The following is a 57,671-nucleotide window of genomic DNA, read 5'->3' as shown; positions in this document are numbered from 1 at the left end:
TGATGCAAATTTACGCAATGCTAAAGAGAAAAAAGTGTATGTGCAATTGGCGAAGTTAAATACTTTGGAAAGCTCAAGCGGCGCATCGGTAACCAGTAAAAACGCGTTTGACAATACTTCGATGAATGTTTCTTCGAGCAGTGGAAGTGAAATCGATTTAAAAGTAAACGTTGCTTCGTTAAATTGCCAAAGTAGCAGCGGAAGCGAAATTAAAGTAAGTGGAAAAGCCGACAAATTAGATACTGAATCGTCAAGCGGAAGTTCGATTGATGCAAAACAATTAACAACTAAAACAGCTTTTGCAGATTCGTCAAGTGGAAGTTCAATCGACTTACAGTCACCGGAAACACTAACGGCAGAAGCATCCAGCGGAAGTTCCATTTCGTATGAAACCGAACCCAAAACATTGCAGAAAAAAGCCAGTTCCGGCGGAAGTATCGGAAGAGATTAATCAAAAAAGAAAAACATCAGTAATAGCTGATGTTTTTTTTTATATTTGTGTAAACTAAAGAACTTACCCAAATGAAGAAACTTTACTTTCTACTGTTTGCAATGCTCATGGGCACTGCTGTTTTTGCCCAGAAAAAAGAGAAAATAAAGGGATCAAAAATTGTTACCGTTACTCAAAAAGAGGTTGAACCGTTCCAAAATTTGGATATTACGGACAATCTTGAAATTTTCATCATCAAAGGTGACAAACAAAGCATCGAAATCGAAGCCGATGACAACCTACACGATGTTTTAAAGTACGAAATGAACGGAAGTACATTACAGTTGAGTTCCACTAAAGATGTTAGCGGTGCAAAAAAATTCAGTGTTCGTGTTACGTATACTGATGATTTGAAATTGATTTCGGTGAGAAGCGAAGCACAATTAAATTCTCTAGCCGATTTACAAGGCGATAACATTACCGTGAAAAACTATGATTATTCCAAATCGTACTTAAATGTAAAAGCGACGCATTTTACTTTAATCATGAACGATCGCTCGAAAGCGGAACTAAACGCTAAATCCGAATCGGTAACCATTGAATTGAGCAAAAATGCTGAAGTAAAAACCTTGATAACAACACAAAGTTTAAAGTTTGATTTGTATCAGAAAACCTCAGCAACTATTGAAGGTGATGCTGCTTCCGCTAAAATCCGTTTGGACAACAACGCTAATCTGACGGCTAAAAAACTAAACGTTTCTGAAATGGAACTTGTAGCAGAATCCTATTCCAATGTTAGTGTAAATGTTGCTAAAAATATTAGCATAACTGCTGCCGGAAAATCGGAAATTCAATTGTATGGCGAACCAAAAATTAATATGGTTAAATTTACCGACAACGCTATTTTATATAAGAAACAGTTAAACTAATAACAATAAAAAAATCCCAATCTATCGATTGGGATTTTTTTATTTCTGTTTAAATAATTAATGTCCTTTTGCTGCTAAATAACGCTCCGCATCCAAAGCCGCCATACAACCTGTACCCGCAGCCGTAATCGCCTGACGATATACATGATCTGCCGCATCTCCACCTACAAAAACACCCTCTACACTTGTTTTAGCAGTTCCCGCTTGGTTGATGATGTAACCTGTTTCGTCTAATTTCAAATAGTCTTTAAAAATATCCGTATTCGGTTTGTGTCCGATGGCTACGAAGAAACCTGTAGCTGGAATTTCTTTCACTTCTCCGGTTGTATTGTTTTTAACGCGAACGCCGGTTACTACATTTCCGTCTCCTAAAACTTCTTCAGTTTCTGTATGCAATAAGATTTCGATGTTTTCAGTATTGCGAACACGTTGCTCCATAATTTTAGAAGCTCTGAACACTTCACTACGCACCAACATCGTTACTTTTTTACAAAGCTTTGACAAATAATGAGCTTCTTCACAAGCACTGTCTCCCGCTCCAACGATGATTACTTCCTGATTTCTGTAAAAGAATCCGTCGCAAACCGCACAGGCAGAAACTCCTCCACCCATTTGCAAATAATGTTGTTCCGATGGCAATCCTAAATATTTAGCGGAAGCACCTGTCGAAATAATTACCGTATCACAGTGAATTTCTTTGGTATCATTCACCCAAACTTTGTGAATTGGTCCTGAAAAATCAACTTTGGTAGCCCAACCGTCGCGAATATCCGTTCCAAAACGTTTTGCTTGTTCTTGTAACTGCACCATCATTTCAGGTCCGGTTACACCTTCTGGATAACCTGGGAAATTTTCCACTTCGTTAGTTGTTGTCAATTGCCCACCTGGCTGTGTTCCTTGATATAAAACCGGAAACATATTTGCTCTGGCAGCATAAATCGCAGCAGTATATCCTGCTGGTCCTGAACCTATAATAAGGCATTTTACTTTTTCTATAGTATCAGACATAATCTCTGTGTTATAATTAATTTTTGAAGCTCACAAATGTAAGTTTTAATTAAAAAATTTCCTTGAAAAAGATATCAGATTTAACTATTGAAAAATAAATCAGATTTATTGAGAAAAACATTTTGGAAATAGATTTTTAGTTTTATATTTGCACCCACATTTACACGGGGTGTAGCGTAGCCCGGTCATCGCGCCTGGTTTGGGACCAGGAGGTCGCAGGTTCGAATCCTGCCACCCCGACAAATTAATCCTTTCAGTTTTCTGAAAGGATTTTTTGTTTAAATTTAAACTCTAAATTAAAATTATCATGAAATATATTACGGTATTAGTTTTACTATTTTTAAGCATAAATACAACTTTTGCACAGCAGCCTAAAAAGACACAAAAGGCAGTTATCAAGACTACGATTACTTGTGATCATTGCAAAGAATGTGAAACCTGCGGACAATTATTCAATCAGAAGTTACTGCGCGAAACCGGTGTGCAAATGGTTAATATTGACACCGAAAAAATGACCATCGAAGTGATTTACAACTCCAAAAAAACAACTTTGGATAAAATCCGAACAGCCATCAGTAATTTAGGTTATGATGCAGACGACGTAAAAGCGACTCCGGAAGGCTATGAAAAACTGGACGGTTGTTGTAAAGCATAACTCATAATACAATAATTAACGAATCCTTTCCTTAAACCGGAAGGGATTTTTTACTTTTATTCCTTTTAGAATTCGGCTTTTGAATTGATAAATTCCTATTTTTGCCAAGACAAATAAACACAACATTTATGCTGATTATCGGAATCGCCGGCGGAACCGGAAGCGGAAAAACCACTGTAGTTCACCAAATTATGAACGAATTACCGGAAACGGAAGTTGGAATTATTTCCCAAGATCATTATTACAAAGAAACGCACGATTTAAGTTTAGAAGAGCGTTCTAAAATCAACTTCGATCACCCAAGAGCTATTGATTTCGAGCTACTTACTCAGCATTTAAAAGAACTAAAAGCCGGAAATGCAATTGATCAGCCGTTGTATTCTTTCGTTCAGCACAACAGAACCGGTGACACGATTCACACCTTACCAAGAAAAGTAATGATTGTGGAAGGAATTCTAATCCTAACCAATCCGGAATTACGCGAATTGTTCGACATTAAAATCTTCGTTCATGCCGATTCAGACGAACGTTTAATCCGTCGTTTAAAGCGTGATATTGCCGAGCGTGGTCGTGACATGGAAGAAGTCTTGAACCGCTATCAGACAACGCTAAAACCAATGCACGAGCAATTTATCGAACCAACAAAAGCTTTTGCCGATATCATCATTCCGAACGACAAATACAACACAGTCGCCATCGATGTGGTTCGCGCCGTAATCAACCAAAGAATTGCTTAATTTTCAGTATATTTACAACTCATGAAGAAAGCATTCGAGACTTTAGTAGCCCAATATCCATTTCTGAAAATATTCGGAAATCGTTATGTTTTGGTGTTGCTTTTCTTCACGATCTGGATGCTTTTTCTGGACAATTATTCTTATTTGGAACACCGCGTTCTTAACAAGGAAATTAATGAGTTGGAAGACAATAAAAAATACTATCAGGACGAAATCAGAAAAGACAACGAAAACATCAAAAAACTGAAAAACCCTGGACAGATTGAAAAATACGCTCGCGAGAAATACTACATGAAACGCGAAAACGAAGATATTTACATTATTGAATTTGAAGATGAAGTACCACACGACGGTGCTGAATAACAAATATTACCATGAGCGATAAGCTATTTTCAGAATTCGAAGGCGTTTCTTCAAAACAGTGGAAACAACAAATCCAATACGAATTAAAGGGAGCCGATTATAACGAAACTTTGGTTTGGGAAAGCCCAGAAGGCATTAAAGTACGTCCGTTTTATCATAACGATGAAGCTGAAAAACCGTTGAACATCACTACTCCAACAGAAAGTTTCAAAATTGTACAGAACATTTTTGTACACGATTTGGAAAAATCCATTGCAAGAGCGAACGAAACCCTAAACAGAGGTGCGGAAAGTATTCGATTTACGTTAGAAAATGAGCGAGTCGATATTGAGAAACTACTGAATAGTATTCCAAATGATGTTACGGTTTATTTGTTTTTCGAATTTCTGAATACCGATTTCATCAAAAAAATTGACGGAATTGCTGCCCAACGAAACGCTACAGTTTTTGTTGAAGTCGATCCGATTGGACAATTAGCCAAAGACGGAAATTTGTTCGTAAACGTAGATTCCGATTTTACGGTTTTAAACGATTTGAGCAAATCTTGTCAAAACATACATTTCTTGAGCATTGACACCGCTTTGTACCAGAACGCTGGCACCAATATCGTACAACAATTGGCTTATACTTTAGCTCACGCAAACGAATATTTCAACCGAATTTCGTCAATCAACAAACCGATTACCATAAAAGTTGCTGTCGGAACAAATTACTTTTTTGAAATCGCAAAACTTCGTGCGCTACGCTTGTTATTCAACACTTTAGCAAAAGAATACAACCACAATTTCGATTGTCATATTGTCGCGACACCAACCAAACGCAACAAAACCTTATACGATTACAACGTAAACATGCTGCGTACTACTACCGAATGTATGAGTGCGATTTTAGGAGGTGCTGATGCGGTATCGAATTTAGCTTACGATGCTATCTATCATAAAGACAACGAATTCGGCGATAGAATTTCTCGAAATCAGTTATTGGTTTTAAAACACGAAAGTTATTTTGACATCGTGAACAATCCTTCAGACGGAGCGTATTACATCGAGAGTTTAACGGAACAATTGGCCGAAAAAGCCTTGACTTTATTTAAAGACATCGAAGCAAACGGTGGTTTCATTACACAATTGATTGAAGGAACCATTCAACGTAAAATCAAAGAAAGTGCTGATAAAGAACAGGAACTATTCGATAACGGCAAGGAAATCTTATTGGGAACCAACAAATACCCGAACAAAGAAGATCGTATGAGCCACGATTTGGAATTGTTTCCGTTTGTAAAAACAAATCCGCGTAAAACGTTGATTACACCAATTATTGAAAAGCGATTGGCCGAGAAAATGGAACAGGAACGTTTGGAAACTGAGAAGTAATGAGAAAAGACATTCAACATATAAGTTTAAAGCAATCTGCAGACAACAATCAGCAATTAGCTGAAAACGATAAAAGCTTTACAACTGCCGAAGGCATCGAAGTTAAATCCAACTATTCTGAAGCCGATTTAGCCAATCTGGAACATTTAGATTTCGGAGCCGGATTTGCACCCAACTTACGTGGCCCTTACGCGACTATGTACGTTCGCAGACCTTGGACGATTCGCCAATACGCAGGATTCTCCACTGCCGAAGAAAGTAACGCTTTCTACAGAAGAAACTTAGCCGCCGGACAAAAAGGATTATCCGTAGCTTTCGATTTAGCCACACACCGAGGTTACGATTCAGACCATGAAAGAGTTGTGGGAGACGTTGGAAAAGCAGGTGTAGCTATTGATTCGGTGGAAGATATGAAGATTTTGTTCGACCAGATTCCGTTAGGAGAAATGTCGGTATCAATGACCATGAACGGAGCGGTTTTACCAATTATGGCCTTTTATATCGTAGCTGCGGAAGAACAAGGAGTTGATGCTAAATTACTTTCCGGAACGATTCAGAATGACATTTTGAAAGAGTTCATGGTGCGTAATACTTACATCTACCCGCCTACGCCATCGATGAAAATCATTGCTGATATTTTCGAATATACGAGTAACAATATGCCGAAGTTCAACTCAATTTCGATTTCGGGTTACCATATGCAAGAAGCTGGAGCTACCGCAGATATTGAGTTAGCTTATACTTTAGCCGATGGTTTGGAATACATCAGAACCGGTTTGGCAGCAGGCATGGATATTGACACTTTTGCACCTCGTTTGTCGTTCTTCTGGGCTATTGGAATGAACCACTTTATGGAGATTGCCAAAATGAGAGCCGGACGTATATTGTGGGCGAAATTATTGACACAATTCAATCCGAAAGACGACAAATCGTTAGCTTTAAGAACGCATTGTCAGACATCAGGCTGGAGTTTAACCGAACAAGATCCTTTCAACAACGTAGCCAGAACCGCTATTGAAGCAGCGGCAGCAGCTTTTGGAGGAACCCAATCGTTACACACTAATGCTTTAGACGAAGCCATTGCTTTACCTACGGATTTTTCGGCACGAATCGCTCGTAATACGCAAATCTTTTTACAGGAAGAGACCAAAATCTGCAAAACGGTGGATCCTTGGGCGGGAAGTTATTACGTAGAATCATTAACCAAAGAAATCGCAGACAAAGCTTGGGCTTTAATTGAAGAAGTAGAAGAATTAGGCGGAATGACCAAAGCCATCGAAGCCGGAATTCCGAAATTGAGAATTGAAGAAGCAGCCGCGAGAAAGCAAGCGAGAATCGACAGCGGTCAGGATATTATCGTAGGGGTAAACAAATATCGTTTAGAGAAAGAAGATCCTTTACACATTTTAGAAGTCGATAACCAAACCGTTCGTAAACAACAGATCGAACGTTTAGACCATATCAAAGCGACCCGTGACAATGCCAAAGTACAACAATGTTTAGCTAAACTGACAGCTTGTGCTAATGGCGAACCGGGCAACTTATTAGAATTAGCAGTAGATGCAGCGCGAAACAGAGCCACTTTAGGAGAAATCAGTGATGCGCTGGAAACTGTTTTCGGACGTTATAAAGCACAAATCAAATCGTTTAGTGGCGTGTACAGCAAAGAGATTAAAAACGACGAGAGTTTTGAAAAAGCAAAACAATTAGCGGATGACTTCGCTAAAAAAGAAGGACGCCGACCGCGTATCATGATTGCCAAAATGGGTCAGGACGGACACGACCGCGGAGCAAAAGTAGTTGCTACCGGTTATGCCGACGTTGGTTTCGACGTAGACATCGGACCATTGTTCCAAACTCCAGCCGAAGCAGCCAAACAAGCCGTGGAAAACGACGTTCACATTTTAGGAGTTTCTTCGTTAGCAGCCGGACACAAAACATTGGTTCCGCAGGTAATTGAAGAACTTAAAAAATACGGTCGTGAAGATATTATGGTGATTGTTGGCGGAGTAATTCCGGCGCAGGATTATCAGTATTTGTTTGATGCTGGAGCGGTTGCGGTTTTCGGACCGGGAACTAAGATTAGTGAGGCAGCGATAACTATTTTGAATGTTTTATTGGAAGATTAACAATCTTTAATATTTCCACGAGAGAGTAATCCCGTAAAAAATCTTGTAAAAAACATCAACTTATAGTTGATGTTTTTTATTTTTATCAAATGTCAAAACTTCCCAACATCACAACTAGCATATTTTCCGTAATGTCGCAATTGGCAAACCAACATAACGCGATAAATTTATCGCAAGGTTTTCCAAATTTTCCGGTAGACGAACGATTGCTTCAACTTTCCGTACGGTTGCAACGCGAAAACATTCATCAGTATACACCGATGGCTGGTTTACCGTCACTTTTAGAAAAAATAGCAGCGCTTACGTTAAAGAAGTACTTGCGAAACGTGAATGCTGCAACGGAAATAATGATAACCGCCGGTGCTACACAGGGAATTTATACTGCGATTAATACGTTCATAGGTAATGGTGATGAAGTTATCATTCTCGACCCGAGTTATGACAGTTACGAACCTTCAGTTTTAGTAGCCGGCGGAAAACCGGTACGCGTTTCTTTAAATGAAGATTATTCACCTGATTTCAACAGAATTGAAACGGCGATCACTTCTAAAACGAAAATGATTGTCATCAACAACCCGCACAATCCAACGGGAAAAATTTGGAATGCTTCAGATTTTGAGGCTTTGGAAACAATTCTGGAAAAACATCCGCAGGTTTTAATTTTAGCCGATGAAGTGTACGAATACATTTCGTTTCTGCATCCGCACATTTCGTTTCATACTCGAAAAAAATTAATTAATCGAACCATCATTGCTTCCTCTTTCGGAAAATCACTCCACGTAACCGGTTGGAAAGTAGGCTACTTAATCGCTCCGGAACATTTGATGAATGAGATGAAGAAAGAGCATCAGTTTTTGGTTTTCAGCGTCAATAGTTTTTCCCAACACGCCATTTCAGAATATCTGGACATTGTTAATTTTGACGAAATTTCGAAGATGTATTTGAAGAAACGCGACTTATTTCAGTCCTTACTAAAAGACAGCCGTTTTGAACTCATGCCTTGTGAAGGGACCTATTTTCAGGTGGTGAATTACAAAAATATCAGTCAAAAAAATGATGTCGATTTTGCTAAGGAACTGATTACTGAACATGGTGTTGCCGCGATTCCGATTTCAGTTTTTTATAATGATGCTACGGACAGAAAAATGCTCAGATTCTGTTTTGCAAAAACCGATGAAACGCTCATAGAAGCGGCTAAAAAACTTACTAAAATTTAATTGAAAAATAACAATTTGTAGCATTTTTTTAGTAACTTTAAGCTATAACAAGTTTTTATAACTTATGTCGCAGCACAATTTATACATTGACAACAGGCTTGTCATCTCCAGAGACTTCAAAGCGCCGAAGACTCTTGTTTTTAAAGCGCTGTCTGAATCAGAACGCTTCGCACAATGGTGGGGTCCTTCCAATTTTGAAACCAAAGTGATTCAGTTTAATTTCAAACCGGATGGCATTTGTCATTACTGTTTTGAATCCCCTGATGGCTTAAAAATGTGGGGACGTTTTATTTTCAAAGAAATTTTACCGAATAAAAAAATTGAATTCCTAAATTGCTTTTCGGACGAAAATGCGGGTGTAATTCGTGCGCCTTTTGATGAAAACTGGCCGTTGGAAATGTTCAACATCATTACCTTGGAGGAAAATGAAGGAACTACTATTTTAACTTTCATTATTTCTCCATACAATGCTTCTGATGCAGAACTGAAAACCTTTTCAGAGAATCACGAAAACATGGAATTAGGCTTTAAAGGTACTTTAGACCGCTTGGAAGATTATCTGCTTAAAAATTAAAACATATTATGCAAGCATAGTATTTTTAATTATCTTTACAATTCTTAAAAACCACCTTATGAACTTTTCAGCAAAAATGCTACGTGATAACGCCTTATCGGACAAAGTAATTGTTGTAACCGGGGGCGGAAGCGGTCTTGGAAAAGCCATGACCAAATATTTTCTTGAATTAGGTGCTAAAGTGGCCATCACTTCTAGAGATTTAGAAAAATTACAAGCCACAGCCAAAGAATTAGAAGCGGAAACCGGCGGACAATGTTTGGCTATTCAGTGTGATGTTCGTCACTACGACCAAGTGGAAGCTATGTTAGCCAAAACATTGGAAACCTTCGGAAAAGTGGATGTTTTACTGAACAACGCAGCCGGAAACTTCATCTCTCCTACCGAGCGTTTATCAGCTAATGCTTGGGATACGATTATCGATATCGTTTTAAAAGGTTCCAAAAACTGTACACTGGCTTTCGGAAAACACTGGATTGAAGCCAAACAAACCAATTGCAATGTTTTAAATATTGTCACTACATACGCTTGGACGGGTTCTGCTTTCGTAGTTCCTTCGGCAACCGCAAAAGCTGGAGTTCTAGCGATGACACGTAGTTTAGCAGTAGAATGGGCCAAATACGGTATCCGAATGAATGCCATTGCACCGGGACCATTTCCAACCAAAGGCGCTTGGGATAGATTGTTACCTGGCGACTTGAAAGAGAAATTTGATTTGGCTAAAAAAGTGCCCTTAAAACGTGTGGGCGACCATCAGGAATTAGCCAATTTAGCAGCTTATTTGGTTTCGGATTTCTCTGCATATATCAATGGTGAAGTTATTACCATTGATGGTGGTGAATGGTTACAAGGCGCCGGACAATTCAATTTATTAGAGCAGGTTCCACCAGAATTGTGGGATATGTTGGAAATGATGATTAAGTCGAAAGGAAATAAATAACAGTAATCTGTATTCAGTGATTAGTAAACAGTAAAAGGGCGATTTTTTTCGCTCTTTTCTTTTTTAAGGCAATTAAACTGAATACTCAACACTGAACACTGTCAACTTTACAAGATTGTTAACAAATAACATTTTCATAAACCATAATAAATTGTATTTTTACGCTTCAAAATTTGTAAAAACGAAATGGGTAAAATCATTGCTATTGCCAATCAGAAAGGTGGCGTTGGAAAAACTACGACTTCCGTAAATTTAGCGGCCGCTTTAGGTGTTTTAGAGAAAAAAGTTTTATTGATTGACGCCGATCCGCAGGCCAATGCCTCATCCGGATTAGGTATCGATGTTGAAGCTGTTGAAATCGGAACCTATCAAATTCTTGAGCATAGCAACTCGCCCGAAGAAGCAACAATCGCTTGTACTGCGCCAAACGTTTCGGTAATTCCGGCACATATTGACTTGGTGGCTATCGAAATCGAATTGGTAGACAAGGAAAACCGTGAGTACATGTTAAAACAAGCGTTGGCAAGCATCAAAGACCAATACGATTATATCATCATCGACTGTGCTCCTTCTTTAGGATTACTGACTTTGAATGCTTTAACGGCTGCTGATTCGGTTGTAATCCCAATTCAATGTGAATATTTTGCCTTGGAAGGTTTAGGGAAATTATTAAACACAATTAAAAGTGTACAGAAAATCCACAACCCGGAGTTGGATATCGAAGGTTTATTGCTAACAATGTACGATTCCCGTTTACGTTTGTCAAATCAAGTGGTGGAAGAAGTTCAGAAACATTTCAACAACATGGTTTTTGACACGATTATCCAAAGAAATATCAAGTTGAGTGAAGCACCAAGTTTCGGGGAAAGCATCATCAATTACGACGCTACCAGTAAAGGCGCATCGAATTATCTGAACTTGGCAGAAGAAATTATCAAGAAAAACAGCAAGTAATAGTGTATGACTAAAGTGGTAAAAAAACAGGCATTAGGAAGAGGATTATCAGCATTATTAAAAGATCCTGAAAACGATATCAAATCTGCAGAAGACAAAAATGCAGACAAAGTTGTCGGGAATATCATCGAATTGGAAATCGAAGCGATTGAAATCAATCCGTTCCAACCGAGAACCAATTTCAACGAAGAATCGCTACAAGAATTAGCGTCATCCATCCGTGAATTAGGTGTGATTCAACCGATTACCGTTCGCAAAATTGATTTCAATAAATACCAGTTAATTTCCGGAGAGCGCCGTTTGCGTGCTTCAAAATTAGTCGGTTTAAAAACTATACCTGCTTACATCCGTTTGGCAAACGACAACGATTCCTTAGTAATGGCTTTGGTGGAAAACATTCAGCGTCATGACTTGGATCCAATCGAAATCGCCTTGTCGTACCAGCGTTTAATTGACGAAATTCAGTTAACTCAAGAACAAATGAGTGACCGCGTTGGCAAAAAGCGCTCAACTATTGCTAACTATTTGCGTTTGTTAAAGTTAGACCCGATTATCCAAACCGGAATCCGCGACGGATTTATCACTATGGGACACGGACGCGCCATCATCAACGTGGAAGATTTAGACGTTCAAACCGATATTTATCAAAAAATTGTGAGCCAAAATCTTTCGGTACGTGAAACGGAAGCTTTAGTGAAATCATATCAGGACAGCTTAAAACCTGCTGCAGCAAAAGCTACTAAAAGCGCATCGTTTGATGTAAGTTCCGATAAGAAAAAAGCTTTTAATGATTTCTTCGGAGCCAAAGTAGATGTAAAAGTAGCTGGAAACGGGAAAGGAAAAATTTCCATTCCATTCCACTCAGAAGAAGATTTTAACCGCATTATCAAATTAATCAACGGATAGTGAACAGATTCTTATCCATAATATTTTTTACGCTGTGCCTTTTCAGCCTAAATGCTTTTTCTCAGGAAGAAGTAAAATTGGTGGTGCAGGATTCTGTAAAAAATGAAAAGGCAAATGTATTAGCACCTTCTAGAGCTGCTTTTTATTCTGCAGTTTTACCAGGCTTAGGACAAGCCTACAACAAAAAGTACTGGAAGATTCCAATCGTTTATATTGGTTTAGGTACCGGAATTTACTTTTACGCAGACAACAATAAAAAATACCACCGCTTTCGCGACGAATACAAAAAACGTTTAAACGGAACAAACGACCCCAACGACCCTTACTTTGGTGGTGTAGATGATAGTAAAATTAGAGACGGTCAAAAATATTATCAGCGAAATCGTGATTTGTCTGTATTGATTACTACAGCCATTTACATTTTAAATATCGTTGACGCCAATGTTGATGCACATTTGATGCAATTCAACGTAAACGAAAACTTATCACTCAAACCGGATTTGTACCAAAACGAAATTGACTACAAACACAACATCGGTTTAACCTTGAATTACAACTTTTAATTACAATGAAAATAGCACTTTTAGGATACGGAAGAATGGGTAAAGTAATCGAACGGATTGCTTTGGAACGCGGTCATGAAATTGTACTTCGTAAAGATCACGATTCCGATTATTCCGGACTTGAAAATGCAGATGTTGCCATTGATTTCAGCATTCCTGATGCGGCCGTAAGTAACATTTCGAAATGTTTTGAGACCAATATACCAGTTGTTTCAGGAACTACCGGATGGTTGGAACATTATGACGAGATGGTCGCTATGTGTAATGCTAAAAAAGGCGCTTTCATTTATGGTTCTAATTTCAGTTTAGGGGTAAATATTTTCTTTGAACTGAATAATTATCTGGCGAAGATGATGTCCAATCTGGAGCAATACAATGTGACGATGGAAGAAATTCATCACACTCAAAAACTGGATGCGCCCAGCGGAACTGCTATTTCCTTAGCCAACGGAATCATCGAAAATTCTGATTACACAAAGTGGACGATGGATTCGGCACAACAAAACGAAATTCATATTGTAGCCAAACGCATTGAAAACATTCCAGGTACGCATAGTGTTTTTTACGATTCAGAAGTAGACCAAATCGAAATCAAACACACGGCTCACAGCAGAGAAGGTTTTGCTTTAGGCGCTGTAATCGCTGCGGAATGGTTACAAAATAAACAAGGTGTTTTCACTATGAAAGACGTCCTGAATTTAAAATAAGACAAGAACACAAATTCCAACAGGAATCAAAAACATACGATTATGACACTATTACAATGGTTTATCTTTTTTCTGGTTATTCAAGTAGTACACTATTTAGGAACCTGGAAATTATATGAAAAAGCAGGTAGAAAATCTTGGGAAGCAGCCATTCCGGTGTATAATGCTATTGTTTTGATGAAAATTATCGACCGTCCAACCTGGTGGACTGCTTTACTTTTCGTTCCGATTGTTAATTTGATTATGTTTCCTGTAGTTTGGGTAGAAACCTTGCGCGCTTTTGGCAAAAATTCAACCACTGACACAATTTTAGGTGTGGTAACCCTTGGTTTTTACATATACTACATCAACTATACACAAAATGTAACGCATATTCCGAACAAGAATAAAATCATTAAAGAGAACACTTTAAGCTCTTTATTGTTTGCGATTGTAGTCGCGACATTGGTTCATACCTACGTGATGCAACCATACACGATTCCTACGTCCTCTTTGGAAAAATCGTTGTTAGTTGGAGATTTTCTTTTCGTAAGTAAATTTCATTATGGAGCCAGAACCCCAATGACCGCTGTTGCTGCTCCGATGGTGCATGACACGATTCCGGTTGCAGGTGTGAAATCGTATTCTAAATTTCCGCAGTTACCGTATTTCCGTTTTCCGGGTATTCAGAAAATTGAGCGTAATGATATTGTTGTTTTTAACTGGCCGGCAGATACGGTTTACCAATTTTTCGATCGTTCCGGACGCAGAGCGGACAAACCCATCGACAAAAAATCGAATTACGTAAAACGTTGTGTGGGTATTCCTGGAGATAATCTTTCTATTAAGGATGGTGTTGTGGCAATTAACAATGAACCTCTTAAACTTCATGATAGACAGAAGTTACAATACTCTTACAAAGTGAGTGTTGATGGAAAAACGCCAATCAACTTTGAATATTTAGCAAAAGAATTAAATATTACTGACCCAGCCGGACAAACCGCAAAAGACACAATATTTTTCAGTGCTTTAACCGATGAGGGAGCTCAAGTAATTAAGAATACACCCGGAATCACTTCAGTCACTAAAATAATTGACACAAAAGGCGACTCAAGAATCTTTCCGCACACCAAACCATGGACTCAAGACAACATGGGCCCAATTTACATTCCTGAAGCCGGGAAAACAGTTGAACTAAACAGCGAAACTTTACCGTTCTACAAAAGAATCATTACCGAATACGAACACAATGATTTAAAAGTAAACGGTGACGAAATCCGCATCAACGGACAAGTAGTTAAGGATTATACTTTTAAACAAGATTACTATTGGATGATGGGCGACAACCGTCACAATTCTGAAGATTCTCGTTATTGGGGCTTTGTTCCGGCCGATCATATCGTTGGAAAACCCGTATTTATCTGGATGAGTTTAGACCAAAACATTCCTTGGAGTAAAGCGATTGACAAAATCCGTTGGGAGCGTTTATTTACTACTGTAGGCGGTGACGGGCAACCGGTTTCGTATTTCAAATACTTCTTGTTGTTGCTTGTTGGTTGGTACGGTTATAGTTTTTTCAAAAAAAGAAAAGCTAAAAAAGCGTAATTGACAATGAACATTCTAATACATCCTACCTATTTCCCGTCGATTAGTCATTTTGTGGCGATGGCGAAAGCCGATTCGATTACTTTTGAAGTGGAAGACAATTTTCAGAAGCAAACCAATCGTAACCGGATGTATATTTATTCGCCAAACGGGGTTCAATTATTGAATATTCCGGTGAAACACAGTAAAGAGTTACATCAGAAGTTCAAAGACATTCGTATCGAAAATGCTTTTGACTGGCAGAAAAACCATTTCAAATCGTTGGAAGCTGCGTACCGAACTTCGCCTTTTTTTGAATATTTTGAAGACGACATCCGCCCTATATTTGAAAAGAAACAGGAATTCATGATGGATTTGACTTTCCAAACCATCGAAATTGTAACGGATTGTTTAGGTATGGATATCAGCTTTGAGAAAACAGAAGAATACTTTCACGAAAGAACCGACAAAACCGATTTCCGTCATTTAACGAACGGTAAAAAAGACCATTCACAATTTGAATCGTACACCCAAGTTTTTGAAGAAAAACACGGTTATTTGAACAATCTGAGTATTTTGGATTTGCTATTCAATGAAGGTCGTTACGCGATGGATTACCTTAAAAACCAACAACTTTAAGATTTATTCTTCCTCTTTTAAAGCAATGCGCGACACAATAGGGAAATGGTCGGAATTGACAAAATTGTCAAAATTCTTGAAGCTTTTTACCTCAAAACGTTTATCTACTAAAATATAGTCGATGCGAGCCGGATAAAATTCGTAATCGTACGTTTTTCCGAAACCTGCACCCGCTTCTTCAAAAGTATCTTTCATACTGCCTTTAATCGTTCTGTAGGTGTATGAAAACGCACTGTTGTTCATGTCTCCACAAATAATCATTGGGAAAGTACATTCTGCTTTGTGCTCTTTGATGAGTTCTGCCTGAACCTGTTGTTCGGTGAATGCCTCGCTTACACGTCTGAAGATTTTCTTCGATTTAGCTTCATCAATTTCTTCATGAATGTCCGGACTGATTTTTGTCGACTGCAAATGAATACTATACACGCGAATCGTATCTCGACGCATCTTGATATCCGCAAAAATCACGTTATTGTTTGAACCGGGAAATTCAATTTCACCACGATGAATAATCGGAAACTTGGAAAAAATGGCTTGTCCGGTACGGATGTTGTCGCCTTGCATCAAAATGTACTTGTGTTTATAAGCTTCCAACTTGACATCAGCCGAAGTAGAAAACTCCTGAATACATAGCACATCCGGATCCTGAGAACCAATAAAATCAACGATATCTTCGGGAATGTTCTGTTTGCTCATCCATTCAAAAACATTGAACAAACGCACATTATAACTCATTACGGTAAAGTCTGCTTCGTCTTCAATTAAATCCTTTCCCGAAAATTTATAAAATTTATTAAAAAAAGTAATTCCGATTAAAAAGACAATTGCCGATAAAAACACCTGACGTTTCAACTGTATGCCCCAATAAATCAGAAATACAATATTGAGTATCAACATCAACGGTAAAATCAAAGTCAAAACCGATAAAAAAGGAAACATTTTTGGCGCTAAAAAAGGGAGTACGTATGCAACTATCGTCAACACCGCTAAAACGATGTTGAAAAAAAATGCTGTTTTATTGAACCACGATAATTTCTTCACGTACTCTTGTGTTGCTTAGTGCTTTCCTACTTTAAACAAAAACTCTTTTTCTTCTTTGGTTAAACTGTCATACCCTGATTTACTGATTTTATCTAAAATCTCATCAATTTGTTTCTGGGTAAAATCCTTTTGCGGTTTCGGTTGTGATTGCTTAGAAAACGTATCATTGCGATGCACTTTCTTAAAAGGCGTAGATTTTTTTGGGCGGAACAAAGTAACGAAATAATCCAAAATATTCGAGACGATTTTACTTAAATCCGTTCTATTTTGGAGCAATTTGATGTAAATAAATCCGAAGAGAGCACCACCTAAATGCGCCAAATGCCCACCGGTATTGCTCACAGGAATCTGAATCAAATCCAAAACTAAAATTACAGCAGCAATATGCCACAATTTCACATTACCAATCAACAACAACCGAACTTCAGACAAAGGCGAAAACGTCGCTGCAGCCATCAAAATAGCCATAATTGCTCCCGATGCACCAACTAATCCGCTTACATCCTTTAAAATCAGATAAGACAACACAAAAACAAGTCCGGCAAAAATTCCACCTAAAATGTACAACCCGAAAAACTGCTTTTGAGTGAAATAGGTTAAAAACAATCGACTGGAAAAATTTAAAACTATCATATTGAAAACCAAATGCCAGAAATTAGCATGAACAAAGGCATAAGTAATAAATGTCCAAGGTTTGAACAAAAATTGCGAAGGTTCAGAAGACAGGTTCAAATTGGAAATTATAGACCAAAAAAAACCTTGGGCAAGCTTTTCTAAAATAAAAAGTACAATCGCGATACCAACATTCCAAAATATCAGTTGTTGCGCAATGCCTCCGGTTCGGTATTGTAATTTAAAATCGTCTATAATGTTCATCCTTAATCCCAACGATTTTGGTTAAATTGATTTTTCTTCCAATACCACATCATGATAAACCCGATGATTGCTCCACCGATATGCGCGAAATGGGCAATACCACTTGAACCTCCAAAAATAGATTTCCCGGAAAGTCCTAAATACAAATCCAAAACCAACAAACCTGGTACAAAATATTTTGCTTTAATTGGAACCGGAATGAACATCAGGGCTAATTCTGCATTCGGGAACATGAAGGCGAAAGCTACCAATAAGCCGTAAATGGCTCCGGAAGCGCCTAACATTCTGCCATTATAAATATTGATGATGGATTGCAAATCTGCTCTGCTTATCAATTCTGTGTTGTATGAAATTGAACCTGTTTTAAAAAATGATTCGATGTCTGCTGGAGTTAATCCGGAATTAATCAGTTTGTCGTAAATCGTATGAAACTCATAGTAATTGATTCCGGTATGAAGAAGCATCGCTCCTAATCCGCAAGAAATATAGAAGAATAAAAATTTCTTACCTCCCCAAAAATGCTCCAAAGTACTTCCGAACGAATACAAGGCAAACATGTTAAACAAAATGTGCATGAAATTAGGAAACGGGGCATGCATAAACATATGCGTAATTATTTGCCAAGCCTTGAAATTGTCGCTTTCAAAGTAAAACATTGGTAAGAAATCCATGGTTGCCGGAACGAAAATAGTTCCAACAAAAAGAATCACATTTATAATAATCAACTGCTTAACAGTTTCGGTCATGTTCATCATAAGGCAAATAATTTATCTAAATCTTCCATTCCTATGGTAACGAAAGTAGGTTTGTTAAAAGGCGAAACATTAGGTTCTTTACAGGCGAATAAGGAGTTCACGATTCCCTCCTGCTCTTTCTCCGATAAATAATTTCCAGTTTTAACCGCCAAGTTTTTACACATCGTTTGTGCGATTTTATCGGTTTGTGAAAATCCGGAATCTGGGATGCTTTCGTTAAAATTATTGATCAATTCTTCCAATAAAGCTTGTACTTCCTTATCGGATAAATTAACCGGCAAACCTGTCATCATAGCTATTTCGGTAGTCATGGCACTAAAAACGAAACCTGTTTTTTCCAAAGATTCTTTCAATTCCTTTAGAATCATCATTTCAGACGGTGTAAAATGCAATTCCAACGGAAACAACAATTGCTGGGAAGCGGCTTCCTGAACCGTGATATTCACAAAAAATTGTTCATATAAAACGCGTTGGTGCGCACGCTCCTGATGAATTAACAACAAGCCCGATTTGATTGGGCTTACAATGTATTTTTTCTGAATCTGATAGGTTTTATTACTAGATATTTCCGTTGTGGATTCTTCAAAAAGAGAACCAGTTACTTCTTCGCTTTCAAACTGAATTTCATTTACATCCACTTCATCCGCAGCACTAGACAGCCCAACATAAAGGCTTTCCCAACTTGCAGACGATTCTTGTTTTTTATAGCTCCCACCAAAAGAATAACTTCCGCCTGACGAACTAGAAAACGATTTAGATGGTTTTTCCTCAGCAAAAGGATTAAAATTCGTATCTACCTGAATTAAAGGCGTTTCGCTTTCTTTATCTTTATAATCATAAGGAATATCTAGGGCAGAATCTCTTTCAAAATCCAAAATCGGAGCTACATTAAATTGCCCTAAACTATGTTTCACTGCCGAGCGCAAAATTGCGTACATCGCCTGTTCATCATCGAATTTAATTTCCGTTTTGGTCGGGTGGATGTTGATATCGATACTATGAGGCGGAACGTCTAAAAACAAAAAATAGCTCGGCTGGTTACCATCTTTCAACAATCCTTCAAAAGCGGCCATAATCGCGTGATGCAAATACGGACTTTTGATAAATCGATTATTGACAAAGAAAAACTGCTCGTTTCTACTCTTTTTAGAAAATTCCGGCTTTCCGACAAAACCCTGAATTTCAACAATTTCAGTACTTTCAGAGATGGGCACAAGTTTTTCATTGGTTTTTCCACCGAAAACATTTACGATGCGCTGTCTGGTGTTGGAACTCGGCAAATTAAACATTTCACTGCCGTTATGCATCAAAATAAAATGGATATTCGGATGCGCCAAAGCCACGCGTTCAAAATCATCTACGATGTGACGAAATTCTACGGTATCCGATTTTAGGAAATTACGCCGCGCCGGTATGTTGAAAAACAGATTTTTAACCAAAAAAGAAGTTCCTTTCGGCAAAACCGCTACATCTTGGGAAACAAATTTACTACCTTCGATGATTAAATGGGTTCCTAATTCCTCGTGTTCTTGCCTTGTTTTTAGTTCCACATGAGCAATCGCGGCAATGGATGCCAATGCTTCCCCGCGAAACCCTTTCGTATGCAATGAAAATAAATCTTCCGCCTGACGGATTTTGGAAGTAGCATGACGCTCGAAGCACAATTTGGCATCGGCATCTGACATTCCTTTTCCGTTATCGATTACCTGAATTAAGGTTTTACCGGCATCTTTGACAATCAACTGAATCATTGTAGCACCGGCATCGACCGCATTTTCAACCAATTCTTTTACCACGGATGCAGGGCGTTGCACAACTTCTCCAGCTGCTATCTGATTCGCCACATGATCCGGCAATAGTTGAATGATACTTGACATTGAATGAATTCGGTTTCGATTTAAATCTGGGAAAAACCCAAGTTCACAAATTTAACGAAAAACTCTTGGCTTTTATCGTTTACAAAATCATAAAAAATAAAAAAACCTACTCTTTCGAATAGGTTCCTTTTAAAACTATGTTCTATCAGCTTACTGTGCTGATTTTCTTCTCAAATCGGCCATTTTTATGGCTGCAATTGCGGCTTCAACACCTTTGTTTCCGTGTTTCCCTCCGCTTCTGTCGATAGATTGCTGTTCGTTGTTATCAGTTAATAGGCAAAAAATTACCGGAACATCAGTTTGCACGTTCAAATCTTTGATGCCTTGTGTAACGCCTTCACATACAAATTCGAAGTGCATGGTTTCGCCTTTGATAACACAGCCAATCGTGATGACACAATCTACTTCTTGGGTTACAATCATGCGTTGCGCTCCGTAGACTAATTCAAAACTTCCGGGAACGTTCCAACGAACAAGATTTTCAGGTAATGCGCCACAGTCTAACAATGCTGCTTCACAGCCCGAATACAAACCTTCGGTTATTTTATCATTCCACTCTGAAACAACAATCCCAAACCGAAAATCTTTCGCGCTTGGGATTGTGTTTTTATCGTAATTGGATAAATTTTTATTTTCTGTTGCCATTATTTTTCTAATGTTGCAATCAAAGCATCAATGCTTACAGCTTCTTGAGACGTTTCGTATTTCTCTTTAATGTCTGTGAACAATTTCAATGCTTCTTCTTTTTTACCCATATCCAAAGCTAATAAACCAGCTTTGTACATGTATCTTGGTGTGGTAAAATCATTAACATTAGCATCTGCAGCTTTTTTGTAGTAGCTCAATGCGTCTTCTTTTTGACCTAATTCTGAAAAAGCATCTCCGATAGCACCGATAGCAATTGGCCCTAAGAATTTGTCATCCGATTTGAATTGCTCCAATTCCGTAACTGCTTCTTTGAATTTATTCATGTTCAAATACGACATTCCCGCATAGTAATGTGCTAAGTTAGCCGCTTTAGTTCCGCTGTATTGCTCGATGATTCCAGTGAATCCTAATTTACCTTCTCCACCTTTCAAAGCTAAGTTGTACAATGAATCGTTAGCCGTTTGACCATCAACTGCTTGTTGGAAATATTGTTGCGCCTGGAACATTTCGTTTGCTGCTTCATTCTCTTTCGGCTCTACAATAAATTTATTGTAAAGTAAGTATCCAGCTGCCACAAGAGCTACAACTCCAACGGCTATAAAGATGTATTTCTGATTTTTAGCAACCCAATCCTCTAATTTATTAGCACTTTCGTCTAATGTATTAAATACCTCAGCCGTGGCACTGTCTTCTTCTTTGATGTTGTCTAATGCATCAACTTCAACTTGATTCTCAACTGCTTCGTCTTGTGGTTTTGGTTGTTTATAACCTCTTTTGTTATATGTTGCCATCTATTTTTAATTTATTGAACGGCAAAAATAAAATTTTTATTCATATATGAAAATCCTTTTTGTCGATATTTTTCAATAATTTGCACCCACTTTTAAAATTGATTTAAAATCACGGCATAATTCCGATTTTCAGTGCATCTCAAAAAACTTTCTCTTTTCAATTATAAAAACATTGCCGAAGCTTCGTTTGATTTCGACGCTAAAATCAATTGTTTTGTAGGGAAAAACGGCATCGGAAAGACCAATATTTTAGATGCTATTTATCATTTGGCATACGGAAAAAGCTATTTCAACCCATTGGCTTTGCAGAATATTCGTCATGGTGAAGAATTTTTCGTAATCGACAGTGTTTTTGAAAAAAATGAACGCGACGAACAAATCGTTTGCAGCCTGAAAAAAGGACAAAAAAAAGTACTGAAACGCAACAACAAACCGTACGAGCGCTTTTCAGACCACATCGGATTAATTCCATTGGTTATCATTTCTCCATCCGATCAGGATTTGATTATTGAAGGCAGTGAAACGCGAAGAAAATTCATCGACAGCGTCATTTGTCAATTGGACAATCAGTATTTGCAACAACTGATTCACTATCAAAAAACGGTAGCCCAACGCAATGCGTTATTAAAATATTTTGCTTTAAATCATACGTTTGACAAAGAAACACTTTCCATTTACAACGAACAATTGTCGGTTTTAGGACATGAAATTTTCGAGAAACGGAAGCATTTTTTAGACGATTTCATTCCGATTTTCAACAAACATCATCAAGCGATTACCAACTCGGCGGAAAAAGTACAGATTGTGTACGACAGCCAACTTTCTGAAAAATCACTTTTGGAATTATTCGAAGAATTTCTATCAAAAGACCGCGCATTACAATACACCAGCGTGGGTATTCACAAAGACGATTTACTATTTGAAATTGAAGAACATCCGATAAAGAAATTCGGTTCACAGGGACAACAAAAATCTTTTCTCATTGCTTTGAAACTGGCACAATTCGAATTTTTGAAACAACAATCCGGAGTTTTACCGATTCTATTGTTTGATGACATTTTCGACAAACTCGACGAAACCCGTGTGAGCAAAATCGTAGAAATGGTGAACGACGACACTTTCGGACAATTGTTTATTTCTGACACGCATCCGGAGCGAACGGAAAATATTGTCAAATCAACCCATCAGTCATACAAACTATTTAATTTGTAAATTTATCACTCAAATTTATCTAAAATGAAGATTTTTAAAATACTTACCATTTTTTGTTCCGCGTTTTTATTCAGCAATTGCAGTAAAAGTCAAAATTTGGCTGTTTTACCGGTTTCGGAATTTGAAACCAAGTTGAAGAATGCAAAAGATGCTCAATTAATTGACGTTCGAACTCCGGACGAATATTTAGATGGTGCTTTAACCGATGCTAAAAACATCGATTGGAACGGCGATAATTTTGAAGCTGAAGTTGCTAAATTGGATAAATCCAAACCCGTTTTTGTATATTGTTTAGCCGGCGGACGAAGCAACAAAGCTGCTCATAAATTGGCAAGCATGGGTTTTACGGAAATCTACGACATGAAAGGCGGCTATATAAAATGGAGTGATGCTCATCCGTCACCTGAAAAAATGGAAGAGAAAGGCATGACCAAATCCGATTATGAGAAGTTGATTGCTTCCGATAAAATTGTAGTTATTGATTTTTATGCTGAATGGTGTGGCCCTTGCAAAAAAATGGCGCCTTATTTAGCTAAAATGGAAAAAGACTACGCAGGAAAAGCTAAAATCGTTCGTGTGGATGCCGATAAGAATAAAACCTTGTTCAACGGATTAGGTTATCAGGAACTTCCGGTAGTTTTGATTTTCAAAAACGGCAAAGAAGTTTGGAAAAAGACCGGTTTTGTAGCCGAAGAAGAACTGAAAGCACAACTTAACTAATCAAACTCGAAATCGATGCAGATTCAAGATAATTTCTCTTTAAAAAACTACAATACATTCGGAATTGAAGCTAAAGCCAAAAAGTTCGTAGAAGTTTCCAATACTGAAGAATTGGCGCAAATTTTAAAGGACCATCAAAACGAAAAATTATTCATTTTAGGTGGCGGCAGTAATATGCTGTTAACGCAGGATATTGATGCTTTGGTAATCTACGTCAATCTGAAAGGTAAAAAAGTCGTAAAAGAAGACGATGATTTTGTATGGGTTCAGGGAAATGCTGGCGAAAACTGGCATGAATTCGTTTTGTGGAACATCGATCAGAATTTCGGTGGCATTGAAAACATGTCGTTGATTCCGGGTAATGTCGGCACAACACCTATTCAAAATATTGGTGCTTACGGCGCTGAGATTAAAGACACTTTTGTTTCGTGCGAAGGAATGAGAATCGACACGCAGGAAATCATCACTTTTACCAACGAAGAATGTAAATTCGGTTACAGAGAAAGCATTTTCAAAAACGAAGCGAAAAATCAATATATCATCACATCGGTTACTTTTAAACTGACGAAGAAAAACCACAAAATAAATACTTCCTACGGCGCAATTGATGGTGAATTAGCGAAACAAAACATCAGCAATCCTACGATTAAAGAAGTAAGTAATGCTGTAATTGCCATCCGTCAGAGCAAATTACCGGATCCGAAAGAATTGGGTAACAGCGGTAGTTTCTTCAAAAATCCGATTGTTCCAAAATCAGTTTACGAAAAAGCACATGCTAATTTTCCCGACATGCCACATTATACGGTTGGCGAAAACGAAGTAAAAGTTCCCGCAGGCTGGCTAATTGAACAAGCTGGATTTAAAGGTAAACGCTTTGGTGACGCCGGTATTCATAAATTACAAGCCTTAGTTTTAGTCAACTACGGAAATGCTACCGGACAAGACATTTTGAACGTTTCAAAAGACATTCAAAAAACTGTTTTAGAGAAATTCGGTATTGCGATTGAAGCGGAAGTGAATATTATTTAATGGATGAAATTCTAAATTCTAAAATGTACATTCCTGATTTATATAAAAACGAAAACACCGAAGAAATCAAAAGCTTTATCAAGAATAACAGCTTCGGGATTTTGGTGAATCAGACTTCAGGAAAACTTTGGGGAACACACATTCCGTTGGAACTGGAAATAAATTTACACGGAAAAGAAGTGCTATTCGGTCACATTTCCAAAGAAAATCCGCAATGGAAAGGATTTGAAGAAAATGAGGAAGTTTTAGCCATTTTCAGCGGACCTCATTCGTATATTTCTTCTTCTTGGTATGATCATGAAAATGTTCCGACGTGGAATTATATTGCCGTTCACATCTACGGAAAAATCAAAATTATCGAAGGAAACGACTTGATGTTTGCCATGAAAAAACTGGTAGACAAATACGAAGCCAAGTCCAAAAATCCGGTTCGTATTGAAAATTTATCCGACAAAACCATGCGTCAAATTAACGGAATTGTCGCTTTTGAAATCGAAATTACCGAAATTCAAGCCGTTCATAAACTTTCCCAAAACCGAGATGACAAAAACCATACGGTAATCATATCCGAATTGGAAAATCAAAAAGACAGTAATGCTAAGGCAATTGCCGAGGCTATGAAAAAAGAAAGAAAATAATTCTGTCGATTGTTAAAAACTAACACCTTACTTACGCTTTTAGTAAACTCTTTTCCTTAAATTTGCGGCGAAATTCAAGGGTTACATATGCTGCTAATTTTACTTTACGCTTTTATCGGAATTGTTGCTATTCAACTATTTTACTATTTGGTGGTTTTCGGTAAATTTTCTTTCTCGAAAAAACAACAGATTACTCCGAAACGTATTCCGATTTCCGTTATTGTTTGCGCTAAAAATGAAGCGGATAATGTGAAGGAGTTCATTCCTCTTTTAGCCGAACAAAACTATCCGGATTACGAAATCGTTTTAATTGACGATGCTTCCAGCGACGAAACTTTGGAATTATTTGAATCCTTTGAAAAACAATATTCCAATGTCAAACTCGTAAAAGTTCAAAATAATGAAGCTTTTTGGGGCAACAAAAAATTCGCCTTAACTCTAGGAATCAAAGCCGCTTCAAGAGAATATTTACTTTTTACCGATGCGGATTGTTTCCCGACTTCCAAAGATTGGATTTTAAACATGAGTTCTCAATTCACCATGCATAAAACCATTGTTTTAGGTTATGGAGCGTATGAAAAAATCAAAGGTTCTTTCCTGAATAAAATCATCCGTTTTGAAACCATGTTAACGGCTACACAGTATTTTTCTTGGGCTAAAATGGGGAAACCTTATATGGGTGTTGGAAGAAATTTAGCGTACAAACGTGAAGAATTTTTCCGTGTAAATGGTTTTATTGACCATATGAGTGTACGTTCAGGTGACGATGATTTGTTTGTCAATCAGGCTGCCAAAGGAAGCAATACAACTTGCTGTTATACACCGGAAAGTTTTACCATTTCCGAACCCAAAACTGCTTGGAAAGACTGGTTTAATCAAAAAAGAAGACATGTTTCTACAGCGAAATTGTACAAAGGGTTTGATAAATTCCAATTAGGATTGTTCTACTTTTCGCAATTATTATTTCTGATTTTAGCGATTGTATTGTTAGCTTTTCAGTTTCAATGGATGATTGTTGGAGGACTTGTTGTCTTCCGATATATTTTCAGTTGGATTACTTTAGGTTACGCCGCCGGAAAATTAAAAGAGAAAGACGTAATGTATTGGTTTCCAATCATCGAAATAATTCTTATCTTCACACAACTGAATGTGTTTTTCACTAATTTAGTCTCAAAACCAGTACATTGGAAATAACTTCGGAATTCATACAACAAAATATTGAAAAGGCTAAAATGGGCGACCAGGTAGCCTTTACTTTTTTATTGGATTTTTTCTGGAACGAAGTCTATGGCTTTATGCTGAAACGTACAGAAAACGAAACCGACACTGAAGATATTGTTATTGAAACATTCGCCAAAGCCTTCGACAAAATAGCCACTTACAATCCGGAATACGGCTTCAATACTTGGCTGATTGCGATTGCCAAAAACGTGCATATTGACATGTTGCGGAAGAAAAAATCTGCGCTTTTTGTTGAAATGACCGATGAAGAAGACCATCAGGCTTATGATGTAGCCGATACAAGCCCAACGGTTGAAGATGAAATCATTAAAGAGCAAAATCTTGCCCGTTTACTGCAATTTATTAAAGAATTAAAACCTGCTTATCAGGAAGTAATTCAGTTGCGTTATTTTCAAGAAATGAGTTACCAGGAAATCGCAGATGAATTACAAGAACCTCTTAACAACGTAAAAATCAAACTTTTACGTGCTAAAAAACTTTTAGCTGAAATTATCCAACAGAAGCATTAATCTTTACTTCTTTAAAATTTTATCAAAATCATTTCTTTAGTATTTTTGTTAATTATAAATTATTTTATAAAATTTTTAACATTTTATATACTATGCTAGCATAGTTTTCGTTATTAAATAAAAAAGCTATTTAATTAACCTTAAAAACTAGTTAGTATGTCTAAAATCAACATTTTCGAAACCGGTTGGTTAAACATGGTTTTCGAAGGACGAAACAAAGCCTACGGTGCGTATCAGTTACGAGCTGAAAACCCTAAAACTACATTACGGGCGTTATTTTCTGCATTGGGTTTATTTGGAACATTGGCCGCTATTCCTTTGGCGATAAATTATTTAGAGCCGAAAGAAACCGCCTTAAACATTAAAGACCCAGTTATTGATGAACCAGTAATTTTAGTAGACGCGAGTGCATTCAAAGAAGACGAGCCAAAAAAGGACGAGCCAAAAGGACCTGAAATCTCAGAACCGTTGACCGATCAAAAAATGGCGAAGTATGTTGAAATGGTTCCGTCGGAAAAGCAGAATATCACAGAAGAACCTTCATTAAACAAAGAGTTTGAAAACGCACAAATCGGTTCAGAAAACAAAGAGGGAACGCACAACACAGATAACAATCTGGACAAAACACCTAAAAACACTGAAACAGGTACTGGTGGGAATGGCGGCACTAACTCAACTATCGAAATGGCCGCCACTTTAGAAGCGCAACCTGAATATCCGGGTGGTTTAACCAAATTCGTAAAAGATGTTGGCGAGAAATTCAACAGTCCAACCATCGAAACTGATTCTAAAACACTAAAAGTTTTGGTATTCTTTGTAATCGAAAAAGACGGTACATTATCCAACATCAAAATCACGCGCGATCCGGGCTATGATTTAGGAAAAGAAGCTTTCAGAGTGCTGAGCAATATGAAAACCAAATGGAAACCGGGCTACAAAAACGGACAACCCGTTCGAACCGCATACAACTTGCCCATCGTGGTGAATGTACAATAAAGACTGAGGCTTCTCAGTCTTTTTTTTACTCTACTTTATTGCCTTTTTTAAGTGAAATAGACAGAAACGTATAGCCGATGATTCCAGCCACCAAAGACGAAATTAAAATTGCAATTTTAGAAATGGTCACATCTTCGGGTTGACCTTTGAATGCTAAAAGCGTAATAAAAATGGACATCGTAAATCCGATTCCGGCTAAAAATCCAGTTCCGATAATTTGCTTCCAACGCAAATCTTCTGGCAATTTACATACGCCAAGCGTTACGAAAAGCAAACAGAATAGGAAAATTCCAATCGGTTTTCCTAAGACTAAACCTAAAAAGATACCGATACTGTTCTCGTAAGTTAGGCCTTCCACCCAATCGCCACCGAAAATAACAGCCGTATTCGCCAAAGCAAACAAAGGTAGAATTACAAAAGCGACCGGTTTGTGTAAAAAATGCTGCAAACTGTATGAAATTGTCTTCTTAGTTCCGTCTCCAAATGGAATTACAAAAGCCAGTAAAACTCCGGCAATCGTTGCGTGAATCCCGGAATTCAGCATAAAATACCACATTCCAATTCCTCCAAGAATATACGGAATCCAGTTGTTTACTTTCATTCGGTTGAACACGAACAAAACGCCCATAATTCCAAGAGCAATACCTAAATTCAGCAAGGAAAGATTATCCGTGTAAAAAATGGCAATTACCAAAATCGCGCCTAAATCGTCAATAACCGCCAAAGCCGTCAGGAAAACTTTAAGCGAAGTCGGAACTCGGCTTCCTAAAAGCGATAAAACCCCAAGAGCAAACGCAATATCCGTCGCCATCGGAATTCCGGCACCCGCTTGAGTAAGCGTTCCGTAGTTGAAAATCATATATATTCCGGCTGGTACTAACATCCCCCCAACCGCTGCAATAACGGGCAATAAAGCATTTTTAACGCTTGATAATTCTCCGATATAAATCTCACGCTCCAATTCCAAACCGATTAACAAAAAGAAAATCGTCATCAAACCGTCATTTATCCAATATTCCACCGAATGATGTCCTAACTGATAATGCCAAATCGCCTCATAACTTTCCTGAAACATCGAATTCGCCAATAACAACGACAGCACCGTACAAAGAATTAAAACAATTCCGGATGCTTTCTCACTTTCAAAAAATTCGGTAAACAATTGGGTAACTTTCATGCGATTTTTGGCTTTTATAATGAATTTCGGCTAAAATACCACTTTTTTGACAAATATCCGTGTAATCCTGCCTTATTAAAAATGCGTTAAACGAATGTACAAGTTCATAACAATTAGTATCTTTGCTTCACTTTATTACCTGATTTATGGATACAGTTCTCGACACTAACATCTTACCGAAAGCCAAACCGAAATGGCTTCGCGTAAAATTACCGACCGGTCAAAAATATACCGAACTACGCGGTTTGGTGGACAAATACAAATTGAACACGATTTGTACTTCCGGAAGTTGCCCGAATATGGGGGAATGTTGGGGAGAAGGGACAGCCACCTTTATGATTTTAGGTAATGTCTGCACTCGTTCTTGTGGCTTTTGCGGTGTAAAAACCGGAAGACCCGAAACAGTGGATTGGGACGAGCCTGAAAAAGTTGCCCGTTCTATCAAAATCATGAATATCAAACACGCGGTAATTACCAGTGTTGATCGAGATGACATTAAAGACATGGGTTCGATTATTTGGGCAGAAACGGTAAAAGCTATCCGACGAATGAATCCAGAAACCACTTTAGAAACATTAATCCCTGATTTTCAAGGTGTGGAACGTATTTTAGACCGAATTGTTGAAGTAAGTCCGGAAGTTGTTTCTCACAACATGGAAACTGTTCGCCGTTTAACTCGCGAAGTACGCATTCAGGCAAAATACGATAGAAGCTTAGCCGTTTTAAAATATTTAAAAGACCAAGGCATCCGCAGAACCAAATCCGGAATTATGTTAGGCTTGGGCGAAACGGAAGAAGAAGTAATCCAAACGATGAAAGATTTGCGCGAAGCCAACGTTGATATCGTAACCATTGGACAATATTTACAGCCAAGTAAAAAACATTTGCCGGTTAAAGAATTCATCACACCGGAACAATTCGAGAAATACGAAAAAATCGGTAAGGAATTAGGCTTCCGCCATGTGGAAAGCGGTGCTTTGGTACGTTCGTCTTATCACGCGCAAAAACATATTCTGTAATTTTTCAGCCGTCAGCAATTTGAAAACACGTGTCGCCATCAACGGTTTTGGACGTATCGGACGTAATTTGTTCCGATTGTTGCTCAATCATCCTACTATCGAAGTTGTTGCTATCAACGACATTGCCGACATAAAAACGATGGCACATTTACTGAAATACGACAGTATTCACGGTATTTTACATGAAAATATTATTGTTGAAGAAAATTCTTTTAGTATTCAGAATCAATCTTTTGCTTTCTTTCATGAAAAAGAAATTGCTAATCTGAATTGGAAAGACTTAAACATCGATATTGTCATTGAAGCCACCGGAAAGTTTTTAACTTACGATTCTGCTTATCAACATATTACTTCCGGAGCCAAAAAAGTTATTCTTTCAGCTCCACCAAATGATGATTCCGTTAAAACTGTAGTTTTAGGTGTTAACGAAGGAATTTTAGACGGATCCGAATTAATCATTTCCAACGCAAGTTGCACAACCAACAACGCAGCTCCGATGATTAAAGTTATTCAGGAGCTTTGCGGAATCGAACAGGTTTACATTACAACGGTTCACTCCTACACTACTGATCAAAGTTTACACGATCAACCCCATAAAGATTTGCGTCGAGCGAGAGCAGCTGCACAATCCATTGTACCAACTACAACCGGAGCAGCTAAAGCCATTACCAAAATCTTCCCTGATTTAAACGGCAAAATTGGCGGTTGCGGAATTCGTGTACCGGTTCCTGATGGTTCTTTAACCGATATCACTTTCAATGTAAGACGCGAGGTTTCCATCGAAGAAATCAATAAAACGTTTCGAGAAAAAGCAGAAAACGAACTGAAAGGAATTCTGGCTTACACAGAAGACCCAATTGTATCGGTTGATATTTTAGGCAATTCGAATTCCTGCCTTTTTGATGCGCAACTTACTTCTGTAATCGACAAAATGGTTAAAGTTGTGGGCTGGTATGACAACGAAATTGGATATTCTTCTCGCATAATTGACCTTATCGGTTTCATTTCAAAAAAATAATTTCTTATATTTATGCTGATTATTCGCAAAGTATGAGGTATTATTTACTTTTTGTATACATTTTTCTTACCCAATCCGGCTTTTCACAAAAGCTTGACAATAATACCAAACTAGACAGCGCTGCCTATTATCTTGAGTTGTCCAACTTTCACAAAAACAATTTTTCGTTTGAAAAAGCCTTGGTTTTAGCTCAAAAAAGCAGAATTTACGCAGAAGAAAGCAAATCCAAAAAAGATATTGCAGACAGTTATTTAGCCATCGGAAGCATTCATTATCAATTGGGTAAAACGAATTTGGCTATTGAAAATCTCATCCGTGCAATTGCGATTTACAACACGCTTGAATCATCTTCCAACAAAGCGTATTGCTATTATAATCTTGGCCTTAGCTATTTGGATAAAAAAAATTATGCCTTGGCGGATAATTATTTCAGTAAAGCTTCTGCGGAATACAAACAAGTTAACATTCCGGATGCGGATGATTTAATTGACCTGCAAGAAGCCATTATTTTAAAGCAAAAAGGAAAGAAAGCGGAAGCTATCGAAAACTTTAATAAAATTATCGGACAGGACAATTCTGAAAATCTTTTTGACACCAAATCAGAAGCGTATTATCAGTTAAGCGAGATTTCTAAAGGCGACAACATCAGCGAGGCTATTAAACAACTTGAAAAAGCCTATGCAATCGCCAAAGAAAACACCAATAATTATCAAAAGCTGAAAATTTTAAGAAGTTTAAGCCAACTTCACGATAAAAATAAAGCACCGAGTCAATCATTGGTTTATTTAAAAAGTTTTGTTCGGCTTCGGGATTCCATTTTAGGGGTTCGCAATCAGTTGGTTGGTGATCCGTCGTATGAAAAATTAATTGCAGACGAGCAACTTCGTACCATCGATAGAGTTAGCAAAGAAAATACCATTCAAGAAAAATCGGTTAAATTCTCTAAACTGATTAGTATTTTGAGTATTGCGCTCATCTCGATTCTATCGTTATTGAGTTTGTCGTTGTATAAAAATAATATCATTCGTACCAAAACCAATCAGCTATTAAAAGATAAAAATCTGGAATTGGAATTGGCCAAAGAAAAGGCTGAAAAAGCATCCAAAGCGCGTGCAGAATTCCTTTCAACAGTAAGTCACGAATTGCGTACACCACTAAACGCTATCAACGGAATTACCCATATTTTACTGGAAGACAATCCGAAAGCGGAACAAATGAATTATCTGAATTCGCTTAAGTTTTCCGGAAACTATCTGCTTACTTTCATCAACGACATTTTGGAAATTAACCGAGTGGAATCGGATGCTGTGGAAATTGAAAAAATCCCTTTCGATTTGCGTGAACTCTTGGAAAACATCTTGAATTCATTCACCGAAATCGCCAATAAAAACAAAACGGTTTATCATTTACAGATTGATGAAAAAATTCCGTCGGTTTTACTTGGTGACCCTACGAAATTGTCTCAGATTTTCATCAATTTAATCAACAACGCCATCAAATTTACTAAAAAAGGTGATGTTTGGATTAATGCCATGGTGGTAAAAGAAAAAACGAAATCGGTAAAAATCTATTTTGAAGTTCGCGACAACGGAATCGGTATTCCAAAAGAAAAACAAGACACTATCTTTGACAGTTTTACCCAAGGTTCTGTGGAAATCAACCGGAAATATGGTGGTACAGGATTAGGTCTGGCCATTGTAAAACGCTTGGTTCATATTTTAGGCGGAAAAATCAGTTTGGAAAGTGAAACCAATAAGGGTTGTACATTTTTCTTTGAATTATCCTTTAAAGTAAGTAGTGTTGAAATCGTGAAAAAACCGGAAATTGTTTACGACGAAGCCTGGTTGAAAGACAAAAAGATCTTACTCGTTGAAGACAACAAAATCAACCAAATGATTACGGTTAAAATGCTGGAACGCAAAAATATGTCTTGTTTTGTCATCGAAAATGGTGAGGACGCCGTTGCTCACATGAAAGAGAACAAATACGATTTAGTATTGATGGACGTCCATTTACCAGGCATCAACGGAACAACCGCCACTGCAGAAATACGAAGATTCGACACCAAAACTCCAATTGTTGCTTTAACCGCAATTTCACTAGATGAAAACAGGGAAATGTTATTGTCATACGGAATGAACGAAGTGATTACCAAACCTTTCAACCCGGACAAATTTTACGAAACGATAGCAATCACCATCAATCAGAATCCAAACTAATAGCGGATAATCAGGTTTTTGATTAAGTTACGCACTTTAGGCTCAGCTTCTTTGGCAGCTTCTAGTACTTCTTCGTGTGTAATGGTATCGATACTTTCTTCGTTACCCATATCGGTAATTACTGAGATTCCGAAGGTTTCCAAACTCATATGAGCCGCCACGATAACTTCCGGAACGGTTGACATTCCAACACAATCAGCGCCTAAAATTTTTACCATTCGATATTCGGATAAGGTTTCAAAAGTTGGTCCTTGCAACCCTAAATAAACGCCATCTTTTACTTCAATATTCAATTCTGAAGCTAATTCCTTGGCTTTCGCCATCATTTTACGGCTGTACGGCGCACTCATGTTTACAAAACGCGGTCCAAAACGCAAATCGTTTTTCCCACGAAGCGGATGCTCCGGCATAAAATTGATATGATCTTTGATAATAACAATCGAGCCTACTTTGTAATTCGGATTTACGCCGCCAGAAGCATTGGAAACAATCAATTTTTCGACACCAAGATGTTTCATCACACGAACAGGGAAAGTTACTTCCTTCATCGAATAGCCTTCGTAGTAATGGAAACGGCCTTGCATCGCTACCACTTTTTTGCCTTCAATTGTTCCGAAAACCAAAGCGCCTTTATGACCTTCTACCGTCGAAACCGGAAAATTTGGAATTTCATTGTAGGGTAATGTGTATTCTATCTGAATATCTTCTGTAAATCCTCCCAACCCGGAACCTAAAATCACACCATACTCTGGAGTAAAATTGGTTTTTCCTTTGATATAATTAACGGTTTCCTGTACTTGTTCCCACATAATTCAAAATGGTTTTATCAAAATCGGCTTGATCATTCAGGAAAGCAGTTTTTATAGGCAGGTAAAAAAGTTGTTCTTTCGGTAGCTTTCCTTTTAATCGCACAAAATCCTTTTCTGTAGTAATGATAAGCTTATTTTTCGCTTTATTTTTAATTGCTTCAATATCCTGCTGCGTAAAATCATGATGATCCGGAAAAACCATCGTTGCATTTGGAGCTGCCTGCAAATATGCGAAAAAAGAATCGGGTTTTGCAATTCCGGCTAAAAGTATTTTATCGATTGTAATGATTTCAGACACTGGAAGTTGACTTTCTTCCGAATACACATTGTCATCATACGCAATTGTGGTAAAAAACAACTGTTGATGCTTTCCTAAATTCAATTTAGATTTTATTGTATTTTGCTGAATTGAAGTCAGTTCCGACGGACATTTCGTTACAATCACCACATCCGCTCTCGACACACCCGAGCGACTTTCCCGAAGATTTCCGGCTGGCAGAATCAAATCGTTGCAATACAAATCGTCGTAAGCGGTTAGCATGATGTAAAATCCGGCTTTTACCTTTCGGTGTTGAAAGGCGTCGTCCAGTAAAATGATTTGTGGCCTAGTATTTTGATTCAACAATTGGGTAATTCCATTAACGCGATTCGCATCAACAGCTACCTGAATTTGCGGGAATTTTTGATAAAACTGAAATGGTTCATCGCCTAAAATTTGCGCAGTTGAAGTTGCATCGGCTAAAATATAACCTTCTGATTTTCGTTTATAACCGCGGCTCAATGTTGCAATTTTGTATTTATCCGAAAGTAACCGAATCAGATATTCAATCTGCGGTGTTTTTCCTGTTCCGCCTACGCTCAAATTTCCAACAGCTATAATCGGCAAATCGAATGAATGCGATTTCAGAATTCCTTTATCGTAGCAAAAATTACGGATAGAGGTTATAAAACCATATAAAACAGCAACCGGAAAGAGTAGTTTTCTGAGAAAATTCATAGTACGAATGTAGCATTTTTTATCTTTACTATAAATTCGTTACTTTGTTTTACAGAAATTATCCGAATGAAAATTAAAGATATACTCGCCGTTTTAGAAGAAATGGCTCCACTTGCCTACGCTGAAGATTTTGACAATGTTGGTCTTTTGGTTGGCGATTCCAATGCAGCAGCAACAGGCGTTTTGGTTTGTCACGATGCTTTAGAAGCTGTTATTGACGAGGCAATAGCTAAGAAATGTAATCTAGTGGTTTGCTTCCATCCTATTTTATTTTCTGGGTTGAAGAAAATCACCGGAAAAAATTATGTGGAACGCGCTGTTATCAAAGCCATTAAAAACGATATTGCTATTTACGCGGTGCATACGGCTTTAGACAACCATCAACAAGGTGTGAATAAGATTTTTTGCGATGCCTTAGGATTGCTGAACACTAAAATTTTAGTTCCGAAGCAAAATTTTATTCAAAAATTAATCACTTATACGGTTCCGGAAAATGCTGATAAAGTTCGCAACGCAATTTTACAAGCCGGAGCGGGAACCATCGGAAATTATGGCAATTGCAGTTTCAATTCGGAAGGTTTTAGCACGTATCAAGGAAACGAGAACAGCAATCCTTCAGTTGGAAATAAAGGCGAATTAACACAAACTAACGAAGTCAAAATCGAAGTCATTTTCGAAAAATACCTGCAAAATAAAATTCTGAAAGCACTATTTTCTAATCATATTTACGAAGAAGTTGCCTATGAGATTTACGATTTACAGAATTCCCATCAACAGATTGGATTAGGAATGATTGGTGAATTGCCATCCGAAATGAGCGAATCTAATTTCCTTAAAATGGTAAAAGAAAAGATGCAATGTGGCGGAATCCGTCATAGTCAATTCTTAAACAAACCGGTTAAAAAAGTAGCTGTTTTAGGTGGTTCCGGAAGTTTTGCCATCAAAAACGCTATCAATTCCGGAGCCGATGCTTTTCTAACCGCCGATTTGAAATACCATCAGTTTTACGAAGCCGAAAACAGCCTTCTTTTAGCCGACATCGGACATTTTGAAAGTGAAAGATTTACAAAAAATTACATAGTTGATTATCTTACGAAAAAAATTAGTAATTTTGCAATCATTTTATCGGAAGAAAATACAAATCCAGTTAAGTACTTTTAAAATATGGCAAACGTTAAAGAACTAAGTGTAGAAGAAAAGTTAAGAGCTCTTTATGACTTACAGTTAATTGATTCTCGAATTGATGAAATCAGAAACGTAAGAGGAGAATTACCTTTAGAAGTTGAAGATTTAGAGGATGAAGTTGCCGGATTAAGCACTCGTTTAGAAAAATTAAAAGGTGATTTGGACGGAATCGAAGAGCAAATCAAAGAAAAGAAAAATGCTATCGACGGTCACAAAGAATCGATCAAAAAATACGCTACGCAACAAAAAGAAGTTCGTAACAATCGCGAATTCAACGCTTTAACTAAAGAAGTTGAGTTTCAAGAATTGGAAATTCAGTTGGCAGAGAAGCACATTAAAGAAATGAAAGCTTCTATCGAGCATAAAAAAGTGGTTTTAAACGAAACCAAAGAAAGATTAGACGGAAAACAATCGCACTTGAAGCACAAAAAAGCAGAATTGAGCGATATTATGGCAGAAACTGAAAAAGAAGAAAACTTCTTACAAGGTAAATCTGAAGAATTCCGTGGTCAGATTGAAGCGCGTTTACTAACAGCTTACGACAGAATCCGTGGAAGCGTTCGTAACGGTTTAGCAGTAGTTTCTATTGAGCGTGGTGCATCGGCAGGATCGTTCTTTACCATTCCACCACAAACACAAATGGAAATTGCTTCCCGTAAAAAAATCTTAACCGATGAACACAGTGGAAGAATCTTGGTTGACAACTTGTTGGCTGACGAAGAAAAAGAAAAAATGCAACAATTATTTGCAAAAATATAAGTAACTTAAAGCTTCCTAACGGAAGCTTTTTTTATGAACTACATTAGCAAGGTATCGTATTTTGTTTTAACAAAATCCATTGGTTTGTACATCAATGCGCTGAGTTATGTTTTTCCTGAAAAATCAAGCAAACTGGCTTACAAATACTTTACCGAACCACGCGAAGGCCGTTTGAACCGAAATACAATTCCCAACATCTTAAAAGAAGCCGAACACGAAGTTTTACAACACGAAAACGAAACCATCCAAACCTATTTATGGAAGGGCAACGACAATAAAATTTTGTTGGTTCATGGTTGGGAAAGTAATGCGTCACGTTGGGAATTGATGATTCCGCAGTTGCGAAAATCCGGCAGTACGGTTATTGCTTTGGATGGCCCTGCTCAAGGACTTTCTAGTGGAACCGAATTCAACATACCGCAATACGCTAAGTTTGTGGATGCTTTAATACAGAAATTCCAACCACAATACATGATTGGCCATTCGATGGGTGGCGCGACTTGTTTGTATTACCAGTTCAAGTATAACAATCCTTTATTGCAAAAAATGGTAATTCTCGGAGCACCAAGTGAATTTGAAATTCTGCTGCGTAATTACAAAAAAACGATTAGTCTGAACAATAGGGCTTTTCAACTGCTTAAAAAAAGATTTACAGAACGCTTTCAGATTTCTCCTTCTGATTTTTCCGGAAAACGATTTGCATCCAACTTCAATTTGAAAGGACTAATCGCTCACGATGTAGATGACGACGTTGTCGCCTTTAACGAGGGAAGACAAATAGCCGAAGCTTGGAAAACAGCTCAATTTGTAGAAACTCGCGGCTTAGGCCACAGCATGCACGACGAACATTTGTACCAGAAAATTTATGCCTTTTTGTTTGAGGAATAATTTATTGTTTCAACAACTTCTTTACCGTTGATTTTCCTTCTGAAGTAATCTTAATCAAATACATCCCAGAAGGCAAATTCGCAATATTGATGGCTTCATTGGAGGCAACTGAGGAATTGGACAAAACTACTCTTCCAATGGCGTCTACAATTTCAAGTCCGAATGAAATTTCCGAACCTATTGAAACATAAAACCCTGATTGCACCGGATTCGGATATATCGAAACTGCCTGAAACAAAGGATTTTCAACCGAAAGCGTCGCATTGATTTGTGCAATAGCTGCCTGCATATTTGGTAACGGCCCGATATTACCCGCAACTCCGGTTCCCTGAGGAATACCTGTAGTTTTAAGCAACGTTCTCATCTGCAAAGGCGTCATATAAGTTCCCGTTTGCGCAAAATAATAGGATTGCAAGACAATTACACAACTTGCCACAATTGGTGTTGCGGAACTAGTTCCTGAAAAATTGGTATATCCTTGATTAAAATCACCTCCTACCTGAATAAAATCGCCGTAACCACAAGCAAATACATTTTCCGACCAACCCTGAACATCCACGCGTGTTCCATAAGTACTATATGAAATACGATTGTGTGTTGTATTAGATCTTCCGCCTCCAACTATAATCGCTCCGGAATCTCCTCTTGCCATATAGGGAGCATAAAAAGGAGCATCTAAGTTTTGATTTCCGTTGGCTGCTGCTTCTACAATGATAATTCCGGCATCGGATGCTGCTCGGGTTAAATCCCAAACTGCTTGAGAATATTCTGCTGGTACATAATTTGTGGCACTACTTCCCCCTTGACCAAACGCTTGCATTTCATAGATAATTACATCCCCTACCTGAGAATTAGCAACCGATTGTGCCACAGCATTTACCCTATCATAACCGGATTGCTGCCACTCTGGAAACAGAATCATTTCCTGTGCTCCATAAGCCATACCCGATATTCCATAAGTTCCTTTGTGAGCAAACACAATTCCAAAAACTGAAGTCCCGTGCTCTGTATATGTTGCTGTTGCCGAAGAACTTATTGTCATGCCACTCGCCAAAGAAGCGTTCACACTATTTAAATCTTCGTGGTTAGGATTAAAACCGTATTCTACATCGCGAACCCTGATTCCTGTTCCGGTCAAACCTAATCCCCAAGCATATTGCATGTTTACGCCTGGATTTGCTCCTAGATACGTTTGATTTGGTTCGTAATTATTGGTGGTGGGCGCTATATCTGTTGGTGGCGGAACCGGAGTTTGACTAATCAATTCACAATTCAAAACCTCATCAAAAGTTTCCAATTTCTTAGCCAACTCAAATAACTTTTGGTTATCCGTATTTGAAACTTCAACTTTATAAATTTGCTTCAGACGCTGAACGGCTTCATCTTGTTTAGTCAATCGAATGGATGCTTCGGATAATTGACTGAGTTTATCTTCGGAAATTTGTATCGCGGGAAGTAACGTAAATTGATATTCATCAAAAACAGGTTGAAAATCAGGATTAAGTCCTGTTAATTCTGATTTAACATCGGCATCATGAAAATCCACTGAATTTGAAAACGTTACATATAACAAATGCGCCTCATTTTCAGAAGCAAAATGAAGATTCCCTTTTCGGCTTTGCGAAAACAAAAACTGACTGATTAAAAGTAAAGCTAAAAGTACTTTTTTCAACACGTTAACAAATTAAAAATCAAAGATATAAAAAAGTTTCGGCGAGATAGGACAATTCAACAAATTATTCAAATAAGTATTACCTTTGTGACATGGAAGAAAACAAAACCCGAATCAATAAATTTTTATCAGAAACCGGATACTGCTCGCGTCGGGAAGCGGACAAACTTTTAGAAGAAGGCCGAATTACCATCAACGGAAAAGTACCGGAATTAGGAACCAAAGTTTCTGTTGAAGATGAAATTCGGGTGGACGGAAAACTGATTCGTGAAAAAACATCCAAACCAATTTATTTAGCATTTCACAAACCAGTAGGAATCGAATGCACAACGAATCAAAATGTTAGAAACAATATCGTCGATTATATCAATTATCCGAAGCGTATTTTTCCCATCGGACGTTTGGACAAAGCTAGTGAAGGCTTGATTTTCATGACGGATGACGGCGATATCGTAAACAAAATTCTAAGAGCCCGAAACAACCACGAAAAGGAATATGTAGTTACTGTAAACAAACCAATTACGGACCGTTTCATCCAAAAAATGGGTAACGGCGTTCCGATTTTGGACACGGTTACTAAAAAATGTAAGGTAGAACAAATCAGCAAATTTGTCTTTCGAATCATTCTTACACAAGGTTTAAACCGTCAGATTCGTCGTATGTGTGAATATCTAGGTTATGAAGTAACAGCCTTGAAACGCATTCGAATTATCAATATTTCACTGGATGTTCCTGTTGGTCGTTATCGTGATTTAACGGATGCTGAAATTAAAGAATTAAACAAACTGATTGAGCCTTCCAGTAAAACCGAAGAGGCAAGTCTTCCCAAGCCTGAGCCAAAAAGAACAACTGAAAGAACAACTTTCAAACCTAAAACGGATTTTAAAAACTCAGGAAAAAATTTTAAAAGAAAATCCTAATTTCAAATTTTATGAAAAAGATTTTTACACTTTTGTCACTCATCCTTTTGACATCAACTTTTTCAGGTTGTGAGGTTTTAGCCGATTGTCTTATCAATGGAAGAGCTAAGCTATACGACAGGACTTTCCCAACTGCCACCGTTGGTAATTATTATTCTGAAAAAGTAGGTTCTGAAGTTACCAACGAACCTAATGATGATAATTACTATTACAATTTTGATGTAGCTGGTGAAATTCCGCCTGGTTTAGTCTATTCTTTCGATTATCGAGATGTTCATTTTTATGGTGTTCCAGATGAGCCTGGTACGTATACATTTACCATTTATCTTAATGTAGATCACAAAGATATTTACGAAGAAGATTGTTTTAACGACGATACTGATTCTAAAACGTATTCAATTACAGTAGAGTAATTAACAAAATCAAACTTTTTCTTTATAAAAGACAAATATTTTTTTACTTCTAAACATTATTAGTAATTTTGCTTTTTTTAAGTTAAAACCTACAAAATGACACGTCTTCACATTGAAGAAGATATCCATAATTTCGTACAATACATAGACAAAACATGTATTAAGGAAACTGGGCATACTAAAAATGTTGCTAATTTCAAGCAACTAATATCATTTTGTAAAAATTTAGAATCCGCATACAATCCGTCTAACGAAGTTTTAAAAATAGAACAACTTGAGCGTTGTTATCAAAAATCACTGGATTCTATCACAGCTAGTGAACACTATCGTCAATTGTTTGCCTCCGAAACAATAAACAGAAAATGCGCTTTTGAAAATTTAAAACCTTATGCCACGAAAATCATCAATGCATTTGCTGTTTCCGGTGTTTCCAAACAAACTCTTACTGAGGCAAAAGTAATAAATAAGAAAATTCAAGGAGCGAAATTAAAAATCGAAGACAACTCGTATCTAGCATCTCAACAATCTTATAATAGAAAAATTGAGCACTTTTCAGATTTAATTAATTTACTTGCCTCAAACCCGATATATAATCCAAATGAGGAAGAACTCAAAGTAACTACGCTTCAAAAAAAACTGACTCATTTACAAACTCAAAATGCTATTTTGACAAAAAGCAATACTCAATACAGTACTGCTTTAAATCAACGGAATCAAATTTTGTACAATGACGAAAATGGGCTCGTTACTATTGCCAAAAAAGTAAAACTATACATAAAAAGTGTTTTTGGTGCTTCGAGTGAAAAATACCGACAACTTACTTCCATAGAATTCAAGGTTAGAAAAACCTCTCCTTAAAATTGACATTGTAGAGCTCTATTTTTTTTAATATTCAAAGATTCTTTTTTTAATGAAATAGAATGTATACTTATTGTCAATAAAAAATAAAGAACAACAAGTTAACATCTATTTATATTAAAAAAGTAACAGATTATATCAATTTTAAAAACTTACAATGGATAAAAAAAATCTATTACTCAAAAATATAGTTTTAGTGTTGGCAAAAAAAAATAACTGATTAAAAAAAACAAGCAAAAAAACTCATTATCAAACCCTTATATCTCAAAAAATAGAAAAATAAAGTTCAAACGAAATAATAGTAAATTTATGATATAAGCCTACTGGAACATAATTCCTTACTGTTAAAACAACTTGCTAAGTCCCCAATTAGTATAAGGTGTTGAATCAGAAACAACAAGATTAAAAGAAGAATAATCTAAACTCTGACGATATGCGCATACTATTACTTCTGCTTATAAATAGCCCGATTTTCGCACAAGTAGGCATCGGCACAAACACGCCTAACAACAACGCTATGTTAGAAGTATACAACGATTCAAAAGGAATATTACTTCCTCGCGTTGCACTACAAAACTCAGCAATTGCAAATCCATTATCAGGACATGTTCAGGGAATGTTAGTCTACAACGTTGCCGAAAACAGCTCTGGAGTAACCAGAGTATATCCAGGAATGTATTATAATGACGGAAACAGATGGATTCGGTTTGTTCCAAAAACAACAACTGTTGGAGAATTAAAACATAGTTTTCACAATGCAGATCACAATGGCTGGTATCTTTTGGATGGACGAACCATTTCAAGCTTATCATTAACTGCGCGAAATCAAGCTATTTCATTAGGCTATCCTACTAATTTACCTGTTATGGATAATCTATTTTTGAAAGCCAAATCAGGTTCTGAAATTTTAGGAAGTATTTCAGGTAATCAAACGTTAACCATAAATCAAAACAATCTACCCAATGTGAATTTTATTGGGAGCACAAATAATTCCGGAAATCACAGTCATAATGTAGATAGTTATCGGGGCAATGAAAATATAGGTCTTCTGTCTACAACTATTCTCACCTTATTCGTTACTGAAACTGTTGCCAAAGAAAATTCGCTAACAACAATAAGAGACACTCATACGGATGGAAGCCACGACCACGCGGTTACCTTCAATTCAGGGGGAAGCAACACTCCAATAGAAAATGTACCAAAATACATTACCGCAAACATTTTCATTTATTTAGGCTATTAACTTATTATCGTGTAGTTATGAAAAAAATAATTCTGTTGCTAATTTTAATGATAAATTGGCAAATTGCATTAGCACAAATTGGTATTGGAACTTCAAATCCAAACAAAGATGCAGCTTTGGAAGTTGCAAGTAATACAGAAGGAATTTTGATAACTCGAATTCCATTGCAAGCTACGAATAGCCCTACTCCGTTAGTTTCACATGTTGCAGGGATGATTGTATATAACACCGCTACAAATGGAGTTGATGGCATTGCAGTAATACCAGGGTTCTATTATAACAATGGTAGTAAGTGGATTCGATTAGAACCAACAACAACGGCAATTGGCGACATTAAAAACAGCATCTTGACAACTGATCATAATGGTTGGTATTTACTAGATGGTCGTAACATTTCACTTTTACCAACAAATGCCCAAACAAATGCAGCTTCAATTGGTTTTGGCACAAACATTCCAGATGCCACAGACAGATTCTTAAAAGGAAAATCTATGAGTGAGACAATTATGTCTTACGGCGGTAATAATAACAGAGTACTGACACAAGCTAATCTACCCAATGTAAATTTTAACGGTATTGCAAATTCAAGCGGCAATCATTCTCATCAATACGAAGATAAGTACCATGGTATTCCAGAAAACCTGAACCTTATTACTGGTTTATTGGGAATTCTAGGTGGTATATTACTAAACATATTGAATAATGATATTGGACATAGCTCACTGACTGCCACAACATCAAATTCTAGTGTTAGCGGAAATCATAATCATACCGCTACGGTTAGCACTGGCGGAAATGACGATGTCCTTCCTTTACCTTCTCATATGATTACCAATACATTTGTTTATTTAGGAAGTTAATTCAAAACTGATTATGCAAAAACCTACTCAATTATTTTTTTTGTACTTGCTCCTTATTGGTCAAAGCAATCTCTTGTGGTCACAAAATGTTGGCATCAATACAGTATCTCCAAATGTCGATGCTATATTAGACATTGATGATTCAGGAAAAGGATTCTTACCAACTCGCTTACAACTTATTGCAACTAATGACGAACATCCATTATCGGCTCATACAGAAGGAATAATAACCTACAATCTTACTGAATCAGGAAATTACAGCTCCTCTTCGGTGCACGAAGGATTATATTATAATGATGGTGTTCAATGGAATTTAATGGGGCCAAACGCAACATCATTAGGAGATATCAAACATTCTCTCGAAAGCAACGATCATAGTGGCTGGTATTTGTTAGATGGAAGAAATAAATCTAGTTTACCAAATTTGGCACAAAATAACGCTACCGCAATCGGAATTGGACTATCCCTTCCCAATTGCAGTGATTCTTTCTTAAAAACAACTAATGGAACCGAAAGCATCCAAACTATGGGCGGTACTAATTCCATCACACTTACCCAGGGTAATTTACCCAACATCACTTATGTAACAACTACTAGCACAAACGGCAATCATTCTCACGCTTACACAGATTTTCACAATGGTCCAAAATCTTTAGGCCTTGCCACCAATGTCATTGCACTTGTTCCGCTTATTAGTGAAACTGTAGGAACTAACGATATACTTCCAGGTAACTTATACTCCACAAATAATGAAGGCATTCACAATCATAGTGTTACGGTACCTTCTGGTGGATTGGGAATCCCTATTAATGCAGCACCAATGCATATGGTTACAAATCTCTTTATTTATTTAGGGGAGTAATTTGTTTTAGAGCGAAATACCCCAAGACGAAGTCTTGGGGTATTTTATTTATATCTTTTTCTCCATCACGTAATCTTCCATAAGATAACCATTGCCAATATCTATATCTTCCTCATGAACTACTGAGAAACCTAGTCGTTTGTAAAATTCTTGGGCAATATTGTATCGATTTACATTAAGGTACAAGCAACTATTTCCAGCTTTTTTAGCAGCAGTTTCAACTTCATTTAAGAATAATTTCCCTAAACCTTTACCTTGTGTTTCGGGTAAAACGTAAATTTTATGGAGTTTTGTCTTTCCAGAATTGTTGCAATTCACCTCGTAGGAAGCAAATCCGTAAAAAACATTATTTTCTTCTGCAAGCAAAAAAACGTGATCTGAAGCCAATTGCATTTCAAGAGAATCAATCGCATAAAAATTCTCCAACATGTAATCCAACTGTGCTTCCGATAAAATCTGACCGTAAGCAACAGGCCAGATTTTACAGGCTAAATCACGAACTATATGAAGTTCTTCTTTTTTGACTTGAAGTATCTGCATTTATTTCAGCATTCTGTTTTCGCGGGCAAGAAGTGTATTTTTCAACAACATCGCAATCGTCATCGGACCAACTCCACCAGGAACCGGGGTAATATGAGAGGCTTTTCTAGCCACATTTTCAAAATCCACATCACCGGTAATTACATATCCTTTTGGATGGGTTTCATCGGCAACGCGGGTGATTCCCACATCGATGATTACTACATCGTCTTTTACCATTTCGGCTTTTAAATAATTCGGAACTCCCAAAGCGGTAATGATAATATCGGCTTGCGATGTAATCTGTGTAATGTTTTTGGTATGACTGTGTGTTAACGTTACTGTTGAGTTCCCTGGAAATCCTTTACGCCCCATCAAAATACTCATCGGACGACCTACAATATGACTACGACCAATAACCACTGTATGTTTTCCTTTCGTTTCCACATTGTAACGCTCTAACAACTCTAAAATTCCAAACGGAGTTGCCGGTATGAACGTACTCATATCCAACGCCATTTTCCCAAAGTTTTCGGGATGGAAACCATCAACATCTTTACTCGGATCAATTGCCATCAACACTTTCTGAGTATCGATTTGCTCCGGTAATGGCAACTGTACAATGAAACCGTCAATATTGTCGTCTTCGTTTAATTATTTAATTTTTTTAAGCAATTATGTTTCAGAAGTAGTGCTCGGTAATTTTACCAAAGTCGATTCAAATCCTACGCGTTCGCAAGCTTTTACTTTACTGCCTACATAAGTTAAACTCGCTCCGTCATTCCCTACGATTACGGCAGCCAAATGCGGCACTTTCTCACCGTTAGCTTTCATTTCCTGAACTGCTTCGGCAATTTCGTTTTTAATGTCTTCCGATACTTTTTTCCCGTCTAGTAATTGCATTCTTTTTGTTGTTAGTGTGTTGTTTATAAAAAAAATAAGACGCGAAAAGTCGCGTCTTTATACTTATGGTCTCATTCCTTTCATGCCGCCCATCATGCGCATCAGGTTTTTACCACCTGCTCCCTGCATCATCTTCATCATTTTGCTCATTTGATCAAACTGCTTCAACAATTGATTTACCTGTTGAATATCCGTTCCAGAACCTTTAGCAATTCTTGTTTTACGTTTGGCATCCAACATTGAAGGTTTGCTTCTTTCCGCTGGCGTCATCGAGTGGATGATTGCTTCGATATGTTTGAACGCATCATCTTCAATTTCAACATCTTTTAAAGCTTTTCCAGCTCCGGGAATCATTCCGACTAAGTCTTTCATGTTACCCATTTTCTTCACCTGTTGGATTTGCGTCAAGAAGTCATCAAAACCGAATTCGTTATTAGCAATTTTCTTTTGTAGTTTACGCGCTTCTTCTTCATCGTACTGCTCCTGCGCTCTTTCTACTAAGGAAACTACGTCTCCCATTCCCAAAATTCGGTCGGCCATACGATTTGGATAGAAAACGTCAATCGCTTCCATCTTTTCACCAGTTCCGATGAATTTAATCGGTTTATTTACTACGGATTTAATCGAAATCGCTGCTCCACCTCTGGTATCACCGTCTAATTTCGTTAAAACTACTCCGTCGAAATCTAATCTGTCGTTGAAGGCTTTTGCTGTGTTTACCGCATCTTGTCCTGTCATGGAATCCACAACAAACAACGTTTCCTGTGGCTGAATTGCTTTGTGAACGTTGGCGATTTCGGTCATCATCTCCTCGTCTACTGCCAAACGACCGGCCGTATCGACAATTACAACATTGAATCCGTTTGCTTTGGCATGTTTGATTGCATTTTCAGCAATAGAAACCGCATTTTTATTTTCAGGCTCTGAATAAACTTCAACACCAATTTGTTCTCCAACTACATGTAACTGATTAATCGCCGCCGGACGGTAAATATCACAGGCAACCAAAAGTGGCTTCTTTCCTTTTTTAGTTTTTAGGAAGTTCGCCAATTTACCCGAAAACGTCGTCTTACCCGAACCTTGTAAACCCGACATCAAAATAATCGAAGGATTCCCGGAAAGGTTTACACCGGCAGCATCACCCCCCATCAATTCGGTTAATTCGTCTTTAACGATTTTCACCATCAATTGCCCCGGCTGTAACGTAGTTAATACGTCCTGACCAATTGCTTTTTCTTTCACGCGTGTGGTAAAATCTTTGGCAATTTTAAAGTTCACGTCGGCATCTAATAACGCGCGGCGAACCTCTTTTAGAGTATCGGCTACGTTTACTTCGGTGATTTTTCCGTGACCTTTTAATATATGGAAGGCTTTGTCGAGCTTATCGCTTAAATTATCAAACATGATAGTTTTCGTTTAATGAGGTGCAAAGATAATACAAAGTCGCAAAGGTTCAAAGTGGCAGAGCTGCAAAGTTTTAAGTTAAAAGAATAAAAAAACGCTCCATAAACTGGAACGTTTCTTAAATTTTATTTCGTCAAAGAAATTATGCTTTTTTAGCAGCACAACAAGATTTTTTTTCTCCAGTTGCACAGTCTTTTTTAGCTTCTTTTGAACATGATTCTTTTTTAGTGGTAGCTTCTTTTTTAGCAGGACCTTTAGTTTTTTTCTCCTGAGCATTTACATTCATTGAAACTGTAAACAAAGCAACAACTGCAATAGCAACTAATTTTTTCATAATGGTATAATTTTAATAGTTTTTACTAATTCTTGAGCCAAATATAGAAATTTAGTTTACCCAAAAACCAAAAATATAGTTAAAATTGGAAATAAATAAAAGGCTGTGGTCCAGCAGATGCCATTGCATAAACCAACCAATACACCAATCCTAAAATAATGGCTTTTCCGATAATTGGCAGCGCTTTGAAAACCGATTGCATTGCTTCAACCCATTTCTCAGGAATGAAATGCCACAAATAACCAATCGCCATCAACAGGAAAACGTTTTTATATCCTTCACCGATAACCAACCATTGCTGGATATCAAAAGTCACATTCCCGATATTGTTGATTACTTGAAGTGCTGTATCAAAATCTTTGGCACGGAAGAAAATCCAACAGAACGCCACAAAATGAAAGGTTAACAATACTGAAATCACTTTCCAAATACCGCCGAAAAACAAATTCTTATTCTCTGTTTTGGACGGAAAAATCTCCATGACAATTTTATGTACCGCCAAAGCCATTCCGTGAAGTGCGCCCCAAATGATGAATCGCAAACTTGCTCCGTGCCATAATCCGCCCAACAACATTGTAGTCATTAAATTGACGTTCGTAAACATTGTTCGCTCTCTATCTTTTGAAAGTAAAAACGTCAACGCAAAAACTACGGTTGACGCAATCGCTATCATCAAAGGAATATTTGACACAGGCGCGTATGTAATTCCCCAAACGATTAAACCGAAGAAAAACAAAGCCGGAAATAAAAAGCCTGCAAAGGTTCCGTTACGGTTTCCTCCTACTGAAATGTATAAAAAGTCTTTCAGCCATGTCGATAACGAAATGTGCCATCTTCTCCAAAATTCGGTAATGGAAGCCGATTGATAAGGGGTACGGAAGTTGGTCGGTAATTTGAAACCTAATAAAAGTGCTACACCAATCGCCATATCGGAATATCCCGAAAAATCGCAGTAAATCTGAATCGCATACCCATACGAAGCCATTAAATTTTCAAAAGCGGTATAACTTGACGGTGCATCAAAAACACGATCTACGAAGTTGATGGAAATATAATCGGAAATCACCGTTTTCTTAATCAATCCTCCGATAATTAAAAGGAAAGCTCGGTTGATATCATCTTTGGTAACGTTTGACTTCTGGTAAATCTGCGGAAGGAAATCTTTAGCACGAACAATCGGACCAGCTACCAACTGCGGAAAAAACGATACGAAGAACAAATAATCCACATAGTTTTTTGTCGGCTCAATTTCCTTGCGGTAAATTTCAATGATGTAACTAATAGACTGGAACGTATAGAACGAAATTCCTACCGGAAGAATTATCTTCTGAAAAGCAAAATTCGCTCCCGAAACACTGTTATACGTATCAATGACGAAATTAGTATACTTGAAATAGCCCAAGAAACCTAAATTCAACACGACACTGAACGCTAAACATAATTTTTTATTTACTTCACTTTGTGTACGATGTACCAAATTTCCTAAGTTGTAATCTACTATGGATGACCCCAATAGTAGTAAAAAGAAAATTCCGCTGGATTTATAGTAAAAGAATAACGAGAACAAAATCACATAAACCAATCGCGGATAAAACGTATTTTTTAGCGTAATGTAAAAACTGTAAAACACTAAAAACAAGCCTAAAAACAAGGCGGTGTTGAACAAAATCGGCTCTTTCGGATTGAAAACAAACCAGTTCATGACCGTTTCGGCGGTAATATCGGTAAACAATGAGGCTATATTTTGGGTAAACCAATCCTGCATATTAATTCTTCTTCGTTACTTTAAAATTTTCGTAAGCATTTAACAAAGCCTGACTAAACAATTCGCCTTGTTTTTCATATCCCGATTTGGTGTAATGCACTTTATCGCCTGATATTAAACCTTGACGATAGTTTTTGTTCACGCCGTACATACCTCCCATAATTGCAAACAAATCCCAACTGGCGTGATTTTTATCAACCGCCTGTGTATTGATGTCGCGTGCATAAGCATCAGCAAAACGATTCAGAGAACGACGGTATAACAACGACGGCGGTGTTGACATGACCAAAACCTCTGCATTTGGGTTCTTATCTTTTACAGAAGTGACGAATGCATTGAGTTGCGTCATATAATCTGAAGATGGCATTTTGTCAAACGTTTCATTGGTTCCTAACGACACTATTATCAAATCGGCTTGTAAGGCTGAAGTTTGCTCGAAAAACATCGGATATTTATTGTAATCTGAAGCTTTGGCACCATTTACACCGATAGCGCTGTAGGTAATTCCAGGTTCATTTTTCTCGAAAATCAATCCGTTTAACGCGAAATTGGACGCTGCTTTATTGGGAATCAGATAAATTTTATCCATCGCCGTTTCCGAGTAAAAAGAATGTACCCCGTTTTCTTCCGTTAAAGAAAGTGGAATGAATTCCGAACGTTTCACACTGCGCTTTTGCATTTCACTCGTTGGAATTTTAAGCGTTTTTCCTGCGCGAATGTTGTTCGATTTCAAACCGTTGTAGCGTTTCAACTCGGCTGTAGAAATATTGTATTTATCAGCAATGATTGAAAGTGCTTCGCCATTTTTGATTTTATGAACGATACGTTTCGGCACATTCGATTCTAACGTAATAGTTTTTTTAGCGGTCGCCACTTCAAACATATTCTGATTCTCCGGCGAAACAATTTTTAACGTATTGAATTGGTATGCATTGTCCCGAACATTAATTTCCACGGCAAAGTCTTTGGAACGTGTTGTTAAAGAAATACCACTCAAACCAATAGGACTTCCGTTTTTTTCTTTAGTCAACCGATGATTGCTCCACGATTCATTCGACGAATATTTTATGAAATAATTGCCGTTGGTTCTCGCCAAATTGTGCGGAAATGAAAACCCTAAACCTCCATTTCCAAATTTATCCTGAAGATTTCTGCGGATTACTCCGGTAAACAAATCTGCCTGGATGTGGGAATCACCAATATGAACGATGCGGACTTTTCCGGATTTTGTAGTTTCCAGCAAATATAATTTTTCGAAGAATTTTTCCAGTGCTTTCGTGTTGTAAACGGCATTTTCACCGTAACTCACATTTTCTTCCATGCCAAGCGTATCCACCTCAACTGAAGTAGAGTCCACCACCTGAGCGGAAAGCCCGATCGAAAAAAATATTCCGAATAACGCTATGAAAAACTTATTCCACATGAACACTATCTTTTTTAACCGTTACAGAATCCTTTTTAACCGCCGGCTTGGCAACTTTACGGTTCGCTCGCAATTTTTTAAACTGTTCGTAACCGCTGTAAATCTGGTTGTAAATCAAGGAGGAAATTCGTTTCGCACCACGATAGTTGAAGTGTGTATAGTCTTTATTGGCCAAGGCTGGCGTTTCTTCTACCCATTTTACCATTGAACCGTCCCCGCCCATGAGCGTGTACAAATTCACATAGCCGGCTTCCGCCTGAACGGCATATTTTTTCTGAGCTTGAGTTAACGGAACAACTGCGGAATCCGTTTTCATCTCCAAGTCGTATTTTGTCGATTTATCAGCCGTGGAAATAATCAGAATCGCCACACCCGGAAAACATTCTTTCAAATGACTTACCACGCGTTTCATCCTTTTTTCGTACCAAGTGTAATTTAGTGAGCCGTAGTTCAAAACGTTCGTTCCATAATGTAAAACAATCAAATCGTAGCCCAATTTGTCCTGAAACTGACGCATTACTTCGGTATTGAAAGTGGAAATCGGTAATCCGGAATTGCCACGGTTGGAGAAATTGTCCACGTGAACACCTTTTCCGTCGTCGAAATTCATTCCGTAAATTGGAATGGAATCGGCTTTGACAAAATCTAATTTTAAACTTTTTGTGGTGTTTCCGACTACTAAAGTATTCACCAATTTATTTGGATTCAGCTTTTTATAAATTGTATCGGCACCAATTTTATACGCAACTTTTCCTGATTTATTTGTTGATTTTCCGTAGAAAAGTGTCGGATTAGGCAATTCCGTTAAGTTTTTCAACTTGCTTGCCTGATATTTTACCCATTCAACATGCGCGGTATCGTTAGCGAAAAACACGTGACCGTTAACACCAAAAGGACTTCTCGGTTTTTTAATATTCAGATAAGATTGCGTTTTCCAATTCCCTGAAAATTCGTGTTTTACGGTATTTCTCGAACCTGCCGATTCTGAAGTAATATTCACAAAACCAACACCTTGTCCGCCAAACTGATTCTGAAAACTGGTTCTAAAATCCTGCACAATCATATCGCCATCCGTCATCGAATCGCCAAAATACGCAATACGAACATTGCCCTGATGCGACGTTTCTAACTGATATAATTTCTCGTAAAACTGCACCAAATGCTGAAATCCTTTATAATCACCATAGGTTTCGTCCGGAAAGGAAATTCCGTCCACTGCAGTAAATGTAATGGGTTGATTTGATAAGGTATCGCCTTCTTCGGCCGGATTTTCTTCTTCAATCGCTTCCAACAACATGCTGTCTATGACCACATTTTTGGAATTGGCCGTGTTTTCCGAAAAGATTTTCTTCGGCAAAAACGATTTAAAACCAATAAAAGCTATGATTGAAATAGCAAAAATGGCTAAGGATTGCGCGAAGTATGATTTGTTTTGATTCATTTTTATATTCAGGGGTTAGGAATTAGTACTTAGGGTTTAGTATGTTTTTACCAACTACTAATTACTATCAGCTAACTACTTCTTTACATTCTCTCCGGAACATTAATTCCTAATAAACCGAAGGCAGATTTGATCACCTCTCCCACTTTTTTCGACAATTGGACACGGAAGATTTTCTTGTTCTCATCTTCTTCACCCAAAATCGAAACGGATTGGTAAAACGAGTTGTATTCTTTCACCAAATCGTAGGTGTAATTTGCAATCAAAGCCGGGCTGTGGTTTTTAGCTGCATCCTGAATTACACTTGGGAAAAGTTCAACTTGTTTTAGAAGTTCTTTTTCTTTTTCGTGGAATTCGATGGTAATATTTTTATTCAAATCGAAATCGGCTTTTCTTAAAATCGACTGAATTCGAGCGTAAGTATACTGAATGAACGGCCCCGTATTTCCAGCAAAATCAACGGATTCTTCCGGATTGAACATCATGTTCTTCTTCGGATCGACTTTCAGCATGAAATATTTTAACGCACCCAAACCGATTACCTTGTACAATTCCGCTTTTTCAGCATCAGAATAACCATCAAGTTTTCCTAATTCTTCCGAAATCGATTGTGCAGTCGTCGTCATTTCTTCCATTAAATCATCAGCATCTACTACTGTTCCTTCACGGGATTTCATTTTTCCAGATGGCAATTCCACCATTCCGTAGGATAAGTGATATAAATCTTCCGCCCAGTCGAAACCTAGTTTTTTCAGAATCAGGAACAATACTTTAAAGTGATAATCCTGTTCATTTCCAACCGTGTACACCATTCCACCAACATCAGGATTATCTTTCACACGCTGAATAGCAGTTCCGATGTCTTGTGTCATGTAAACCGCAGTTCCGTCTGAACGCAATACGATTTTTCGGTCTAAACCTTCGGCAGTCAAATCAATCCAAACCGAACCGTCCGGATCTTTTTCGAAAATGCCTTTCTCCAAACCGAATTGCACGACTTCTTTTCCTAACAAATAGGTATTACTTTCGTAGTAATACGAATCAAAATCTACGCCAAGGTTTTTATACGTTTCGCCAAAACCGTCATAAACCCATTGGTTCATGGTTTTCCAAAGTGCAACTACTTCTTCGTTTCCGGCTTCCCACTGACGTAGCATTTCCTGAGCTTCCAAAATCATTGGGGCTTGTTTTTTGGCTTCGTCCTCTGTTTTACCTTGGGCAATTAAGTTATTGATTTCGGTTTTGTAAGCTTTATCAAATTCTACGTAATATTTACCGACCAATTTATCGCCTTTTAAACCTGAAGTTGCCGGCGTTTCTCCGTTTCCGAATTTCTGCCAAGCCAACATCGATTTACAGATATGAATACCTCGGTCGTTGATAATCTGTGTTTTATAAACTTTTTTACCCGATGCTTTTAAGATTTCAGCCACCGAATACCCTAATAAATTGTTACGAATGTGCCCTAAATGCAATGGTTTGTTAGTGTTGGGAGACGAATATTCTACCATTACCGCTTTATCGCCAGCTTTTGGTGCTACAAATCCGAAGTTTTCCTGATTTTTAATTTCGTTGAAAAAGTTCAGATAATAAGCATCGGAAATGACGATATTCAAGAAACCGGAAACAACGTTGAAACGCTCTACTTCCGTTACGTTTTGCACCAAATACTCACCGATTTTATTTCCCAATTCAACCGGATTACTTTTTACCAACTTTAAAAGCGGAAAAATTACTACAGTAATATCGCCTTCAAATTCCCGACGGGTTGCCTGAAATTCCACTTTATCGAGTGTAACATCAAATAAATCCTGAACTGCTTTCTGGATTTTTTCCGTAAGAATTTGTTGAAGTGTCATAACTGTCCTTTTTTAAGGGTGCAAAGATACTAATTAACTGAGACGCAGCAATTTTTTTAAGCGCAAAAAAATGACGCTATTTATAATGGTTTTAAATTTTAAAAAAAGACAAAAAACACTGTAACAATAACGCACAAAAGCAGTCATACAAGCATTGAATACCTAAACAAGCAACATCAATCAAATAATCACTTTTACACATGAAATTTAAATTTTTAATTGCCTGTCTTTTTACTTTTTTAGGACATGCTTTGATGCAAGGGCAATCCAGCACCACAACCAATCCGGGAAATATTTCCGGAAAAGTTATCGACAAAACCACCAAAGAACCAGTAGGTTACGCCACAGTTTCGGTTAAAGAAGGTGACAAAATTGTAACCGGAGCCATCACCCAGGACAATGGTAATTTTGAAGTTAAGAATCTAGCGCTAAAAGCCTATACTGTTGAAGTTCAGTTCATCGGCTACAAAACTTTTTCAAAAGCAATCACTTTATCGGCAGACAACAAATCTGCTAACATTGGCACAATTTCAATTGAAGCAGAAGCTACGCAATTGGAAGGGGTTGAAGTTGTTGCTGAGCGTTCGAACATCGTACAGAAAATTGACCGAAAAGTAGTAAACGTCGGGAAAGATTTAATTGCTTCGGGAACGACTGCTTCTGAAATTTTGAACAACGTTCCGACAGTAAGTATCGATCCACAAACGAAAGAATTAAGTTTAAGAGGGAACTCAAATGTTCGCGTTTTGATTGACGGAAAACCATCAAATGTGGATGCGGCGCAATTGTTACAGCAAATTCCGTCGTCTTCGATTAAGCAGGTGGAACTGATTACCAATCCTTCGGCAAAATACAATCCGGAAGGAATGAGCGGAATCATCAACATTATTTTACACAAAAACAGTAACGACGGTTTCAATGGTTCGATAAACACGGGAGTTACTTTCGGCATTACACCAAAAACCAATTCAGCTTTGAACCTGAATTACAGAGTAGGGAAAGTGAATTTTTACACAAATTACGGCTACAACCACGGAATCAACGCGAATCACGGTTTTGTAGATAGTGATAATCCAGGCTTGGAAAATCGTCAGGATTTTGATTTCAGAAACTTAAACAACTCTCATTTGGTGAAATTTGGCGTGGATTATTACATCAACGACAAAAACACTTTATCGGTTTATACCAACCAGAATATCACCCATTCTGACGGTTTCGGAAACACATTAGTAAATTATTATGATGCTGCTAACAACGACGACAAACAGCACTATGACAACGAAAACGAAAACAAAAACCAGACTTATGACTTGGTTTTCAAACACGAATTCGATAAAAAAGACGAAACTTTAGAAGTACAGGTAAACTATTCTAAAACAAAAAACAACGAAGATACCAGTTATTACAATTCTGTTGTAAAATCAGACAATACAATCCACAGAGATTCTAATGACCGAAATTTGATTGAAGGCATAACAGATTACACACAAATCAATATCGATTACACCAATCCAATCACAGAAAAAACAAAATTGGAATTAGGTGCTGAAACCCGTATCCAGAACACAAAAAGTGATTTTAACGCTACAGTAAACGGAACAGAATACGATACGCCATACACTTTCTCGACAGTTGGTGACAACAATTTTCATTTCAGCAGAGACATCAGTTCATTGTACGCAAATATTGGTACAGAATTGAGCAGCAAATGGAGTTCACAAATCGGGGTTCGTATGGAATATTACAACATTGATGCGGAATTTGCGAGCAATGAAACCCGTTTTCAGTCGGATCAGGTTCCAACAACTACAACTACCAGCGATTTACAAACAGTAAGCGATAATATTTTCACGTTCTATCCTTCTGCGTTTTTAAATTATACTATGGATGAGAAAAACTCGTTCAATTTCAACTATTCCAGACGTGTGGATCGCCCAGGAATTGGACAAATCAACCCGATTCGTGAGTGGACTACACCACTTATGGAATCAAGAGGAAATCCAGCTTTGGAACCACAATTCACCAATTCCTTTGAAATCAATTATACGCGTGTAACCAAAATGGGATCTATTACTTCCGGAGTATTTTACCGCAGAATTAGTGATGAAATTTCGCGTGTGGTTTACAACGATCCGAACAACATCAACCGTAAAATTTTATCGTTTGACAATTTTGACGACAACAACGCTTACGGAATCGAATCATCGGCTAACTTAAAATTTACCAAATGGTGGTCGACCAATTTAAGTGCTGATGCGTATTTCAAAACTGTTCGCGGAACTGTTCAAAATGCAACAACCGGCGATTTAGAAAATGCTGAAGCAGACGTAACTACTTTCAACGCGAGAATGAATAATACGTTTACCGCTACTAAAAACTTACGTTTCCAATTGTTCGGAATGTACCGTGGTCGCGACTTAAGCTTACAGTTTGAAAGAAAGGAAATGTATAAAATGGATATCGGTGCCACCTACAACATTTTAAAAGGCAAGGGAACCATTACAGCTCGTTACAATGACGTTTTCGAAAACATGCGTTTTGCTTTCGACGGAAACATTCCTTACAGACAATACGGAGCATTCTACTGGGAAAGTCAGACTTTCTACGTTGGTTTGAACTACAACTTTGGTGGTGGTAAGAACAGAGCGATGCAACGCAAACAACGTGATGCCAACGAAACGCAAAGCGGCGGCGGAATGTTCTAAATCTGAGTTTTTTTTCGATTTTATATTACCAAAAAACCTCGAAGTTGTTGAACGCTTCGAGGTTTTTTATTTTAATCTTCTTGTTGAAATTTCAAAGCTTTGGCTTTGTCGGGATCTTCTTTGTGCTTTCGTAAATCGAAAGTAGTTCCGAAAAGTCTGTCCCAAAAAGTATTGCTTACTCCAAAACCCAAATGCTCGTTACGATAATGATGCATTTGATGATTGCGCCATAACGGTTTCATAAACTCAAACGGCGGCTCGAAAGCATGAATAGCGTAGTGCATCGATGCGTACAAAAGATAGCCCAACATAAAACCCGGAAAGAACGCCCAATTGTAATCTGATAATAACAAGTAATGCAATCCGAAAAGCACTGTTGATAAAATGATACTGGGAAC

General features: G+C 37.6%; 56 protein-coding genes, 1 tRNA gene and 1 pseudogene (2 of these 58 cut by a window edge). 38 read left to right on the top strand and 20 right to left on the bottom strand.

Annotated features, from left to right (window positions below; genetic code table 11):
- Positions 1-451, top strand: the 3' portion of a protein-coding gene (locus RUH60_RS01150) for a head GIN domain-containing protein (protein WP_313804139.1). The gene continues 293 nt to the left of window position 1, outside the view; the window shows 451 of its 744 coding nt (coding positions 294-744); its start codon lies off the left edge, out of view; it ends in the stop codon at positions 449-451.
- 71 nt (positions 452-522) lie between these two features.
- Positions 523-1,359 carry a GIN domain-containing protein gene (locus RUH60_RS01145; protein WP_313804136.1) on the top strand — a complete coding sequence of 279 codons (837 nt, stop codon included), beginning with the start codon at positions 523-525 and terminating at the stop codon, positions 1,357-1,359.
- A 57-nt stretch (positions 1,360-1,416) separates the two neighbouring features.
- Here the strand turns inward: RUH60_RS01145 and trxB are convergent, their stop codons facing one another.
- Positions 1,417-2,367 carry a thioredoxin-disulfide reductase gene (trxB, locus tag RUH60_RS01140; protein ID WP_313804133.1) on the bottom strand — a complete coding sequence of 317 codons (951 nt, stop codon included), beginning with the start codon at positions 2,365-2,367 and terminating at the stop codon, positions 1,417-1,419.
- A gap of 165 nt (positions 2,368-2,532) precedes the next feature.
- On the opposite strand from trxB, the gene RUH60_RS01135 reads away from it, so the two are divergent.
- The 15 genes from RUH60_RS01135 (at position 2,533) to RUH60_RS01065 (ending at position 15,687) form a co-directional block, all read left to right on the top strand.
- A tRNA-Pro gene (locus RUH60_RS01135) sits at positions 2,533-2,607 on the top strand.
- Positions 2,608-2,674: 67 nt separating this feature from the next.
- Positions 2,675-3,022 (top strand): heavy-metal-associated domain-containing protein, encoded by a 348-nt coding sequence (locus RUH60_RS01130; RefSeq protein WP_313804130.1) that lies wholly within the window; start codon positions 2,675-2,677, stop codon positions 3,020-3,022.
- A 128-nt stretch (positions 3,023-3,150) separates the two neighbouring features.
- Complete coding sequence (gene udk / locus RUH60_RS01125) at positions 3,151-3,759, top strand: uridine kinase (RefSeq protein WP_313804127.1); 609 nt, start codon at positions 3,151-3,153, stop codon at positions 3,757-3,759.
- 21 nt (positions 3,760-3,780) lie between these two features.
- Entirely contained in the window at positions 3,781-4,122 is a 342-nt protein-coding gene (locus RUH60_RS01120; RefSeq protein WP_313804124.1) for an FtsB family cell division protein, read from the top strand.
- Positions 4,123-4,133: 11 nt separating this feature from the next.
- Positions 4,134-5,495: a methylmalonyl-CoA mutase subunit beta gene (locus RUH60_RS01115; protein WP_313804121.1), complete on the top strand. Its 1,362-nt coding sequence runs from the start codon at positions 4,134-4,136 to the stop codon at positions 5,493-5,495.
- A complete protein-coding gene (gene scpA / locus RUH60_RS01110; protein ID WP_313804118.1) occupies positions 5,495-7,624 on the top strand; it encodes a methylmalonyl-CoA mutase in 2,130 nt (709 codons plus the stop codon). Before RUH60_RS01115 ends, scpA begins: the two co-directional genes overlap by 1 nt.
- Before the next feature lie 89 nt (positions 7,625-7,713).
- Positions 7,714-8,841 carry a methionine aminotransferase gene (locus RUH60_RS01105; RefSeq protein WP_313804115.1) on the top strand — a complete coding sequence of 376 codons (1,128 nt, stop codon included), beginning with the start codon at positions 7,714-7,716 and terminating at the stop codon, positions 8,839-8,841.
- A gap of 64 nt (positions 8,842-8,905) precedes the next feature.
- Positions 8,906-9,415, top strand: coding sequence for an SRPBCC domain-containing protein (locus RUH60_RS01100; protein WP_313804112.1), 510 nt, complete (start codon positions 8,906-8,908; stop codon positions 9,413-9,415).
- A 58-nt stretch (positions 9,416-9,473) separates the two neighbouring features.
- Positions 9,474-10,355, top strand: coding sequence for an SDR family oxidoreductase (locus RUH60_RS01095; RefSeq protein ID WP_313804109.1), 882 nt, complete (start codon positions 9,474-9,476; stop codon positions 10,353-10,355).
- Positions 10,356-10,541: 186 nt separating this feature from the next.
- Entirely contained in the window at positions 10,542-11,309 is a 768-nt protein-coding gene (locus tag RUH60_RS01090) for an AAA family ATPase (protein WP_313804106.1), read from the top strand.
- A 6-nt stretch (positions 11,310-11,315) separates the two neighbouring features.
- The gene (locus RUH60_RS01085) at positions 11,316-12,215 is read left to right on the top strand and encodes a ParB/RepB/Spo0J family partition protein (protein WP_313804103.1); all 900 of its coding nucleotides are present in this window, start codon (positions 11,316-11,318) and stop codon (positions 12,213-12,215) included.
- Positions 12,212-12,778: a DUF5683 domain-containing protein gene (locus RUH60_RS01080; protein WP_409559642.1), complete on the top strand. Its 567-nt coding sequence runs from the start codon at positions 12,212-12,214 to the stop codon at positions 12,776-12,778. The genes RUH60_RS01085 and RUH60_RS01080 overlap by 4 nt, the downstream gene beginning before the upstream one ends.
- Positions 12,779-12,783: 5 nt before the next feature.
- Positions 12,784-13,485: a 4-hydroxy-tetrahydrodipicolinate reductase gene (dapB, locus tag RUH60_RS01075; RefSeq protein WP_313804097.1), complete on the top strand. Its 702-nt coding sequence runs from the start codon at positions 12,784-12,786 to the stop codon at positions 13,483-13,485.
- A gap of 42 nt (positions 13,486-13,527) precedes the next feature.
- Positions 13,528-15,069, top strand: coding sequence for a signal peptidase I (lepB, locus tag RUH60_RS01070; RefSeq protein ID WP_313804094.1), 1,542 nt, complete (start codon positions 13,528-13,530; stop codon positions 15,067-15,069).
- Positions 15,070-15,075: 6 nt separating this feature from the next.
- Positions 15,076-15,687 carry a WbqC family protein gene (locus tag RUH60_RS01065; RefSeq protein WP_313804091.1) on the top strand — a complete coding sequence of 204 codons (612 nt, stop codon included), beginning with the start codon at positions 15,076-15,078 and terminating at the stop codon, positions 15,685-15,687.
- A 3-nt stretch (positions 15,688-15,690) separates the two neighbouring features.
- On the opposite strand, the gene RUH60_RS01060 is transcribed toward RUH60_RS01065, so the two are convergent.
- A complete protein-coding gene (locus RUH60_RS01060) occupies positions 15,691-16,584 on the bottom strand; it encodes an endonuclease/exonuclease/phosphatase family protein (protein ID WP_313804088.1) in 894 nt (297 codons plus the stop codon).
- On the opposite strand from RUH60_RS01060, the gene RUH60_RS01055 reads away from it, so the two are divergent.
- Positions 16,571-16,747 (top strand): hypothetical protein, encoded by a 177-nt coding sequence (locus RUH60_RS01055; RefSeq protein WP_313804085.1) that lies wholly within the window; start codon positions 16,571-16,573, stop codon positions 16,745-16,747. The genes RUH60_RS01060 and RUH60_RS01055 overlap by 14 nt on opposite strands.
- On the opposite strand, the gene RUH60_RS01050 is transcribed toward RUH60_RS01055, so the two are convergent.
- From RUH60_RS01050 to RUH60_RS01030, 5 genes are all read right to left on the bottom strand, one after another.
- Positions 16,744-17,604: a rhomboid family intramembrane serine protease gene (locus tag RUH60_RS01050; RefSeq protein WP_313804082.1), complete on the bottom strand. Its 861-nt coding sequence runs from the start codon at positions 17,602-17,604 to the stop codon at positions 16,744-16,746. The genes RUH60_RS01055 and RUH60_RS01050 overlap by 4 nt on opposite strands.
- Before the next feature lie 2 nt (positions 17,605-17,606).
- Complete coding sequence (locus tag RUH60_RS01045) at positions 17,607-18,359, bottom strand: rhomboid family intramembrane serine protease (protein WP_313804079.1); 753 nt, start codon at positions 18,357-18,359, stop codon at positions 17,607-17,609.
- Positions 18,356-20,236, bottom strand: a complete 1,881-nt coding sequence (gene mutL, locus RUH60_RS01040) for a DNA mismatch repair endonuclease MutL (protein WP_313804076.1) — start codon at positions 20,234-20,236, stop codon at positions 18,356-18,358. The genes RUH60_RS01045 and mutL overlap by 4 nt, the downstream gene beginning before the upstream one ends.
- A 150-nt stretch (positions 20,237-20,386) precedes the next feature.
- Positions 20,387-20,881 (bottom strand): 6,7-dimethyl-8-ribityllumazine synthase, encoded by a 495-nt coding sequence (gene ribH / locus RUH60_RS01035; RefSeq protein WP_313804073.1) that lies wholly within the window; start codon positions 20,879-20,881, stop codon positions 20,387-20,389.
- The gene (locus RUH60_RS01030) at positions 20,881-21,675 is read right to left on the bottom strand and encodes a tetratricopeptide repeat protein (RefSeq protein WP_313804070.1); all 795 of its coding nucleotides are present in this window, start codon (positions 21,673-21,675) and stop codon (positions 20,881-20,883) included. The genes ribH and RUH60_RS01030 overlap by 1 nt, the downstream gene beginning before the upstream one ends.
- A 132-nt stretch (positions 21,676-21,807) precedes the next feature.
- Between RUH60_RS01030 and recF the strand changes: the two genes are divergently transcribed.
- The 7 genes from recF to RUH60_RS00995 all read left to right on the top strand — a co-directional run bounded on the left by recF (position 21,808) and on the right by RUH60_RS00995 (position 28,021).
- The gene (recF, locus tag RUH60_RS01025; protein ID WP_313804067.1) at positions 21,808-22,887 is read left to right on the top strand and encodes a DNA replication/repair protein RecF; all 1,080 of its coding nucleotides are present in this window, start codon (positions 21,808-21,810) and stop codon (positions 22,885-22,887) included.
- Between the two features lie 24 nt (positions 22,888-22,911).
- Positions 22,912-23,607, top strand: a complete 696-nt coding sequence (locus RUH60_RS01020) for a thioredoxin domain-containing protein (RefSeq protein WP_313804064.1) — start codon at positions 22,912-22,914, stop codon at positions 23,605-23,607.
- Between the two features lie 15 nt (positions 23,608-23,622).
- Positions 23,623-24,636 (top strand): UDP-N-acetylmuramate dehydrogenase, encoded by a 1,014-nt coding sequence (gene murB / locus RUH60_RS01015; RefSeq protein ID WP_313804061.1) that lies wholly within the window; start codon positions 23,623-23,625, stop codon positions 24,634-24,636.
- A gap of 23 nt (positions 24,637-24,659) precedes the next feature.
- Positions 24,660-25,274 (top strand): FMN-binding negative transcriptional regulator, encoded by a 615-nt coding sequence (locus RUH60_RS01010; RefSeq protein WP_313804210.1) that lies wholly within the window; start codon positions 24,660-24,662, stop codon positions 25,272-25,274.
- A gap of 87 nt (positions 25,275-25,361) precedes the next feature.
- The gene (locus RUH60_RS01005) at positions 25,362-26,468 is read left to right on the top strand and encodes a glycosyltransferase (RefSeq protein WP_313804058.1); all 1,107 of its coding nucleotides are present in this window, start codon (positions 25,362-25,364) and stop codon (positions 26,466-26,468) included.
- Between the two features lie 38 nt (positions 26,469-26,506).
- Complete coding sequence (locus tag RUH60_RS01000; protein WP_313804207.1) at positions 26,507-27,025, top strand: sigma-70 family RNA polymerase sigma factor; 519 nt, start codon at positions 26,507-26,509, stop codon at positions 27,023-27,025.
- Positions 27,026-27,181: 156 nt separating this feature from the next.
- Positions 27,182-28,021: an energy transducer TonB gene (locus tag RUH60_RS00995; protein ID WP_313804055.1), complete on the top strand. Its 840-nt coding sequence runs from the start codon at positions 27,182-27,184 to the stop codon at positions 28,019-28,021.
- Positions 28,022-28,046: 25 nt separating this feature from the next.
- On the opposite strand, the gene nhaA is transcribed toward RUH60_RS00995, so the two are convergent.
- Positions 28,047-29,198: a Na+/H+ antiporter NhaA gene (gene nhaA, locus RUH60_RS00990; protein ID WP_313804052.1), complete on the bottom strand. Its 1,152-nt coding sequence runs from the start codon at positions 29,196-29,198 to the stop codon at positions 28,047-28,049.
- Between the two features lie 146 nt (positions 29,199-29,344).
- Between nhaA and lipA the strand changes: the two genes are divergently transcribed.
- The 3 genes from lipA to RUH60_RS00975 are packed head-to-tail and all read left to right on the top strand — an operon-like array spanning position 29,345 to position 33,454.
- Positions 29,345-30,217, top strand: a complete 873-nt coding sequence (lipA, locus tag RUH60_RS00985; protein ID WP_313804049.1) for a lipoyl synthase — start codon at positions 29,345-29,347, stop codon at positions 30,215-30,217.
- 19 nt (positions 30,218-30,236) lie between these two features.
- A complete protein-coding gene (gene gap / locus RUH60_RS00980) occupies positions 30,237-31,235 on the top strand; it encodes a type I glyceraldehyde-3-phosphate dehydrogenase (RefSeq protein ID WP_313804046.1) in 999 nt (332 codons plus the stop codon).
- A 32-nt stretch (positions 31,236-31,267) separates the two neighbouring features.
- Positions 31,268-33,454: an ATP-binding protein gene (locus tag RUH60_RS00975; RefSeq protein WP_313804043.1), complete on the top strand. Its 2,187-nt coding sequence runs from the start codon at positions 31,268-31,270 to the stop codon at positions 33,452-33,454.
- Here RUH60_RS00975 and RUH60_RS00970 read toward each other — a convergent pair.
- Positions 33,451-34,263, bottom strand: a complete 813-nt coding sequence (locus RUH60_RS00970) for a purine-nucleoside phosphorylase (protein ID WP_313804040.1) — start codon at positions 34,261-34,263, stop codon at positions 33,451-33,453. The two genes, RUH60_RS00975 and RUH60_RS00970, sit on opposite strands and share 4 nt — an antisense overlap.
- A complete protein-coding gene (lpxK, locus tag RUH60_RS00965; protein WP_313804037.1) occupies positions 34,235-35,260 on the bottom strand; it encodes a tetraacyldisaccharide 4'-kinase in 1,026 nt (341 codons plus the stop codon). Before lpxK ends, RUH60_RS00970 begins: the two co-directional genes overlap by 29 nt.
- 66 nt (positions 35,261-35,326) lie before the next feature.
- On the opposite strand from lpxK, the gene RUH60_RS00960 reads away from it, so the two are divergent.
- The 3 genes from RUH60_RS00960 to RUH60_RS00950 are packed head-to-tail and all read left to right on the top strand — an operon-like array spanning position 35,327 to position 38,092.
- Positions 35,327-36,421 (top strand): Nif3-like dinuclear metal center hexameric protein, encoded by a 1,095-nt coding sequence (locus RUH60_RS00960; protein WP_313804034.1) that lies wholly within the window; start codon positions 35,327-35,329, stop codon positions 36,419-36,421.
- A gap of 3 nt (positions 36,422-36,424) precedes the next feature.
- Complete coding sequence (locus RUH60_RS00955) at positions 36,425-37,204, top strand: zinc ribbon domain-containing protein (protein ID WP_313804031.1); 780 nt, start codon at positions 36,425-36,427, stop codon at positions 37,202-37,204.
- A 33-nt stretch (positions 37,205-37,237) separates the two neighbouring features.
- A complete protein-coding gene (locus RUH60_RS00950) occupies positions 37,238-38,092 on the top strand; it encodes an alpha/beta hydrolase (RefSeq protein WP_313804028.1) in 855 nt (284 codons plus the stop codon).
- 1 nt (position 38,093) lies between these two features.
- Here RUH60_RS00950 and RUH60_RS00945 read toward each other — a convergent pair whose 3' ends face one another.
- On the bottom strand, positions 38,094-39,767 hold the full coding sequence (locus tag RUH60_RS00945; protein WP_313804025.1) for a S8/S53 family peptidase: 1,674 nt from the start codon (positions 39,765-39,767) through the stop codon (positions 38,094-38,096).
- A gap of 89 nt (positions 39,768-39,856) precedes the next feature.
- Here RUH60_RS00945 and rluF point away from each other — a divergent pair, with 89 nt between their 5' ends.
- The 6 genes from rluF (at position 39,857) to RUH60_RS00915 (ending at position 44,920) form a co-directional block, all read left to right on the top strand.
- Entirely contained in the window at positions 39,857-40,684 is an 828-nt protein-coding gene (gene rluF / locus RUH60_RS00940) for a 23S rRNA pseudouridine(2604) synthase RluF (RefSeq protein WP_313804022.1), read from the top strand.
- 11 nt (positions 40,685-40,695) lie between these two features.
- A complete protein-coding gene (locus RUH60_RS00935; protein ID WP_313804019.1) occupies positions 40,696-41,097 on the top strand; it encodes a putative Ig domain-containing protein in 402 nt (133 codons plus the stop codon).
- Positions 41,098-41,193: 96 nt separating this feature from the next.
- Positions 41,194-41,955 (top strand): hypothetical protein, encoded by a 762-nt coding sequence (locus RUH60_RS00930; protein WP_313804016.1) that lies wholly within the window; start codon positions 41,194-41,196, stop codon positions 41,953-41,955.
- Positions 41,956-42,388: 433 nt separating this feature from the next.
- Positions 42,389-43,198, top strand: coding sequence for a hypothetical protein (locus tag RUH60_RS00925; protein WP_313804013.1), 810 nt, complete (start codon positions 42,389-42,391; stop codon positions 43,196-43,198).
- Positions 43,199-43,215: 17 nt separating this feature from the next.
- Positions 43,216-44,058 (top strand): hypothetical protein, encoded by an 843-nt coding sequence (locus tag RUH60_RS00920; protein WP_313804010.1) that lies wholly within the window; start codon positions 43,216-43,218, stop codon positions 44,056-44,058.
- A gap of 73 nt (positions 44,059-44,131) precedes the next feature.
- The gene (locus RUH60_RS00915) at positions 44,132-44,920 is read left to right on the top strand and encodes a hypothetical protein (RefSeq protein ID WP_313804007.1); all 789 of its coding nucleotides are present in this window, start codon (positions 44,132-44,134) and stop codon (positions 44,918-44,920) included.
- A 48-nt stretch (positions 44,921-44,968) separates the two neighbouring features.
- Here RUH60_RS00915 and RUH60_RS00910 read toward each other — a convergent pair whose 3' ends face one another.
- From RUH60_RS00910 to argS, 8 genes and pseudogenes are all read right to left on the bottom strand, one after another.
- A complete protein-coding gene (locus RUH60_RS00910) occupies positions 44,969-45,460 on the bottom strand; it encodes a GNAT family N-acetyltransferase (protein ID WP_313804004.1) in 492 nt (163 codons plus the stop codon).
- Positions 45,461-46,342: pseudogene (locus RUH60_RS00905) on the bottom strand (bifunctional 5,10-methylenetetrahydrofolate dehydrogenase/5,10-methenyltetrahydrofolate cyclohydrolase).
- 63 nt (positions 46,343-46,405) lie between these two features.
- Positions 46,406-47,746 (bottom strand): signal recognition particle protein, encoded by a 1,341-nt coding sequence (gene ffh / locus RUH60_RS00900; RefSeq protein ID WP_313804001.1) that lies wholly within the window; start codon positions 47,744-47,746, stop codon positions 46,406-46,408.
- A gap of 142 nt (positions 47,747-47,888) precedes the next feature.
- Entirely contained in the window at positions 47,889-48,080 is a 192-nt protein-coding gene (locus RUH60_RS00895) for a hypothetical protein (protein WP_313803998.1), read from the bottom strand.
- A gap of 79 nt (positions 48,081-48,159) precedes the next feature.
- A complete protein-coding gene (locus tag RUH60_RS00890; RefSeq protein WP_313803995.1) occupies positions 48,160-49,845 on the bottom strand; it encodes an MBOAT family O-acyltransferase in 1,686 nt (561 codons plus the stop codon).
- A 1-nt stretch (position 49,846) separates the two neighbouring features.
- On the bottom strand, positions 49,847-51,268 hold the full coding sequence (locus RUH60_RS00885) for a GDSL-type esterase/lipase family protein (RefSeq protein ID WP_313803992.1): 1,422 nt from the start codon (positions 51,266-51,268) through the stop codon (positions 49,847-49,849).
- A complete protein-coding gene (locus tag RUH60_RS00880; protein ID WP_313803990.1) occupies positions 51,258-52,709 on the bottom strand; it encodes a hypothetical protein in 1,452 nt (483 codons plus the stop codon). The genes RUH60_RS00885 and RUH60_RS00880 overlap by 11 nt, the downstream gene beginning before the upstream one ends.
- 83 nt (positions 52,710-52,792) lie before the next feature.
- Positions 52,793-54,568, bottom strand: coding sequence for an arginine--tRNA ligase (gene argS, locus RUH60_RS00875; RefSeq protein ID WP_313803988.1), 1,776 nt, complete (start codon positions 54,566-54,568; stop codon positions 52,793-52,795).
- Positions 54,569-54,768: 200 nt separating this feature from the next.
- Here argS and RUH60_RS00870 point away from each other — a divergent pair, with 200 nt between their 5' ends.
- A complete protein-coding gene (locus tag RUH60_RS00870; RefSeq protein WP_313803985.1) occupies positions 54,769-57,273 on the top strand; it encodes a TonB-dependent receptor domain-containing protein in 2,505 nt (834 codons plus the stop codon).
- 71 nt (positions 57,274-57,344) lie between these two features.
- Here RUH60_RS00870 and RUH60_RS00865 read toward each other — a convergent pair whose 3' ends face one another.
- On the bottom strand, positions 57,345-57,671 hold the end of the coding sequence (locus RUH60_RS00865; RefSeq protein WP_313803982.1) for a sterol desaturase family protein. It continues 342 nt past the right edge of the window; 327 of the gene's 669 nt are visible here — the last part of the coding sequence; its start codon lies beyond the right edge, outside the window; the stop codon is at positions 57,345-57,347.

This window comes from Flavobacterium sp. (assembly GCF_032153895.1).
Classification (GTDB): Bacteria; Bacteroidota; Bacteroidia; order Flavobacteriales; family Flavobacteriaceae; genus Flavobacterium.
This window is presented reverse-complemented; position numbering and strand designations above follow the sequence as displayed.

Bases quoted from the DNA above. Each gene is read 5' to 3' on its own strand.
- RUH60_RS01145 (WP_313804136.1), top strand. From the start codon at position 523: ATGAAGAAACTTTACTTTCTACTGTTTGCAATGCTCATGGGCACTGCT.
- trxB (WP_313804133.1), bottom strand. From the start codon at position 2,367: ATGTCTGATACTATAGAAAAAGTAAAATGCCTTATTATAGGTTCAGGA.
- RUH60_RS01130 (WP_313804130.1), top strand. From the start codon at position 2,675: ATGAAATATATTACGGTATTAGTTTTACTATTTTTAAGCATAAATACA.
- udk (WP_313804127.1), top strand. From the start codon at position 3,151: ATGCTGATTATCGGAATCGCCGGCGGAACCGGAAGCGGAAAAACCACT.
- RUH60_RS01120 (WP_313804124.1), top strand. From the start codon at position 3,781: ATGAAGAAAGCATTCGAGACTTTAGTAGCCCAATATCCATTTCTGAAA.
- RUH60_RS01115 (WP_313804121.1), top strand. From the start codon at position 4,134: ATGAGCGATAAGCTATTTTCAGAATTCGAAGGCGTTTCTTCAAAACAG.
- scpA (WP_313804118.1), top strand. From the start codon at position 5,495: ATGAGAAAAGACATTCAACATATAAGTTTAAAGCAATCTGCAGACAAC.
- RUH60_RS01105 (WP_313804115.1), top strand. From the start codon at position 7,714: ATGTCAAAACTTCCCAACATCACAACTAGCATATTTTCCGTAATGTCG.
- RUH60_RS01100 (WP_313804112.1), top strand. From the start codon at position 8,906: ATGTCGCAGCACAATTTATACATTGACAACAGGCTTGTCATCTCCAGA.
- RUH60_RS01095 (WP_313804109.1), top strand. From the start codon at position 9,474: ATGAACTTTTCAGCAAAAATGCTACGTGATAACGCCTTATCGGACAAA.
- RUH60_RS01090 (WP_313804106.1), top strand. From the start codon at position 10,542: ATGGGTAAAATCATTGCTATTGCCAATCAGAAAGGTGGCGTTGGAAAA.
- RUH60_RS01085 (WP_313804103.1), top strand. From the start codon at position 11,316: ATGACTAAAGTGGTAAAAAAACAGGCATTAGGAAGAGGATTATCAGCA.
- dapB (WP_313804097.1), top strand. From the start codon at position 12,784: ATGAAAATAGCACTTTTAGGATACGGAAGAATGGGTAAAGTAATCGAA.
- lepB (WP_313804094.1), top strand. From the start codon at position 13,528: ATGACACTATTACAATGGTTTATCTTTTTTCTGGTTATTCAAGTAGTA.
- RUH60_RS01065 (WP_313804091.1), top strand. From the start codon at position 15,076: ATGAACATTCTAATACATCCTACCTATTTCCCGTCGATTAGTCATTTT.
- RUH60_RS01060 (WP_313804088.1), bottom strand. From the start codon at position 16,584: ATGTTGATACTCAATATTGTATTTCTGATTTATTGGGGCATACAGTTG.
- RUH60_RS01050 (WP_313804082.1), bottom strand. From the start codon at position 17,604: ATGAACATTATAGACGATTTTAAATTACAATACCGAACCGGAGGCATT.
- RUH60_RS01045 (WP_313804079.1), bottom strand. From the start codon at position 18,359: ATGATGAACATGACCGAAACTGTTAAGCAGTTGATTATTATAAATGTG.
- mutL (WP_313804076.1), bottom strand. From the start codon at position 20,236: ATGTCAAGTATCATTCAACTATTGCCGGATCATGTGGCGAATCAGATA.
- ribH (WP_313804073.1), bottom strand. From the start codon at position 20,881: ATGGCAACAGAAAATAAAAATTTATCCAATTACGATAAAAACACAATC.
- RUH60_RS01030 (WP_313804070.1), bottom strand. From the start codon at position 21,675: ATGGCAACATATAACAAAAGAGGTTATAAACAACCAAAACCACAAGAC.
- RUH60_RS01020 (WP_313804064.1), top strand. From the start codon at position 22,912: ATGAAGATTTTTAAAATACTTACCATTTTTTGTTCCGCGTTTTTATTC.
- murB (WP_313804061.1), top strand. From the start codon at position 23,623: ATGCAGATTCAAGATAATTTCTCTTTAAAAAACTACAATACATTCGGA.
- RUH60_RS01010 (WP_313804210.1), top strand. From the start codon at position 24,660: ATGTACATTCCTGATTTATATAAAAACGAAAACACCGAAGAAATCAAA.
- RUH60_RS01005 (WP_313804058.1), top strand. From the start codon at position 25,362: ATGCTGCTAATTTTACTTTACGCTTTTATCGGAATTGTTGCTATTCAA.
- RUH60_RS01000 (WP_313804207.1), top strand. From the start codon at position 26,507: ATGGGCGACCAGGTAGCCTTTACTTTTTTATTGGATTTTTTCTGGAAC.
- RUH60_RS00995 (WP_313804055.1), top strand. From the start codon at position 27,182: ATGTCTAAAATCAACATTTTCGAAACCGGTTGGTTAAACATGGTTTTC.
- nhaA (WP_313804052.1), bottom strand. From the start codon at position 29,198: ATGAAAGTTACCCAATTGTTTACCGAATTTTTTGAAAGTGAGAAAGCA.
- lipA (WP_313804049.1), top strand. From the start codon at position 29,345: ATGGATACAGTTCTCGACACTAACATCTTACCGAAAGCCAAACCGAAA.
- RUH60_RS00975 (WP_313804043.1), top strand. From the start codon at position 31,268: ATGAGGTATTATTTACTTTTTGTATACATTTTTCTTACCCAATCCGGC.
- RUH60_RS00970 (WP_313804040.1), bottom strand. From the start codon at position 34,263: ATGTGGGAACAAGTACAGGAAACCGTTAATTATATCAAAGGAAAAACC.
- lpxK (WP_313804037.1), bottom strand. From the start codon at position 35,260: ATGAATTTTCTCAGAAAACTACTCTTTCCGGTTGCTGTTTTATATGGT.
- RUH60_RS00960 (WP_313804034.1), top strand. From the start codon at position 35,327: ATGAAAATTAAAGATATACTCGCCGTTTTAGAAGAAATGGCTCCACTT.
- RUH60_RS00955 (WP_313804031.1), top strand. From the start codon at position 36,425: ATGGCAAACGTTAAAGAACTAAGTGTAGAAGAAAAGTTAAGAGCTCTT.
- RUH60_RS00950 (WP_313804028.1), top strand. From the start codon at position 37,238: ATGAACTACATTAGCAAGGTATCGTATTTTGTTTTAACAAAATCCATT.
- rluF (WP_313804022.1), top strand. From the start codon at position 39,857: ATGGAAGAAAACAAAACCCGAATCAATAAATTTTTATCAGAAACCGGA.
- RUH60_RS00935 (WP_313804019.1), top strand. From the start codon at position 40,696: ATGAAAAAGATTTTTACACTTTTGTCACTCATCCTTTTGACATCAACT.
- RUH60_RS00930 (WP_313804016.1), top strand. From the start codon at position 41,194: ATGACACGTCTTCACATTGAAGAAGATATCCATAATTTCGTACAATAC.
- RUH60_RS00925 (WP_313804013.1), top strand. From the start codon at position 42,389: ATGCGCATACTATTACTTCTGCTTATAAATAGCCCGATTTTCGCACAA.
- RUH60_RS00920 (WP_313804010.1), top strand. From the start codon at position 43,216: ATGAAAAAAATAATTCTGTTGCTAATTTTAATGATAAATTGGCAAATT.
- RUH60_RS00910 (WP_313804004.1), bottom strand. From the start codon at position 45,460: ATGCAGATACTTCAAGTCAAAAAAGAAGAACTTCATATAGTTCGTGAT.
- ffh (WP_313804001.1), bottom strand. From the start codon at position 47,746: ATGTTTGATAATTTAAGCGATAAGCTCGACAAAGCCTTCCATATATTA.
- RUH60_RS00895 (WP_313803998.1), bottom strand. From the start codon at position 48,080: ATGAAAAAATTAGTTGCTATTGCAGTTGTTGCTTTGTTTACAGTTTCA.
- RUH60_RS00890 (WP_313803995.1), bottom strand. From the start codon at position 49,845: ATGCAGGATTGGTTTACCCAAAATATAGCCTCATTGTTTACCGATATT.
- RUH60_RS00885 (WP_313803992.1), bottom strand. From the start codon at position 51,268: ATGTGGAATAAGTTTTTCATAGCGTTATTCGGAATATTTTTTTCGATC.
- RUH60_RS00880 (WP_313803990.1), bottom strand. From the start codon at position 52,709: ATGAATCAAAACAAATCATACTTCGCGCAATCCTTAGCCATTTTTGCT.
- argS (WP_313803988.1), bottom strand. From the start codon at position 54,568: ATGACACTTCAACAAATTCTTACGGAAAAAATCCAGAAAGCAGTTCAG.
- RUH60_RS00870 (WP_313803985.1), top strand. From the start codon at position 54,769: ATGAAATTTAAATTTTTAATTGCCTGTCTTTTTACTTTTTTAGGACAT.